The 56,008-nt window shown below is 70.2% G+C and carries 53 protein-coding genes and 1 riboswitch (2 of these 54 running past the window's edge); of the genes, 36 read left to right on the forward strand and 17 right to left on the reverse strand.

The features are described 5' to 3' along the window. Nucleotides 1–734: the 3' portion of a sulfate ABC transporter permease subunit CysW gene (gene cysW, locus I5731_RS18775; protein ID WP_197312945.1), read on the forward strand. The gene continues 148 nt to the left of window position 1, outside the view; the window shows 734 of its 882 coding nt (coding positions 149–882); its start codon lies off the left edge, out of view; its stop codon occupies nucleotides 732–734. 277 nt (nucleotides 735–1,011) lie between these two features. Here cysW and I5731_RS18780 read toward each other — a convergent pair whose 3' ends face one another. The 6 genes from I5731_RS18780 to I5731_RS18805 all read right to left on the reverse strand — a co-directional run bounded on the left by I5731_RS18780 (nucleotide 1,012) and on the right by I5731_RS18805 (nucleotide 8,318). After that, a complete protein-coding gene (locus I5731_RS18780; protein WP_197312946.1) occupies nucleotides 1,012–2,487 on the reverse strand; it encodes a protein adenylyltransferase SelO in 1,476 nt (491 codons plus the stop codon). 132 nt (nucleotides 2,488–2,619) lie between these two features. Continuing rightward, a complete protein-coding gene (locus I5731_RS18785; protein ID WP_197312947.1) occupies nucleotides 2,620–3,639 on the reverse strand; it encodes a DUF6925 family protein in 1,020 nt (339 codons plus the stop codon). Continuing rightward, nucleotides 3,636–4,466: an ABC transporter ATP-binding protein gene (locus tag I5731_RS18790; protein ID WP_197312948.1), complete on the reverse strand. Its 831-nt coding sequence runs from the start codon at nucleotides 4,464–4,466 to the stop codon at nucleotides 3,636–3,638. The genes I5731_RS18785 and I5731_RS18790 overlap by 4 nt, the downstream gene beginning before the upstream one ends. Continuing rightward, entirely contained in the window at nucleotides 4,466–5,491 is a 1,026-nt protein-coding gene (locus tag I5731_RS18795; RefSeq protein WP_197312949.1) for a FecCD family ABC transporter permease, read from the reverse strand. Before I5731_RS18795 ends, I5731_RS18790 begins: the two co-directional genes overlap by 1 nt. Then, on the reverse strand, nucleotides 5,488–6,378 hold the full coding sequence (locus I5731_RS18800) for an ABC transporter substrate-binding protein (RefSeq protein WP_197312950.1): 891 nt from the start codon (nucleotides 6,376–6,378) through the stop codon (nucleotides 5,488–5,490). Before I5731_RS18800 ends, I5731_RS18795 begins: the two co-directional genes overlap by 4 nt. Next, a complete protein-coding gene (locus tag I5731_RS18805; RefSeq protein ID WP_197312951.1) occupies nucleotides 6,378–8,318 on the reverse strand; it encodes a TonB-dependent receptor plug domain-containing protein in 1,941 nt (646 codons plus the stop codon). The genes I5731_RS18800 and I5731_RS18805 overlap by 1 nt, the downstream gene beginning before the upstream one ends. Nucleotides 8,319–8,442: 124 nt before the next feature. Beyond that, a riboswitch (cobalamin riboswitch) is annotated at nucleotides 8,443–8,644 on the reverse strand. Nucleotides 8,645–8,761: 117 nt separating this feature from the next. On the opposite strand from I5731_RS18805, the gene I5731_RS18810 reads away from it, so the two are divergent. The 6 genes from I5731_RS18810 to I5731_RS18835 all read left to right on the forward strand — a co-directional run bounded on the left by I5731_RS18810 (nucleotide 8,762) and on the right by I5731_RS18835 (nucleotide 15,566). Continuing rightward, nucleotides 8,762–9,673, forward strand: a complete 912-nt coding sequence (locus tag I5731_RS18810) for a LysR family transcriptional regulator (RefSeq protein WP_197312952.1) — start codon at nucleotides 8,762–8,764, stop codon at nucleotides 9,671–9,673. Nucleotides 9,674–9,791: 118 nt separating this feature from the next. Further along, nucleotides 9,792–10,964, forward strand: coding sequence for an ABC transporter substrate-binding protein (locus I5731_RS18815; RefSeq protein ID WP_197312953.1), 1,173 nt, complete (start codon nucleotides 9,792–9,794; stop codon nucleotides 10,962–10,964). A 380-nt stretch (nucleotides 10,965–11,344) separates the two neighbouring features. After that, a complete protein-coding gene (locus I5731_RS18820; RefSeq protein WP_197312954.1) occupies nucleotides 11,345–12,343 on the forward strand; it encodes an ABC transporter ATP-binding protein in 999 nt (332 codons plus the stop codon). Beyond that, on the forward strand, nucleotides 12,343–13,293 hold the full coding sequence (locus I5731_RS18825) for an ABC transporter permease (protein ID WP_197312955.1): 951 nt from the start codon (nucleotides 12,343–12,345) through the stop codon (nucleotides 13,291–13,293). Before I5731_RS18820 ends, I5731_RS18825 begins: the two co-directional genes overlap by 1 nt. Continuing rightward, nucleotides 13,283–14,098, forward strand: coding sequence for an ABC transporter permease (locus tag I5731_RS18830; RefSeq protein ID WP_197312956.1), 816 nt, complete (start codon nucleotides 13,283–13,285; stop codon nucleotides 14,096–14,098). Before I5731_RS18825 ends, I5731_RS18830 begins: the two co-directional genes overlap by 11 nt. Nucleotides 14,099–14,138: 40 nt before the next feature. Further along, entirely contained in the window at nucleotides 14,139–15,566 is a 1,428-nt protein-coding gene (locus I5731_RS18835) for a gamma-aminobutyraldehyde dehydrogenase (RefSeq protein ID WP_197312957.1), read from the forward strand. Nucleotides 15,567–15,598: 32 nt separating this feature from the next. Here the strand turns inward: I5731_RS18835 and I5731_RS18840 are convergent, their stop codons facing one another. Further along, entirely contained in the window at nucleotides 15,599–16,246 is a 648-nt protein-coding gene (locus tag I5731_RS18840) for a TenA family protein (RefSeq protein WP_197312958.1), read from the reverse strand. 14 nt (nucleotides 16,247–16,260) lie between these two features. Next, nucleotides 16,261–17,340, reverse strand: a complete 1,080-nt coding sequence (locus I5731_RS18845; RefSeq protein WP_197312959.1) for a Gfo/Idh/MocA family oxidoreductase — start codon at nucleotides 17,338–17,340, stop codon at nucleotides 16,261–16,263. Between the two features lie 158 nt (nucleotides 17,341–17,498). On the opposite strand from I5731_RS18845, the gene I5731_RS18850 reads away from it, so the two are divergent. From I5731_RS18850 to I5731_RS18925, 16 genes are all read left to right on the forward strand, one after another. Next, on the forward strand, nucleotides 17,499–18,521 hold the full coding sequence (locus tag I5731_RS18850) for a LacI family DNA-binding transcriptional regulator (protein ID WP_197312960.1): 1,023 nt from the start codon (nucleotides 17,499–17,501) through the stop codon (nucleotides 18,519–18,521). Nucleotides 18,522–19,569: 1,048 nt separating this feature from the next. After that, the gene (locus I5731_RS18855; protein WP_197312961.1) at nucleotides 19,570–20,559 is read left to right on the forward strand and encodes an agmatinase family protein; all 990 of its coding nucleotides are present in this window, start codon (nucleotides 19,570–19,572) and stop codon (nucleotides 20,557–20,559) included. Nucleotides 20,560–20,613: 54 nt separating this feature from the next. Next, nucleotides 20,614–21,564, forward strand: a complete 951-nt coding sequence (locus I5731_RS18860) for a sugar ABC transporter substrate-binding protein (protein ID WP_197312962.1) — start codon at nucleotides 20,614–20,616, stop codon at nucleotides 21,562–21,564. Continuing rightward, the gene (locus I5731_RS18865; protein WP_328839218.1) at nucleotides 21,557–22,330 is read left to right on the forward strand and encodes an ATP-binding cassette domain-containing protein; all 774 of its coding nucleotides are present in this window, start codon (nucleotides 21,557–21,559) and stop codon (nucleotides 22,328–22,330) included. The genes I5731_RS18860 and I5731_RS18865 overlap by 8 nt, the downstream gene beginning before the upstream one ends. Continuing rightward, nucleotides 22,327–23,304, forward strand: coding sequence for an ABC transporter permease (locus I5731_RS18870; RefSeq protein ID WP_197312963.1), 978 nt, complete (start codon nucleotides 22,327–22,329; stop codon nucleotides 23,302–23,304). Before I5731_RS18865 ends, I5731_RS18870 begins: the two co-directional genes overlap by 4 nt. A 50-nt stretch (nucleotides 23,305–23,354) precedes the next feature. After that, a complete protein-coding gene (locus tag I5731_RS18875; RefSeq protein WP_197312964.1) occupies nucleotides 23,355–24,719 on the forward strand; it encodes a Xaa-Pro aminopeptidase in 1,365 nt (454 codons plus the stop codon). Between the two features lie 6 nt (nucleotides 24,720–24,725). Continuing rightward, on the forward strand, nucleotides 24,726–25,871 hold the full coding sequence (locus tag I5731_RS18880) for a Gfo/Idh/MocA family protein (protein ID WP_197312965.1): 1,146 nt from the start codon (nucleotides 24,726–24,728) through the stop codon (nucleotides 25,869–25,871). Nucleotides 25,872–25,997: 126 nt separating this feature from the next. Beyond that, nucleotides 25,998–26,912 carry a pseudouridine-5'-phosphate glycosidase gene (locus tag I5731_RS18885; RefSeq protein WP_197312966.1) on the forward strand — a complete coding sequence of 305 codons (915 nt, stop codon included), beginning with the start codon at nucleotides 25,998–26,000 and terminating at the stop codon, nucleotides 26,910–26,912. Continuing rightward, complete coding sequence (locus I5731_RS18890; RefSeq protein WP_197312967.1) at nucleotides 26,905–27,813, forward strand: carbohydrate kinase family protein; 909 nt, start codon at nucleotides 26,905–26,907, stop codon at nucleotides 27,811–27,813. Before I5731_RS18885 ends, I5731_RS18890 begins: the two co-directional genes overlap by 8 nt. Before the next feature lie 39 nt (nucleotides 27,814–27,852). Continuing rightward, nucleotides 27,853–28,755 (forward strand): eIF2B alpha/beta/delta subunit family protein, encoded by a 903-nt coding sequence (locus I5731_RS18895; protein ID WP_197312968.1) that lies wholly within the window; start codon nucleotides 27,853–27,855, stop codon nucleotides 28,753–28,755. A gap of 91 nt (nucleotides 28,756–28,846) precedes the next feature. Then, entirely contained in the window at nucleotides 28,847–29,314 is a 468-nt protein-coding gene (locus I5731_RS18900; RefSeq protein ID WP_197312969.1) for an RDD family protein, read from the forward strand. Nucleotides 29,315–29,462: 148 nt separating this feature from the next. Next, nucleotides 29,463–30,209, forward strand: a complete 747-nt coding sequence (locus I5731_RS18905) for an arginyltransferase (protein WP_197312970.1) — start codon at nucleotides 29,463–29,465, stop codon at nucleotides 30,207–30,209. A 321-nt stretch (nucleotides 30,210–30,530) separates the two neighbouring features. Beyond that, nucleotides 30,531–31,949 (forward strand): DNA repair protein RadA, encoded by a 1,419-nt coding sequence (gene radA / locus I5731_RS18910; protein WP_197312971.1) that lies wholly within the window; start codon nucleotides 30,531–30,533, stop codon nucleotides 31,947–31,949. Nucleotides 31,950–32,087: 138 nt separating this feature from the next. After that, a complete protein-coding gene (locus I5731_RS18915) occupies nucleotides 32,088–32,714 on the forward strand; it encodes a CvpA family protein (protein ID WP_197312972.1) in 627 nt (208 codons plus the stop codon). A gap of 324 nt (nucleotides 32,715–33,038) precedes the next feature. Beyond that, nucleotides 33,039–34,508 carry an amidophosphoribosyltransferase gene (gene purF, locus I5731_RS18920; RefSeq protein WP_197312973.1) on the forward strand — a complete coding sequence of 490 codons (1,470 nt, stop codon included), beginning with the start codon at nucleotides 33,039–33,041 and terminating at the stop codon, nucleotides 34,506–34,508. Between the two features lie 64 nt (nucleotides 34,509–34,572). Beyond that, nucleotides 34,573–35,328 (forward strand): SDR family NAD(P)-dependent oxidoreductase, encoded by a 756-nt coding sequence (locus tag I5731_RS18925; protein ID WP_197312974.1) that lies wholly within the window; start codon nucleotides 34,573–34,575, stop codon nucleotides 35,326–35,328. 94 nt (nucleotides 35,329–35,422) lie between these two features. Here the strand turns inward: I5731_RS18925 and I5731_RS18930 are convergent, their stop codons facing one another. The 3 genes from I5731_RS18930 to I5731_RS18940 all read right to left on the reverse strand — a co-directional run bounded on the left by I5731_RS18930 (nucleotide 35,423) and on the right by I5731_RS18940 (nucleotide 38,126). After that, entirely contained in the window at nucleotides 35,423–35,686 is a 264-nt protein-coding gene (locus I5731_RS18930; protein WP_197312975.1) for a hypothetical protein, read from the reverse strand. Between the two features lie 122 nt (nucleotides 35,687–35,808). Further along, nucleotides 35,809–36,297, reverse strand: a complete 489-nt coding sequence (locus I5731_RS18935; protein WP_197312976.1) for a hypothetical protein — start codon at nucleotides 36,295–36,297, stop codon at nucleotides 35,809–35,811. Between the two features lie 29 nt (nucleotides 36,298–36,326). Continuing rightward, nucleotides 36,327–38,126 (reverse strand): adenine deaminase, encoded by a 1,800-nt coding sequence (locus I5731_RS18940; protein ID WP_197312977.1) that lies wholly within the window; start codon nucleotides 38,124–38,126, stop codon nucleotides 36,327–36,329. Between the two features lie 583 nt (nucleotides 38,127–38,709). On the opposite strand from I5731_RS18940, the gene I5731_RS18945 reads away from it, so the two are divergent. Next, nucleotides 38,710–39,591, forward strand: coding sequence for an NAD(P)-dependent oxidoreductase (locus I5731_RS18945; RefSeq protein ID WP_197312978.1), 882 nt, complete (start codon nucleotides 38,710–38,712; stop codon nucleotides 39,589–39,591). A 318-nt stretch (nucleotides 39,592–39,909) separates the two neighbouring features. Here the strand turns inward: I5731_RS18945 and I5731_RS18950 are convergent, their stop codons facing one another. Continuing rightward, nucleotides 39,910–40,176 (reverse strand): FliM/FliN family flagellar motor switch protein, encoded by a 267-nt coding sequence (locus I5731_RS18950; RefSeq protein ID WP_197312979.1) that lies wholly within the window; start codon nucleotides 40,174–40,176, stop codon nucleotides 39,910–39,912. A gap of 130 nt (nucleotides 40,177–40,306) precedes the next feature. On the opposite strand from I5731_RS18950, the gene lipB reads away from it, so the two are divergent. Next, nucleotides 40,307–41,023 (forward strand): lipoyl(octanoyl) transferase LipB, encoded by a 717-nt coding sequence (gene lipB, locus I5731_RS18955; RefSeq protein WP_197312980.1) that lies wholly within the window; start codon nucleotides 40,307–40,309, stop codon nucleotides 41,021–41,023. An 18-nt stretch (nucleotides 41,024–41,041) separates the two neighbouring features. On the opposite strand, the gene I5731_RS18960 is transcribed toward lipB, so the two are convergent. Both I5731_RS18960 and I5731_RS18965 read right to left on the reverse strand, forming a co-directional pair. After that, entirely contained in the window at nucleotides 41,042–41,923 is an 882-nt protein-coding gene (locus tag I5731_RS18960) for an OmpA/MotB family protein (RefSeq protein WP_197312981.1), read from the reverse strand. Nucleotides 41,924–41,948: 25 nt separating this feature from the next. After that, the gene (locus I5731_RS18965; RefSeq protein WP_197312982.1) at nucleotides 41,949–42,737 is read right to left on the reverse strand and encodes a motility protein A; all 789 of its coding nucleotides are present in this window, start codon (nucleotides 42,735–42,737) and stop codon (nucleotides 41,949–41,951) included. A gap of 236 nt (nucleotides 42,738–42,973) precedes the next feature. On the opposite strand from I5731_RS18965, the gene I5731_RS18970 reads away from it, so the two are divergent. Genes I5731_RS18970 through sseA form a run of 3 tightly spaced genes read left to right on the forward strand, consistent with a single transcriptional unit; the run spans nucleotide 42,974 to nucleotide 45,682 of the window. Continuing rightward, nucleotides 42,974–44,008 carry a cysteine synthase A gene (locus tag I5731_RS18970; protein WP_197312983.1) on the forward strand — a complete coding sequence of 345 codons (1,035 nt, stop codon included), beginning with the start codon at nucleotides 42,974–42,976 and terminating at the stop codon, nucleotides 44,006–44,008. Nucleotides 44,009–44,037: 29 nt separating this feature from the next. Then, nucleotides 44,038–44,763 carry an alanyl-tRNA editing protein gene (locus tag I5731_RS18975; protein ID WP_197312984.1) on the forward strand — a complete coding sequence of 242 codons (726 nt, stop codon included), beginning with the start codon at nucleotides 44,038–44,040 and terminating at the stop codon, nucleotides 44,761–44,763. Between the two features lie 58 nt (nucleotides 44,764–44,821). Continuing rightward, complete coding sequence (sseA, locus tag I5731_RS18980) at nucleotides 44,822–45,682, forward strand: 3-mercaptopyruvate sulfurtransferase (protein WP_197312985.1); 861 nt, start codon at nucleotides 44,822–44,824, stop codon at nucleotides 45,680–45,682. 186 nt (nucleotides 45,683–45,868) lie between these two features. Here the strand turns inward: sseA and I5731_RS18985 are convergent, their stop codons facing one another. After that, the gene (locus I5731_RS18985; protein WP_197312986.1) at nucleotides 45,869–46,756 is read right to left on the reverse strand and encodes a hypothetical protein; all 888 of its coding nucleotides are present in this window, start codon (nucleotides 46,754–46,756) and stop codon (nucleotides 45,869–45,871) included. Between the two features lie 501 nt (nucleotides 46,757–47,257). Between I5731_RS18985 and I5731_RS20095 the strand changes: the two genes are divergently transcribed. Both I5731_RS20095 and I5731_RS18995 read left to right on the forward strand, forming a co-directional pair. After that, complete coding sequence (locus tag I5731_RS20095; RefSeq protein WP_235981952.1) at nucleotides 47,258–47,842, forward strand: OmpA family protein; 585 nt, start codon at nucleotides 47,258–47,260, stop codon at nucleotides 47,840–47,842. 447 nt (nucleotides 47,843–48,289) lie between these two features. Beyond that, entirely contained in the window at nucleotides 48,290–48,814 is a 525-nt protein-coding gene (locus tag I5731_RS18995) for a VOC family protein (RefSeq protein WP_197312988.1), read from the forward strand. Nucleotides 48,815–48,878: 64 nt separating this feature from the next. On the opposite strand, the gene I5731_RS19000 is transcribed toward I5731_RS18995, so the two are convergent. Then, entirely contained in the window at nucleotides 48,879–49,391 is a 513-nt protein-coding gene (locus I5731_RS19000; protein WP_197312989.1) for a VOC family protein, read from the reverse strand. 294 nt (nucleotides 49,392–49,685) lie between these two features. Here I5731_RS19000 and I5731_RS19005 point away from each other — a divergent pair, with 294 nt between their 5' ends. From I5731_RS19005 to I5731_RS19030, 6 genes are all read left to right on the forward strand, one after another. Continuing rightward, nucleotides 49,686–49,991 carry a hypothetical protein gene (locus I5731_RS19005; RefSeq protein WP_197312990.1) on the forward strand — a complete coding sequence of 102 codons (306 nt, stop codon included), beginning with the start codon at nucleotides 49,686–49,688 and terminating at the stop codon, nucleotides 49,989–49,991. 295 nt (nucleotides 49,992–50,286) lie between these two features. After that, entirely contained in the window at nucleotides 50,287–52,176 is a 1,890-nt protein-coding gene (locus tag I5731_RS19010) for a peptidylprolyl isomerase (protein ID WP_197312991.1), read from the forward strand. Nucleotides 52,177–52,270: 94 nt separating this feature from the next. After that, entirely contained in the window at nucleotides 52,271–53,287 is a 1,017-nt protein-coding gene (gene trpD / locus I5731_RS19015) for an anthranilate phosphoribosyltransferase (RefSeq protein WP_197312992.1), read from the forward strand. A 5-nt stretch (nucleotides 53,288–53,292) separates the two neighbouring features. Further along, the gene (trpC, locus tag I5731_RS19020; RefSeq protein ID WP_197312993.1) at nucleotides 53,293–54,096 is read left to right on the forward strand and encodes an indole-3-glycerol phosphate synthase TrpC; all 804 of its coding nucleotides are present in this window, start codon (nucleotides 53,293–53,295) and stop codon (nucleotides 54,094–54,096) included. Nucleotides 54,097–54,153: 57 nt separating this feature from the next. Further along, complete coding sequence (moaC, locus tag I5731_RS19025; protein WP_197312994.1) at nucleotides 54,154–54,663, forward strand: cyclic pyranopterin monophosphate synthase MoaC; 510 nt, start codon at nucleotides 54,154–54,156, stop codon at nucleotides 54,661–54,663. A gap of 4 nt (nucleotides 54,664–54,667) precedes the next feature. Further along, nucleotides 54,668–55,864: a molybdopterin molybdotransferase MoeA gene (locus I5731_RS19030; RefSeq protein ID WP_197312995.1), complete on the forward strand. Its 1,197-nt coding sequence runs from the start codon at nucleotides 54,668–54,670 to the stop codon at nucleotides 55,862–55,864. Between the two features lie 7 nt (nucleotides 55,865–55,871). Here I5731_RS19030 and I5731_RS19035 read toward each other — a convergent pair whose 3' ends face one another. Continuing rightward, nucleotides 55,872–56,008, reverse strand: partial view of a hypothetical protein gene (locus tag I5731_RS19035; RefSeq protein ID WP_197312996.1) — the final stretch only. 184 nt of this gene lie beyond the right edge of the window; the window shows 137 of its 321 coding nt (coding positions 185–321); its start codon lies off the right edge, out of view; the stop codon is at nucleotides 55,872–55,874.

Below are 56,008 nucleotides of genomic sequence, written 5' to 3' on the forward strand. Positions count from 1 at the left end.
TCGCGCCGCTCGTCGTCATCCTGGTGACGGCGTTCTCGGCCGGCTGGGGCGGCGCCGTCGCGGCGATCTCGCATCCCGACACGCTGCACGCGATCGGGCTGACGGTGGCGACCGCGCTGGTCGCCGTGCCGGTCAACACCGCCTTCGGCATCGCCGCCGCCTGGGCGATCACCAAGTTCGACTTCTGGGGCAAGCGGGCGCTGCTGGTGCTGATCGAGATCCCGTTCTCGGTCTCGCCGGTGGTCGCCGGCGTCGCCTATCTCTTCGTCTACGGGCTGCAGGGGCTGTTCGGCCCGGCGCTGCAGGCGGCCGACGTCAAGATCTTGTTCGCCCTGCCCGGCATCATCCTCGCCTCGATGTTCGTCACCGCACCGTTCGTGGTGCGCGAGCTGGTGCCGCTGATGCAGGCACAGGGGCGCGACGTCGAGGAGGCGGCGGTATCGCTCGGCGCCTCGGGCTGGCGCACCTTCATGTCGGTGACGCTGCCCAACATTCGCTGGGCGCTGCTCTACGGCGTGGTGCTGTGCAATGCCCGGGTGATGGGCGAGTTCGGCGCCGTCTCGGTGGTGTCGGGCAACATCCGCGGCCAGACCAACACGCTGCCGCTGCACATCGAGCTGCTCTACCACGACTACCAGACCGCCGGCGCGTTTGCGGCCGCGTCGATCCTTGCGCTGCTCGCGGTGGTGACGATCATCGCCAAGGCGCTGATGGAGCGGCAGATGCCGCGGTGAGGGGCGGATTGTGCCGTGGGGCCTCCCCCCTCGTGCCGTGGGGCCTCCCCCCTCCCTGTCCCTCCCCCGCTTCGCAGGAGAGGGAACGCAGGAGGTTAGATCGGCCGCCAAATCAACGCTTTGGTTCGGCGAAACATCTGTTTGACGAAGACCTTATCGCCCATCGTCCCCTCTCCTGCGAAGCGGGGGAGGGACAGGGAGGGGGGAGGCCCCGCGGGGAAAGCCGCCTCACCCCTTAAGGCGGAGCACCCTTCCCCGAGTCCCTTCACCCCGTACCTCACGTCCCACAAAAGGTCCGCGTCACCCGCTCCTCCGGCTCCGGCGGCACGGCGAGCGCCGCGTGGTCCGGGTGTTCGGCATAGGGGTCGGCTAGCACCGTCAGCAGGTCGCGCACCTCCGCCAGCGAGCCGGTGTCCACGGCCGCGGTGAACGCCGCCTCGAGCCGGTGGTTGCGCGGGATGAACAGCGGGTTGACGGCGTGCATCGCGGCGCGGGTCTCGGCCGGGCCGGCGCCCGGCGTCGCTGCCAAGCGGGCGCGCCAGTCGGCGATCCAGGTCGTCGCCGCCTCGGTGCCGCCGAGCCGCGCGAGCAGCGGCGCATCCGCGCCCTCGAAGCCCGCGGCGTCGCCGAGGTCGCGGAACGTCATGGTGAAGTCGGCGGCGCTCGCCGTCATCAGGTCGAGCAGCCGGCGCGAGAGGTCGACGTCGGCGTCGGTCGCCGCCGGCAGGCCGAGCTTGGCGCCGATCGCGGCGCGGTAGGCGGCGGCGAAGCGGGCGGCGAAGCCGTCGACAGCGCCTTGCGCGCGCTGGAACGCCGCGTCCTCGTTGTCGGCGAGCAGCGGCAGCATCGCCTCGGCGAGGCGGGCGAGCGCGAAGGCCGCCATCTGCGGCTGGCGCGCGAAGGCGTAGCGGCCGCCCTCGTCGATCGCCGAAAACACGGTCGCGGGATGGTAGGCGTCGAGGAAGGCGCAGGGGCCGTAGTCGAGGGTCTCGCCCGACAGCGCGACATTGTCGGTGTTCATGACGCCGTGCACGAAGCCGACCGCCATCCAGGCGGCGACGAGGCGCGCCTGGCGCTCGGCGACCGCATCGAGCAGGTCGCCGTAGCGATCGGATGATCCGGCGAGATCGGGGTAGTGCCGCGCGATCACGTCGTCGGCGAGGAGCTGCAGCGAGGCGCGGTCACCGCGGGCGGCAAAAAACTGGAAGGTGCCGACGCGGATGTGGCTGGCGGCGACGCGCACCACGATCGCGCCGGGCAGCGCCCGCTCGCGGAACACCAGCTCGCCGGTCGAAATCACCGCGAGCGCGCGGGTGGTCGGGATGCCGAAGGCGGCCATCGCCTCGCTGACGATGAACTCGCGCAGCGCCGGCCCGAGCGCGGCGCGGCCGTCGCCGCGACGCGAGAACGGCGTCGGGCCAGAGCCCTTCAGCTGGAGTTCGAAGCGCTGTCCGTCCGCATCCTCGAGCTCGCCGAGCAGGATCGCGCGGCCGTCGCCGAGCACGGGGGAAAAATGGCCGAACTGGTGGCCGGCATAGGCGAGCGCCACCGGCCGGGTGCCCGGCAGCGTGCTGTTGCCGGCAAGGCAGGCGACGCCTTCGGGGCTCGCCAGCCAGTCGGGATCGAGGCCGAGCCGGCGCGCGAGCGGGACATTGAGCAGCAGGAGTTCGGGCGCGGCGACCGGGGTCGGCGCGACCGGCGCGAACAGCCGGTCGGAGAGTTCGTGGTAGCGATGATCGACCCAGGCACCCATGACTTGCTCCCGATGCGCCGGCCGGCAGGGCGCGGCGCAGGCCCTCAAGGTGTGGTCCCGGGGGGCAAGGTTCAATGAAGCCGGCGCGACGGGCGGGGGCAAGCCCCCTGCCCGGCTCGATCCTGGCGCGCCTCAGGCGTGGTCGGGGCGGTCGGTGTCGCCGTCGCCACCAGGTTCGCCGAGGCCGGCGAGCAGCGCCGCGTCGATCGGATGCAGCCGGCGCAGTTGCTCCAGCGCGACCCGCTCGGCCATGCGCCCGAAACGCGTTCCGGCCACGAGCGTCACCGGCTCGCCCGCTGCGACGCGCCGTTCGATCCGGCGCTTCAGCGCGAGCAGATCGGGATCGCCGTAGCGCGCGAGCAGCGCCCGGAATGCGGCGTCGGCGCCCTCGTCGAACGGCCGCGGCCGGCCGTCGGCGGTCTTCAGGGGATGCGGCGGGAAGGCGTAGGCGCAGGGAACGAGGCCGGCGGGGATCGGCATCGTCGCGGCGTGGGTGCGGCCGCCCTTCAGGAGTTGCGGCAGGATATGGGTGTGCGGCCCCTCGGGGCTGGTGCCGCCGGGCGGCGGGATCGGCTGGAAGATCTCGGCGCGGCCGATCCGGGTGACGAAGACGCGCGGCGGCTGCAGGTCGAAGATCGCGTGCATCGCGGCGTTGCCGGGCTCGAACAGCGCACGGCCGAGATGGGGCCGGAGCTTGGCGGCCGCGTCCGGCGCGACACGGACCAGCACGTCGACCTGCAGGCAGCCGAGGCCGAGGTCGAACAGGATGCCGTCGCGATCCGCCTCGCGCAGCGCGTCGACGTCGGGGCCGAGTTCGGTGAGCACGGAACGGCCGGCCATCGCGGCTTCCGCCGCCGGCAGGCAGAAGGCGAGCGCATGGCTCCAGCCGGCGCCGAACGAGGTCTCATAGGCGACCGGACGCAGTCCGGGGATGGGGCCGAGGCGCAGGCCGCCGCGGGCCGTGACGACGGACACGGCGCCCCCCGCGGCGTCGAGGCGCGCCGGCTCGTTCGCATCGCGCAGGAACTCGCCGATCGCGCCGAAGGTGCCGACCGCCCACGAGGTGCCGGCATCGGCGAGCAGGTCGCGGACGAGGTCGAGGATCTCGCGGTCGGGCGTGCCTGTCACAGGCGGCGTCGGATCGGGCATCATCGGGTTTCTTCCGGTTTGCTCTGGTCGTCGCGGCCGGTGCGGACGACGCCCGCCGGAGCGAGCCGGCGCCAGGGCAGGATCCACGGTTCGCCGCCCTCGCTGCCGCGCAGCACGTCGACGGCATAGGCTTCCGCGAGGCGGCGATCGTCGAGCACCTCGGCGGGCGGCCCGTCCGCAAGACAGCGGCCGGCGGCGAGAAGCACAACGCGGTCGCAGAAGCGGGTGGCGAGAGCGAGGTCGTGCAGCACGATCATGACGCCGGCGCCGCGGCGGGCGGTTTCCCGCAGGGTCGCCATGACGTGCAGCTGGTGGTGCGGATCGAGCGCCGCGACCGGCTCGTCGGCGAGCAGCAGCGGCGCGCCGACGGCGAGCGCGCGGGCGAGCAGCACGCGCATGCGCTCGCCGCCCGACAGCGTGTCGGCCCGCCGGCCGGCGAGTGCGGTGGTCGTCGTCATCTCCATCGCCGCCGCGATCGCGGCGGCGTCGGCGGAGGTCGCGGCGCCGAGCGGGCCGCGACTGGGCAGCCGGCCGAGGGCGACGATCTCGTCGACGCGCATCGGCCAGTGCACCGCCGCCCTCTGCTCGAGATAGGCGATGCTGCGGGCGCGGGTGCGAGGCGGCAGCTTGCCGAGCGGGACGCCGTCGCAGGCGATCTCGCCCGCATCGGGGCGGGCGAGGCCGGCGAGCAACCGCAGCAAGCTACTCTTGCCGGCGCCGTTCGGCCCGACGACGGCGACGAACTCGCCCGCCCGGAGCGCGACATCGACGCCGTCCAGAATGCGGTGGCCGCCGCGTGTGAGGCTGAGGCCGCGGGCGTCGAGGCGCATCAGCCGGTCCTCCGCAGGCGCCAGATCAGCCAGAACAGGAAGGGCGCGCCGATCAGCGCGGTGACGACGCCAAGCTTCAGTTCGGGGCGCACCGGCAGCAGGCGCACGAGGATGTCGGCGCCGAGCAGCAGCACCGCGCCGGCAAGCCCGCTCGGCAGCAGCAGCCGGCCGGGGCGGTGCCCGGTCAGCGGACGCACGAGGTGCGGCACCACGAGGCCGATGAAGCCGATCGCGCCCGAGACCGCGACGGCGCTGCCGACCACGAGGGCGGCACCGACGACCAGCTTCAGCCGCAGCCGGGCGAGGTCGAAGCCGAGGCTGGCGGCACTGTCCTCGCCGAGGGTGAGTGCATCGAGCGCGGGGGCCGTAGAGAGGATGAGCGCCGTGCCGAGGGCGATCGGGCCGAGCACCAGCCAGACATGATCGAGGCTGCGGTCGGCGAGCGAGCCCATCAGCCAGTAGATGATCTCGATCGCCGCGTAGGGATTGGGCGAGAGGTTGAGGGCGAGCGCGGTGAGCGCGCCGCAGAGGCTCGACAGCGCGACGCCCGCGAGGATCAGCGCCATCGTCCCTGCCCCGCGGCCGGCGATGCCATAGACGAGGCCGGTGGCGACCAGCGCCCCGGCGAGGCCGCCGAGCGGCAAGGCGAGCGGCACCAGCAGCGACAGGCCGCTGTAGAAGGCGAGCACCGCGCCGAAGGCGGCGGCGGCGGAGACGCCGAGCACGCCGGGATCGGCGAGCGGATTGCGCAGCAGCCCCTGCATCGCCGCGCCGGTGAGGCCGAGCGCGAAGCCGACCAGCGCGCCGAGCAGCGCTCGCGGCAGGCGCAGCTCGACGAGGACGATGCTTTCGAGGCTGTCCCGCCCGGCGAGGCCGTCCTGCAACGCCTTGAAGATGTCGAGCGGGGCATAGCCGATGCCGATGGAGACGATCAGCAGCAGCAACGTGGCGAGGGCAAGCCAGAGCGACAGCCGGCGCGCGCGACGATCCCCGGGGACTATGGGCCGCGGCCGGACAATACTCATGGCCTGCCCTCCCCGGCCACTGGCGTGGCGGCCTGGTGCGCCAGCGCGGCAGCCGCCAGAATCGCGGCCGCGTCGGCGAGGCCGGGGCCGGCGCAGGTCCAGAGCCGCGACGGCACTTCGGCCACCGTGATGCGGCGGCCGAGGCGGCGCAGCGCCGGATGCTGCAACAGCGCGGTGGCGAGCGCCGGCGGCCGGTCGCGGTCGGCATCGACGATCAGGATGTCGGCGCCGGTGAGGATCGCGACCTCCAGCGGCACGGCGCCGTGGCCGGCGACGGCGAGCGCGGCGCCGGCGTTGTCGAGGCCGGCGCGGTTGATCATCGCGTCGACGATCGAGCCACGCCCGACCGTGAAGCCGTTCGGGTCGAGCACCAGCGCGCGCGGCCGCGGGCCGGGCGCAGGGATCGGCAGCGCCGAAAAGCGCGCCTCGATCTCGGCAACGAGGCGTTCGCCGCTCTCCGCCACGCCGAGCAGCGCCGCGAGTTCCCGGATCTGCGCCTCGACCTCGGCTTCGGTCGTCGGAATGCCGACGTCGTGCACCGGGTGGCCGAGCCGGCGTAGCACCGCGACGGTGCTGCGTGCGGTGTAGAGGCCGGCGACAATCAGGTCGGGATCGACGCCGAGCACCTCCTCTGCGTTGCCGTAGACGACCGGGACGGCGGCGGCGAGGTCGGCGACGGTGGATCGGGAGGGATCACGCGACAACCACGTCACCGCGGCGACGCGCTCCGGCGGCAGCAGGCGGAGCACCATCTCGTCGGTGCAGAGATTGAGCGAGACGACCCGGCGCGCCGGCCCCTCCATCCGGGAGGAACCCGTTGCACCGGCCGCCGCCGGGCCCGCGGCGACGAGGGCCGCGAGCAGGCCGGCGAATGACCGCATCAGCATCAGAAACTCACCTTGAGCCCGGCGATCGCGGTACGACCGCTGCCGCCGTAGGTGAACACCTCCTCGTAGCGCTCGTCGAACAGGTTATCGATGCGGGCATAGATTTCGGCGTTGTCGTTGAGCTTCCACGAGCCGGCGAGGTTGACCAGCCAGTAGGGATCGAGCTCGACCTCGGTGCGGTTGTAGACGGCGTCATAGGCCCAATCCTTCGCGGCGCCGTTGTAGACGACGCCGAGGTTGAGGCTGCCGCGGCCATCCTTGAACTGGTAGCCGACGTCGAGGCTCGCCGTGTGCGCCGGTCGCCGGATCAGCTCCGCCCCCGCGGCGTCTTCGCCGTCGAGGAAGGTGTAGGCGGCGCGGATGGTGAGGTCGTCGATCGGGGCCAGCGTCAGGCCGAGTTCGATGCCCTGGATCGGCGAGGTGCCGGCGAGGTTGACGGAAGTCGCGCCGGTGCCCTGGATCAGGTCAGTGATGCGCTGGTCGAAGACCGTCGCCTCGACGAGCAGCCGATCGTCAAACAGCGGCTGGTCGAAACCGATGTCGAAGCCCGTCGCACGCTCGGGCCGGAGATCCGGGTTCCCGCGATAGGTGTCGGTGTAGCCGTAGAGCTCGAACAGCGTCGGGTTCTTGACGCCGGTGCCGTAGGAGGCGCGTAGCTTGGTGCCGGTCGCCTCCACGGTGTAGGCGGCGGTGGCGCGCCAGGTGGTGACGTCGCCGAAAAGATCGTTGATGTCGTGGCGGAGGCTCGCCGAGAGGAACAAGTCGTCGACGAGCCCGAGGCCGTATTCGCCGACGAGGCCGGTCTGGCCGATCGAGCGGTCGAACGACGACCAGCTGCTGGCGATCCGCGCCGCGTCCTCCTCGTGCTCCAGCGCGAGGGTCAGGCGGTGGGTTGCCGGCAGGATCGCCGCGGTCTCGGCGGTGAGCGTGTTCTGCCAGTCGAGCTTGGTCTTGTCGCCGACGTAGCTGCTGCCGACGACGTCGCCGGAGAGATAGTCGTAGTCCTGCCGGCTGCGGCTGACCCCGAACACCTGCCGCCAGCGGCCTTCGGCCAAATCGAGCGTCGCCTGCGCGCGGCCGAACAGCTGGCGCCCGTCGGAGGCTTCATCCGCGTCGACCGCGCCGGCGCCGCCGACGAAGCCGTCGCTTTCGGCGTTGAAGTCGGTCAGGCGGCCGACTAGGTCGAGGCGCAGGTTTTCGAGCGGGGACCAGCCGAACTTCGCAAACGCCGTGCCGTTGCGATAGCCGTCGGCCTCGGGATTGCCGCGCCATTCTGCGGCGCTGGAGAAGCCGTCGGTGGTGAGGCCGGCGACACTGGCGAACCAGTCGTAGCTCTCGCCGCCGGCGCCCGCCGACAGGTTGCCGGCGGCGGTGCCGCGGCTGCCGCCCTCGGCGGCGGCGGTGACGCGCAGCGGCCCCTCGCCTTTGCGGGTGACGATGTTGACGACGCCGCCGATCGCGTCGGAGCCGTAGAGCGCGCTCTGCGGGCCGCGCAGCACCTCGATCCGCTCGATATCCGCCGCGAGCAGCCGGGAGAAGTCGAACTCGCTGCCGCTCGCCGGGTCGTTGACCTCGATGCCGTCGATGAGGACGAGCGTCTGGTTGGCCTCGGAGCCGCGCAGGCGGAGCTGCGTCACGCCTCCGGCGGAGCCGGTGCGCCCCACCGCGACGCCGGGCACGCTGCGCAGCGCATCGGAGACGACGCGGATCTGGCGCGATTCGAGCTCGGCGCGGTCGATCACGGTGACGGCGCTGCCGACCTCGCGGGCGGCGATCGGCACGCGGCTCGCGGTGACGACGATGGGCTCGAGTTCGAGCACCTCCTCGTCGGCGGCGACGCCCGGTTCCTCTGCGGCGGCAGGTGGTGAGATCGACAGGGCGGCGGAGAGGACGACGGAGGACAGAAGCGCGCGCGCTGGGCGCGGATAGACGAACGGCATGGAGACCTCGGGCGGGACGCCAGTGTGGCACGTCACCGCGAACGAGGACCGCCGACGGCCGGCGCAAGGCGCGCTGGACCGCAAGGCACTCCACCCATCGGCTCACCCCGTCCGATGTGCCCGCGTGTGACCACGGCTGACGGCAGGTCTCCTGGCTCGCGGGTCACCGTCCGGCGCCGCCTTCCCAGATCCCGAGGGAGCCAGTGGCGTGATTGGCGTCGGACTCGCCGCTTACAGTTGCGGGGGCAGCCGCAGCATCGGGCTTCGAAAGGCCCCCACTGCGTTCCCTTTTGATCCCCGAAGGGAACCGTCGCGGTGCACCATACGGGAGTCGCCCGGCCTTGCAAGCGCAGCGACGTGGGGCAATTTGGCTCCGTCCATCGGGCGCTGCCCGCCCGCAGCTTGCTCTTGCGATGCGCCCGCCGCCGCGGGATAAGCGGAAAATGGCCTTCACGCTCCGCCAGTTGCAATATTTCGTCGCCGTCGCCGAACAGGGCTCGGTGACGCGCGCGGCGCAAAATCTGTCGATCTCGCAGTCGGCGATCACCGAGGCGGTGAAGGATCTCGAGACCGATCTCGGCGTCGCCCTGTTCGAGCGTCATCCGCGCGGCCTGCACATCACCCACAACGGCCACCAGTTCCTGCGCCATGCGACCAAGATCCTCGCCGACGTGCAGGACGCGCGGCGGTTTTCGGCCGAGGCGCCGGCGGCGGACGGCGGCCGGCTCAACCTCGGCGTGACGTCGCTGGTGGCGGGCTACGTGCTCTCCGACCTGCTCGCCCGCTACCGCCGCGCCTGCCCGGGCGTCAACGTCAGCGCCCTCGAGGACAACGGTTCCTATCTCGAACATCTGCTGATCGGCGGCGAGCTCGACGTCGCGGTGATGGTGATCTCCAACCTGCGCGACCGGATGGCGCTGCAGGCCGAGATTATCGAGACCTCGCCCTACCGGCTCTGGCTGCCGCTCGGCCACCCGCTGGTCGCCGCCGACATTATCTCGGTCGCCGACGTCGCGCGCGAGCCGCTGATCATGCTGACCGTCGACGAGATTGAGGAAAACACCGGCAAGCTGCTGACCGCGCTCGGCGCCCGGCCGCACGTCGCGTTCCGCACGCGCTCCGTCGAGGCAGTGCGCAGCCTGGTTGCGACCGGGGCGGGCATCGCGCTGCTGCCGGACCTCGTCTACCGGCCGTGGTCGCTGGAAGGCGACCGGATCGAGAGCCGCGACGTGTCGGGCGCCCTGCCCGTCGTCCAGGTCGGCATGGTGTGGCGCAAGGGCTCCAGCCTGCCGCAGGCGGCGCGCGATTTCATCGGCGTCGCCGAGGCGCTGCGCAGCGGGCGCGCGCGGCAGTGAAATCGGAAAAACCGATATCGGCCTTCTGATTAATGGATTTGCGAACGCAGCAGAAACGCGGCAGCTTTTCTCCCGGGAACAGATGAGCCGCCAAGCGGCCGAACCCAGGAGCCGTCAGATGATCCAGGTCCTGAAATCCTGTACCGCGCTTGCCCTCTCGCTCTCCGTCGCCACCGCCTCCGTCGCCCCTTCCTTCGCGCAGGAGCCGCTCGCCGCCCTCGGGCCCGGCGAGGGTGAACTCTCGATCGTCGCCTGGGCGGGCTACATCGAGCGCGGCGAGACCGTCGCGGAGTACGACTGGGTCACCGAGTTCGAGAAGTCGAGCGGCTGCAAGGTGTCGGTGAAGACGGCGGCGACCTCCGACGAGATGGTCGCGCTGATGAACGAGGGCGGCTTCGACCTCGTCACCGCCTCGGGCGACGCCTCGCTCCGCCTCGTCGCCGGCAAGCGGGTGCAGCCGCTGAACACCGCGCTGATCCCGAGCTGGGATACGCTCGACGCCCGCATGAAGGACGCGCCCTGGCACACGGTGAACGGCGTGCACTACGGCACCCCCTACGTCTGGGGCCCGAACGTGCTGATGTACAACACCGAGGCGTTCAAGGGCGAAGCGCCGACGAGCTGGAAGGTGGTCTTCGAGGAGATGACCCTCCCGGACGGCCAGTCCAACAAGGGCCGCGTCCAGGCGTATGACGGGCCGATCCATGTGGCGGACGCCGCCAACTACCTGATGTTCCACAAGCCGGAACTCGGCATCAAGGACCCCTACGAGCTGAACGAGGAGCAATACAAGGCGGCCCTCGACCTGCTGCGCGTGCAGCGCACCCTCGTCGGGCGCTACTGGCACGACGCGATGATCCAGATCGACGACTTCAAGAACGAGGGCGTCGTCGCCTCCGGCTCGTGGCCGTTCCAGGTCAACCTGCTCGCCGCCGAGAAGATGCCGATTGCCTCGGTGTTCCCCGAGGAAGGCACCACGGGCTGGGCCGACTCGACCATGCTGCACGCCGAGAGCGCGCACCCGAACTGCGCCTACATGTGGATGGAGCACTCGCTGTCGGCGAAGGTGCAGGGCGACGTCTCGGCCTGGTTCGGCGCCAACCCCTCGGTCGGCGCGGCCTGCAAGGGCAACGCGCTGCTGACCGACGAAGGCTGCAAGACCAACGGCTACGACGACTTCGAGAAGATCAAGTTCTGGAAGACGCCGGTGTCGAAGTGCGCCAGCCAGGGCGAATGCGTGCCCTACCACCGCTGGGTGTCGGACTACATCGGCGTGATCGGCGGCCGCTGAGCGGGCAACCGTCGAGCATTGCCGCTGAAGGTCCTTCCGGCCGCCTACCCGGGCGGAAGGACCACACCGGCAGCAGCGCCGACACCGCGGTATGGTTCCTTGGACCTCGGACCGCCTCATCCTGAGGAGCATCGCGCCGCGATGCGTCTCGAAGGACGAGGCGGCCCGGACGGTGCCTCGCGAACACCGGGGCCGACCTCGTCCTTCGAGACGGCCCTGTCGGGCCTCCTCAGGATGAGGCGGTTGGTGGTTGGTTGAGTGGGTAGACGACGCGGACCGCAACGCCGCCCGGCCGCTCGCCGGCGGGTTGCCGTCCGGCAAGCTCCATCCGGCGCGGCGGGCGGCAGGCCCGTTTTCTTCACTCTCCGGAGCCCTTCTTCATGACGGCAGCGGTGCTCTTCCAGTCGGTGTCGCGCCATTTCGGCGCGGTCCGCGCCGTCGACGGCGTCGACCTCTCGATCGCCGAGGGCGAGTTCTTCGCGATGCTGGGGCCGTCCGGCTCGGGCAAGACCACCTGCCTGCGCCTGATCGCCGGCTTCGAGCAGCCGACGTCTGGCCATATCGAGATCTTCGGCGAGACGGCGGAGGGGGTGCCGCCCTACCGGCGCAACGTCAACACCGTGTTCCAGGACTACGCGCTCTTCCCCCACCTCAGCATCCTCGACAACGTCGCCTACGGGCTGATGGTGAAGGGCGTCGGCAAGGCGGAGCGGCGGCGGGCCGCCGAGGAGGCGCTCGCGATGGTCGCGCTGCCGGGCTACGGCGCGCGGAAACCCGGCCAGCTTTCCGGCGGCCAGCGCCAGCGTGTCGCGCTCGCCCGGGCGCTGGTCAACCGGCCGCGGGTGCTGCTGCTCGACGAGCCGCTCGGCGCGCTGGACCTGAAGCTGCGCGAGCAGATGCAAGAGGAGCTGAAGACGCTGCAGAAGACGCTCGGCCTCACCTTCGTCTTCGTCACCCACGACCAGGGCGAGGCGCTGTCGATGGCCGACCGGGTCGCCGTGTTCCATGACGGCAAGGTCCGCCAGGTCGGCACGCCAGAGGAGATCTACCGCCGGCCGCGCAGCCGCTTCGTCGCCGATTTCGTCGGCTCGTCGAACATCCTGTCGCCGGCGCTCTGCGCCGCGCTCGGCCTCGGCGCAGGCACGGCCAGCTTGCGGCCCGAGCAGATCTCGCTCGGCCCCGCCACCGGCGACCGGATCGGCCTCACCGGCCGGGCGGTGAGCGCGAGCTTCCTCGGCCCGGTCAACCGCCTCACCGCCGACTGCGGCGGCGAGCGCATCGTCGCCGCCCTGCCCGCCGGCGTCGCGCTGCCGGCGCCGGGCGCCGAGGTGACGCTCTCGTTCGACCGCAGCGCGCTGCACCTGATGGAGGACGCCTGATGGCGGCCGTCGCCGGGCTATCCGCGCCGTCGCGCACCACCGGCACCACCGGCCGCCTGTCGGACCTGCTCTGGCGGCACCCGCGGCTGTTGCTCGGCCTGCTGCTCGGGCCGCCGCTCGCCTGGCTCGGCGTCGTCTACCTCGGCTCGCTCGCCGTGTTCCTGTCGCAGAGCATCTTTGCGATCGACGATTTCTCGGGCCTGATCACCTACGAGCCGACGCTCGCCACCTACCGGCAGCTCTTCTCCGACGCCAACCTCGACATCATCGTCCGCACGCTGTCGATGGCCGCGGTGGTGACGCTCGCCAGCATCGTCGTCGCCTTCCCGATCGCCTACTACGCCGCCCGCTATGCCCGCGGCGGCTGGAAGGCGCTGTTCTATCTCGGGGTGATGCTGCCGCTCTGGTCGAGCTATCTCGTCAAGATCTACGCCTGGAAGCTGATCCTCGCCAAGGAGGGCATCGTCACCTGGGCGTTCGAGCGGCTCCACCTCGGCTGGCTGCTCGACGCCTGGCTGGCGCTGCCGGTGATCGGCGGCAACTCGCTGTCGGTGAGCTACACCGGCACCTTCCTCGTCTTCGTCTACGTCTGGCTGCCGTTCATGATCCTGCCGATCCAGGCGGCGCTGGAGCGGGTGCCGGGCAGCCTCGTCGAGGCCTCGGCGGACCTCGGCGCCGATCCGCGCCAGACCTTTCGCCATGTGCTGCTGCCGCTCGCGCTGCCCGGCATCGTCGCCGGCTCGATCTTCACCTTCTCGCTGACCCTCGGCGACTACATCATCCCGCAGATCATCGGCTCGTCGCGGCTGTTCATCGGCCAGGCGGTCTATGCCCAGCAGGGCACCGCCGGCAACATCCCGCTCGCCGCCGCCTTCACCGTGGTGCCCATCGTCATCATGGCCGTCTATCTCTGGGCCGCCCGCCGGATGGGGGCGTTCAATGCGCTCTGAGCACCGCGCCAAGGCGCCGTTCGGCCTGAAGCTCGCCGCCGGGCTCGGCCTCCTGTTCCTGCACCTGCCGATCCTGCTGATCTTCCTCTATGCCTTCACCACCGAGGAGAAGAGCTACCGCTTCCCGCCGCCGGGGCTGACGCTGGAGTGGTTGGCGGTGACCTGGGGCCGGGCCGACGTCTGGGCGGCGCTCACCCTGTCGCTGAAGGTCGCGAGCCTTGCCACGGCGATCGCGCTGGTGCTCGGCACGCTGTGCGCCGCCGCGGTGTCGCGCTCGGCCTTCTTCGGGCGCGAGGTGGTGTCGCTGCTGGTGATCCTGCCGATCGCCCTCCCCGGCATCATCACCGGCATCGCGCTGCGCTCGGCCTTTTCGATGGCGGACATCCCGTTCTCGTTCTTCACCATCGTGCTCGGCCACGCCACCTTCTGCATCGTCGTCGTCTACAACAACGCGGTCGCGCGCTTCCGGCGCCTGTCGGGCTCGCTGGTCGAGGCGTCGATGGACCTCGGCGCCGACGGCTTCCAGACCTTCCGCTACGTGATCCTGCCGAACATCGGCACGTCGCTGCTCGCCGGCGGCATGCTCGCCTTCGCGCTGTCGTTCGACGAGGTGATCGTCACCACCTTCACGGCCGGCCAGCAGTCGACGCTGCCGATCTGGATGCTGCAGGAGCTGATCCGCCCGCGCCAGCGCCCGGTGACCAACGTGGTCGCGATGATCGTGGTGCTGGTGACGCTGCTGCCGATCCTCGCCGCCTTTTTCCTCACGCGCGACGGCGACAGCATCGCCGGCGGCGGCAAATGAACCGGGCCCAATCAATCAAGACCAACAGCGAGATCGACCCATGGACACGGAACTGCTGATCGGCGCGCGTTTCGAGGCCGGCACCGAGGCCGAGGAACAGATCCTCGACCCGAAGACCGGCGCCAGGATACTCGACCTGCCCGAGGCGTCCCATGCGCAGATCGACGCCGCGGTCGACGCCGCGGAAGCCGCCTTCACCGGCTGGTCGCGCACCACGCCGGGCGAGCGCTCGGCCTACCTGCTGAAGATCGCCGACGCCATCGAGCGCGAGGCGGAGGGTTTTGCCGCGCTGGAGGCGCTCAACTGCGGCAAGCCGATCAACGCCGTGCGCAATGACGAGCTGCCGGCGATCGTCGACTGCTGGCGCTTCTTCGCCGGGGCGATCCGCACGCTGCAGGCGCCGGTCTCGGCCGAGTACATCGCCGGCCACACCTCGATGATCCGCCGCGACGCGATCGGCGTCGTCGGTTCGATCGCGCCGTGGAACTACCCGCTGATGATGATGGCGTGGAAGCTCGCCCCGGCGCTGGCGGGCGGCAACACCGTCGTCTTCAAGCCCTCCGAGCAGACGCCGCTCACCGCGCTGAAGCTCGCGAAGATCCTCGCGGACATCCTGCCCGAGGGCGTCGTCAACATCGTGCTCGGCCGCGGCGACACCGTCGGCAACGCGCTGATCAACCATCCGAAGATCGCGATGGTCTCGATCACCGGCGACATCGCCACCGGCAAGAAGGTGCTCGCCGCCGCGGCGCGCACGGTGAAGCGGACGCATCTCGAACTCGGCGGCAAGGCCCCGGTGATCGTCTATGACGACGCCGACCTCGAAGCCGTCGTCGCCGGCATCCGCACCTTCGGCTACTACAACGCCGGCCAGGATTGCACCGCTGCCTGCCGGATCTATGCGCAGGACGGCATCTACGAGAACTTCGTCGCCGACCTCACGGCCGCGGTCGGCTCGATCCGCTTCGGCCTGGCGGACGACGGCGAGAACGAGATCGGGCCGTTGATCTCCGCCCGCCAGCGCGACCGGGTGGCGAGCTTCGTCGGGCGCGCCAGCGAGCACGGCCACATGGAGGTGACGACGGGCGGCGCCAACGGCGCCGGCGGCGGCTTCTTCTTCCAGCCGACGGTGATCGCCGGCGCACGGCAGGAGGACGAGATCGTCCGGCGCGAGGTGTTCGGCCCGGTCGTCTCCGTCACGCGCTTCTCGGCGGCCGACGAGGCCGTCGCCTGGGCCAACGACAGCGACTACGGCCTCGCCTCGTCGGTGTGGACGAAGGACATCTCGAAGGCGATGCAGGCGGCGGCGCGGCTGCAGTACGGCTGCACCTGGATCAACACCCATTTCGCGCTGACCAACGAGATGCCGCACGGCGGGCTGAAGCAGTCGGGCTACGGCAAGGACATGTCGATCTACGCGCTGGAGGACTACACCGCCGTCCGCCACATCATGATCAACCACGGCTGAACGCGGCGGCGGCGCCCGCGGGCGCCGCTCGCTCAGGCCGCAAACGCGGCGTCGTGGAAGGCGAGTTCGCGGCGCAGCGTCGAGGCGATGGTTTCGGCGAGATGCGGCGCGGCGTCCGGGTCGGTGCCGGCGATGTCGTCGAGCAGGGCCTTCAGCCAGAGGGCGTGGTCGCGGAAGGCTTCGTCGGTGTGGAGCGCGATCCAGGCGGCGACCTCGGGATCGGCGGCGGCGCCCGCCGGTATCGCCGAGCACCAGGTCCAGTACAGCCACTCGCCGGCGAACATCACGGCGAGCATCTCGCCATAGTCGCCACCGGCGCCGGCCCGGCGCATCGCGGCAAGGCAGGCCGAGACGCCGACCGGCAGCGTGCCCGGGCGGGCCGGGGCGAGCCCCAAGCGCGCGAACGCCGCATCGAAATAGGCGAGTTGCGCGTGGACGAGCCCGCCCAGCGCATCGGCGAGCCAGCGCTTCTCGGGGATCGTCGGTGCGGCCGCGACGGCGCGGGCGACGAGGTCGATCGCCTCGAGCACGAGGGCGTATTCATAGACGAGGTAGCGGCGGAAGGCCGGGGTGGCGCCGTCCATTACCGGCAGGTCGCGCGCGAAGCGGTGGGCGAACGCCGTGTCCCACAGCGCGGCATCGGCGGCCAGCGCACGATCGGTGAAGCTCGGCTCGGTCATCGCACCGCCTCCCCTCACGCGCCGCGCAGCCGGGCGACGATCTCCTCGAAGATGCGGAAATCGTCGATCGAATCGGTGAGCGACGACAGCACCGGCCCGCCGCCCGTGACGGCGGCGTGGAACGCCTCGAGCTCGGCGACGAAGGCGTCCTTGTAGAACGGCCCCAGAAGCGTCGTCTCGTTGCCGGCCTCGGTCACGCTCTGGATCTCGACCGTCATCGGCAGGTTGCGGACGTAGGGCGTCGGGAAGGCGAGGCTGAGGCGCTTCGTATCGGTGTAGACGTCGAAGCCGCCGTCGAAGCGGGCGAGGTTGTCGACGAGATACTGGTAGGTGACGCTGAAATCGCCGTAGTCGAGCGCCGCGACCAGATGGTTGCCGCCGGCCGAGACGTGGGCGGCGGCGACGCGGGCCGGCATGCCGAAGAGGTCGCGCATCGCCGAGATCGAATGCGACGCGACGCCGGTGAGGAGTTCGTAGCCGAGGAGGAGCGCCGGCGAGGCGTCCGCGCCGCAGATCTCGCGCATCATCGCGCTGCGCAGGGCCCGGCTCGCCGCCGACGCCTCCTTCGGAATGTCGCCGGCGGGATAGATCACGTCGGTGGTCTGGCGGTGGAACCACGGGCCTTCGCACATGTAGTCGCGAAGGTCCGCGTGGGTGATCGGGCCGAGATCGGCGAGACGATCACGGGCCGCGAGGAAGGCCGGCGCATAGCGGCGCATGTAGCCGACCATGACGACGCGGCCGGCGGCATCCGCCCGCGCGGCAAGGTCGGCGACGTCGTTGCGGGTCAGCGCGGCCGGCTTTTCGACCAGCACGTGCTTGCCGGCGACGAGGGCCGCGGCGACGTGGCCGTGGTGATGCTGGTCGGGGCTGAGCACGAGCACGGCGTCGACGTCAGGTGCTGCGACGAGATCCTCGGCGGACGCATAGGTGGCGGCGACGTTCCAGCGCGCGGCGATGCGCGCGAGCACGGACGGCGAGATATCGTGCAGGCCCGTCACCTCGAAGCGATCCTGCAGCCGGCGCAGCGCCGGCAGATGCATGACCTGCGCAACCTCGCCCAGTCCGATGAGCCCCACCCGCAGCCGCGTCATCGTCCGGTCCCTCCACCTGTCCGTTGCTCGGATCCCATCCCTAAGGCGAAATTGAAACGTTATCAATATTGCAGGACGACCAAGCCGCGACCGGGCGGCGCAATTGCTGCCCGTGCCGATTTGGCTTATGAAACGCAGAGATGCAGGGAGTCTGTGATGTGTCGTCGCTGAAGGATGTCGCGCGGCTGGCCGGTGTTTCGGTCGGCACGGTGTCTCGCTATCTCAATGACCCGGAGCATGTGCGCGAGAAGACTCGAAACGTTATCGAGACGGCCGTCCAGTCGCTCAACTACTCGCCGAACGCCGTGGCGCGCAGCCTGCGGCGCGGCCGTACCAGCCTGGTGATGGTGGTGGTGTGGGCGGTCGGCGACCCGTTCTACGGCGATGTGATCCACGGCATTTCCGAGGCGGCGGCGCGCAAGGGCTACTCGATCTACATCAAGGAAGTGCACTCGACGCAGATGGTGCCCTCGAGCCTCGACGACATCGTGCTGTCGCGCCAGGCCGACGGGGTGATCCTGCTCGGCGGCCCCTCCCCGTTCGACGTCTCCGAGGATTTCAGGACTGCGCCGGGCACCCCGCCCGTAGTCGTCGCCGGCGAGATCGCCATCCGGGCACTGTCGGGCCTGCCAGCGGTGCGGATCGACAATCTGAAGGCCGCCACCGACATCACCCGCTTCCTGCTCGGCCTCGGGCACAAATCCGTCGCCTTCATGAGCGGCGAGCCGGGCTCGATCCTGATGATCGACCGCGAGGAAGGCTTCCGCCGCGCGCTGCGCGAGGCGGGACTGCCGCTGCCGGACGACTATTTCACCCACGGCGACCTGACCATCGCCGGTGCGCGCCGGGCGACGCGCGAGTTGCTCGGCCAGGCGACGCCGCCGACGGCGCTGATCTGCGCCAACGACGAGATGGCGATCGGCGCCATCGCCGAGGCGCGCTCGCTCGGCCTCTCGGTCCCCGACGACCTCTCCGTCGTCGGCTTCGACGACATCCGCTACGCCGACGTGATCAGCCCGCGGCTGACCACCGTCGGCCAGCCCGCCAGCCTGATCGGCGAACAGAGTTTTGGTCAGCTCTGGCGGCTGCTGCAGGCGGGCGAGCTCAAGGCCCGCACGATGATCGTGCCGCACCGGCTGGTCGTCCGCGATTCCGCGGCGCCGCCGCGGCGGGCGGGGTGAGCGAGGGGCGAGGCGGAGTGATTGGCGAGGGGGATCGAGGCAGGGGAGGAACTGCTCTCGCGTTCTCCGGCTTGATCAAGGCGGGGCTGCACAGTGTGACGCGAGGGCAAGGCTCCTGCCCCTCCCCGGTCATCGCCGGGCTTTGCCCCCTAGTTGCCCCGATGAGCCGCGGCAAAGGCCGGCGCACCCGGCCTCGTCCTTCGAGACGACCCGTTCCGGGTCTCCTCAGGATGAGGCCTCCGATAGTTTTCTGTTTTGTGACAAGAGCTTGTCCTTTTCCCTCATCCTGAGGAAGCCGCGCAGCGGCTGTCTCGAAGGACGAGGGAAAAGCCCGGGCGCCGGCAAGCTCGAAGCTGTGTCCAGCATCGCCCAGCATCGCAATTTGCCAACGGCTCCAGCTGCTTGGGCCGAAGTTGAGATGGCCGAGCCGGACGGTCCTCGGCTTGACCCGGCCACCCACTAGCCTCCCTACGCGGAACGTCTCGACGTCGAAATCCATCGCCATATCAGCGTTTTACTGCTCGGCCATTGGGTTGCCGGGTCAAGCCCGGCAATGACGATCGAGGGGGTGGAGCGCGAGGCCGCGGCGCATCGGCCCGATCAGGCACTAGGCAAGGCGTAGGTCCACCCTCGCCCCTGCACTAGCGCCGAACCACCTCGCCGCGCGCCGGCTGGCCGCGCGCCGGCTCATCGGCTCGCCGGCTCGCCGGCTCGTCGGCTCGTCGGTCGACCTTTGCCCTAGCCCCGCCTTTTCGGCAGGCACATCCACCCTTCCCCTGCCGATTTTCAACGCACGCCGTCCGCTAAACCGCGCCTCCCCGCGTGCCTCCCTGCCTATGTTTCCGGCGGCCCACAAAATCACCAACTCGGTCGCTTGACAGTGATTTCTGAAAATGAAACGTTTCATTTCGTAGAGCAGGACAGATGCTCGGCCGTGACAATCCCCGGGGTGCCGGACCGCCAGCATCGGCGCCGGATCGGGGTTTGTCGCAGCACGCGGCATCCGAAAAGCCCTGCCAATGAAATGAAACGATATCGGAACGACCGCATGGCTCCGTCACACTTCGGCAACTACTTCGAGATGGTGTTCGCCGACATCGCCACCTTCGGCAAGGCTCCGACCGCTCCGGCGATCAGCCTTGCCGACGCCGAGATCGCCGTGTTCGGCATTCCGTGGGACTACACCGCGACGCTGCGGCCGGGCGCCCGGCTCGGGCCGCGCGGCATCCGCGAGCAGTCGATCTGGTTCCACGAGATCTGGAACCCCGGCTCGACGCCGCTGATCGGCTACGGCCCGCCGCGCAAGCGCCTGCGCGACCGCGTGAAGATGATGGACTGCGGCGACGTCACCATCTGGCCCGGCGACATCATGAAGACCTCGGCATCGATCCGCGCCGCGGCGGCGGAGGCGGCCAAGCACGCCTTCACGATCATGCTCGGCGGCGACCACTACGTCATGTTCCCGACCTACCAGGGCGTCTGCGACGCCCATCCGGGCAAGCGCGTCGGCATCATCCAGATCGACGCCCACAACGACCTCGTCGACAACGACGCCGTCTACGGCACGCACTGGAGCGGCACGCCGATCCGCCGCTCGCTCGAGCATTCCGGCCTCGACCCGCGCGGCCTCTACCAGATCGGCCTGCGCGGCTTCATCGGCGCGGTGGAGCGGCAGTTCCAGATCGACAACAGCGTCACCGTGGTCGGCATCCCGGAACTCCGCGCCCGCGGCATTTCCGAGGTGGTCGACACCGCGGTCGCCACCGTGCTGCAGCACTGCGACGTGATCTACCTCACCTGCGACATCGACTCGGTCGATCCGTCGTCGGCGCCCGGCTGCTCGACGCCGGTGCCCGGCGGGTTGCGCGGCGAGGAGTTCGCCGACCTGCTCCGCGCCTTCGGCCGGCACAAGGAGATCATCGCGATCGACGTGGTCGAGGTGGCCCCGCCGCTCGATCCGACGCACCAGACGACGCTGCTCGCGGCGCACAGCCTGTTCGGCTTCATCGAGGAGCGCTTCCTCCTCGCCCAGGACTGATCCGGCCGCCGGGTCGCCGGCGCCGGGAAAACCAACAATGAGAGGGGATCGACCATGAAGATGTTGACGCGTCTCGCCACCGGCGTGGCTCTCGCGGCGACGCTCGCCTTCTCGGCAGCGCCCGCCTTCGCCGAGCCGATGAAGATCGGCTTCTCGACCATCACGCTGGCGGACCGCTTCTTCGTCCGCCTGCAGGACGGCATGGACACGGCCGCCGCCCGCCACGGCGCGACGATGATCTACAACAATCCGGACGGTAACCCGGCCGCCCAGGTGACGGCGATCGAGAACTTCATCACCCAGCAGGTCGACGCGATCATCGTCGATGCGATCGACCCGAACGGCATCCAGCCGGTGCTGCGCCAGGCGCGCGAGGCCGGCATCCCGGTGATCGCCGTCGACGAGGTGCTGGACGGCTTCGAGAACATCACCGCCGGCGTCGGCCTCGACAACCATCAGCTCGGTGTCGACATCGGCGCGCGGATGCTCGCCTACGCCGACGAGAACGGCATCGAGAAGCTCTACATCGGCGACATCCACACGCTGGACGCGCCGATCGAGAACACCCGCTCAAAGGGCCTCGCCGAGTTCGTCGCCCAGCATCCGGACCGGATGGAGATCGTCGGCACCGTCGACGCGAAGTTCTCGTCCGACGCCGCGGCGACGGGCGGTGAAAACCTGTTGTCGGCCAATCCGCAGCTCAACATGTTCTTCGGCAGCGGTGGCGGCTACCTGATCGGGGCGCTCGCCGCCGTGCGCAGCCAGGGCGCGACCGACCGGGTGAAGCTCGTCGGGCTCGACTTCATGCCGCAGCTGATCGAAGCTCTCGAGCAGGGCATCTACGTGGTGGCGGCCGAGACCAATCCGGAACTGATGGGCGAGGGCGCGGTGGACGTCGCGGTGAAGCTCGCCAAGGGCGAAGCGGTGGAGCGCAACACCGGCATTCCGGTCGAGTTCCGCTCGGTCGCCGACCTCGACGAACTCAAGGCGAAGTTCAGTGAATGAGACGACCCCTGCCGATGCCCCGCCGCGCATTGCCGTGCGGGACATCGGCAAATCGTTCGGCGCGATCACCGCGCTGCGCTCGGTCAGCCTCGCCGTCCATGCCGGCGAGGCGATCGGGGTGCTCGGGGACAACGGCGCCGGCAAGTCGACCCTGATGAAGATCCTCGCCGGCTCGCTGCAACGCGACAGCGGCGTGTTCGAGGTCGACGGGGCGCCGGTCGCCTTCCAGTCGCCGCGCGACAGCCGCGCCGCCGGCATCGAGATGATCTACCAGGACCTCGCGCTCTGCGACGAGCTCGACGTCGCCAGCAACTTCTTCCTCGGCCGCGAGCCGCGCCGCTTCGGCCTGCTCGACATCGCGCGCATGCATGCGGAAGCAGCGAAAGGCCTCGCCGCGCTCGGCTCCCGCATCCCCTCGACGTGGACCGACATCAAGTCGCTGTCCGGCGGGCAGCGGCAGACGGTGGCGATCGGCCGGGCGCTGACCTTCAATCCGCGCGTGCTGATCATGGACGAGCCCACCGCCGCGCTCGGCGTGCGCGAGGCCGCCGCCGTCATCGAAACCATCCGCCGCGTGAAGGCGAAAGGGGTCGCCGTGATACTGATCTCCCATCGGCTGCAGGACGTGCTCGACGTCTGCGACACGGCCATCCTGATCTCGGAAGGGCGCAGCAGCGCGCCGTTCTCGGTCCCTGCCCTCACCGCCGCCGACATCAGCCGCATCGTGCTGAGCGGCCGGGTGGAGCGCGAGGCGGCGGTGCAATGACGGCCGTCACCGCCCCGGCCGGCACCCGGCTGCGCCACCGCGCCGCGCAGCACCGCGCCGTGCTGCCGATCCTCGCGATCTTCCTCCTGGTGGTCGCCGGCTTCGGCGCCACCACCGAGCACTTCTTCACGACCAACAACATCGTCAACGTGCTGCGCCAGGGCGCGCCACTGGTGATCGTGGCGATCGGCGCCACCTTCGTGCTGGTCTCGGCCGGCATCGACCTCTCGATCGGCGCCATGGTCAGCGTCACCGGCGTCGTCACGGCGCTGCTGTTCAAGCTCGGCCTGCCAGCCGAGGTCGTGCTGCCGATGGCGCTCTTGATCGCCGCCGGCGTCGGGGCGGCGAACGGCTTCCTGATCGCCTTCCAGCGGCTGCCATCGTTCATCGTCACGCTCGGCACGCTGTCGATCCTGTCGGGCAGTGCGCAGATGCTCGGGCGCGGCTTCTCGATCCCGGTGGTCGCGCCCGACTGGGTGATCGCCATCGGCCAGGGGCGCATCGGCCTGCTGCCGCTGCCCGTCATCCTCGCCTTCCTCGCCGCCTTCGCCGGCTGGATCGTGCTCAACCGCACCGCCTATGGCCTGCGGATCCGCGGCATCGGTTCCAACGCCGAATCGGTGCGGCGCTCGGGCGCGCGGGTCGATCTGCTCGTCACCTCGGTCTACATGATCTCCAGCGTCACCGCGGCGATCGCCGGCATCGTCGTCGCCATGCGGCTGCAGTCGGGCGGCGCCACGGCCGGCACCGGCATGGAGCTGCAGGCGATCGCCGCCGTCGTGCTCGGCGGCACCAGCCTGTTCGGCGGCAAGGGTTCCATCGTCGGCACGGTGCTCGGCGTCTATACGCTCGGCTTCATCGAGAACGGGTTGATCCTCAACCACGTCGACCCGTTCTATGTCCGCATCATCCAGGGCGCGATCCTGCTCGCCGCACTCTGGGCCAACACCCGCCTGTTCTCCCGGCTCGGCTGAGCCGCCCGGCCGAGAACCAACGCCCGACAATCAAGACAAGAGGCTCCGCCATGTCGACCTTCCGCCTTCGCGAAATCGCCCTGCCCGGCCTCGAGGTTCCGCTGCTGCGCCCGGCGATTCCCGCCGCGACCTATGCCGACCGCTGCCGCCGGGCGGTGGCGGCGGCGGGCTGCGACTGGCTCGTCGTCTACGCCGACCGCGAGCACGTCTCGAACATCGTCTTCCTCACCGGCTTCGAGCCGCGCTTCGAGGAGGCGCTGCTGCTGCTGCATCGCGACGGGCGCAAGATCGTCGTCACCGGCAACGAGAGCGTCAGCTACGTGCCGGTGTCGCCGCTCGCCGATCTCGAGGTGATGCTGGCGCAGTCGCTGAGCCTGATGGCGCAGGACCGCACCATCGCGCCGCGCCTCGCCGACGTGCTCGCCGCCGCCGGCATCGCGAAGGGAAACAGCGTCGGGCTGGTCGGCTGGAAGTACATCGAGCCGGAGGAAGGCGAGCCGCCGGAAACCGCACATTTCGTGCCGTCGTTCGTCGTCGACGTGCTGCGCAAGCTCGTCGGCGCGGACGGCGTGCGCGATGCGACCGCCGTGCTGATGCATCCGGTGACCGGCGTCGCCTCGATCGTCGACGCCGACCAGATCGCCGCCTTCGAATGGGCCGCGGCGCGCGCTTCGGCCGCCGTCTGGCGCGTGATCGAGAACGCTCGGCCCGGCGCCGTCGACTTCGAGGTCGCCGCCGCGATGGGTTATGCCGGCGAGCCGATGACCTGCCACTTCATGCTCGCCTCGGCGCCGCCCGGCACCCCGGTGATCGGGCTGTCGAGCCCGAGCGGGCGCCGACTGGCGGAAGGCGACGGCGTCACCACGGCGATCGGCTACTGGGGCGGCCTATCGGCCCGCGCCGGGCTGCTCAAGGCCGACGACGAGGGCTTCCTCGCGACCTCCGCCGCCTACATGGACGGTCTCGCCGCCTGGTACGGCGCGGCACGGCTCGGGGCTGCCGGCGGCGACATCCGCACGGCGACGGTGGAGGCGCTGGCGCGCGGCGAGTTGCGCTCGGCGCTGAACCCCGGCCACCTCGGCGGCTATGGCGAATGGCTGCACTCGCCGGTGCGCCCCGGCAGCACCGAGGCGATCGCGTCCGGCATGGTGGTGCAGGTCGACGTGATCCCGGTGCCGATGCCGGACGGCTGGACGCTGAACTGCGAGGACGCGATCGTGTTCGCCGACGCGGCCCTGCGCACCGAGATCTCCGAGCGGCATCCGGAGGTCTTCGCCCGCATGATGGCGCGGCGCGCCTTCGTCGAAGGCACGATCGGCGTCGATCTCGACGCGAGCATCCTGCCGCTCTCGACGACGCCGCTCTGCCTCGCCCCGTTCTGGCTGCGGCCGGGCAACCTGCTCGCGCGCGGCTGAGGCGGCATGGCACTCCGGATCGGCATCGTCGGCTGCGGCGACATCAGCGGCATCTATCTGCGCAACGCGGCGCGCTTCCCCGGCCTCGCGCTCACAGCCTGCGCGAGCCGCACCCACGCCCGCGCCGAGGCCGCCGCCGCGGCGCACGGCATCGCGGCGCGGAGCGTCGACGACCTCATCGCCAGCGACGACATCGACCTCGTCGTCAACCTGACGCCGCCGCTCGCCCATGTCGAGGTGACGGCGCGGGCGCTCGCCGCCGGCAAGCACGTCTATTCGGAAAAGCCGCTCGGGGTGGACCTTGCCGAGGCGGCGCAACTCGTCGCGCAGGCGACGGCGGCGGGCCTCCGCCTCGGCGTCGCGCCGGATACGGCGCTCGGACCCGCGATCCAGACGGCGCGCCGACTGGTGGCGGAAGGCGCGATCGGCACGCCGCTGTTCGGCACCGCCGCCTTCCTCGGCCTCGGCCCCGAGCAGTTCCACCCGGCGCCGGCCTTCTTCTACGGCCGCGGCGGCGGGCCGCTGATGGACATGGGGCCTTACTACCTGACGGCGCTGGTGCACATCCTCGGCCCGGTGACCGGGCTGCGCGCCGCCAACCTCGTGCAGCACCCCGAACGTCGCATCGACGCGCCCGGCATGCCGGCGCACGGCAGCGTGCTCCCCTCCGACGTCGCAACCACGGTGAAGACCGAGCTCGGCTTTGCCGGCGGCATGACGGTCGACTTCACCGCGAGCTGGGACTGTTTCGCCAGCGGCCAGCCGCACATCGAGCTGCACGGCAGCGCCGGCAGCCTGCGCCTGCCCAACCCCGACTGGTTCGGCGGCGATCTCCTCATCGCCGAACGGCCCGGCGCGTGGCGGGCGATCGACACCTCGGCCACAGTGTTCGGCGCGCCGAACCGTACCGACGAGGCCGGCGTGCCGGTCGCCGACTACCGCGGCCTTGGCATCGCCGAGATGGCGCAGGCGATCCGGCTCGGCACGGTGCCCCGCAGCGACGCGGCGCTGGCGCTGCATCTCGCGGCCGTGTTCGACGCCGCGGCGCGGTCCGCCCGCGACCGGACCACCGTCACCGACCTCCCCGGCTGCCCGGTGCCGCTGCCGCTGACCGAGACCGACGCGGCGGCGCTGCTCGCCCCCGCCGCCTGACGGGGAGCGCCTGCGGCGCGCAGCCATCGACCGGGCGGCGAAATTCACCTATGTCGGGACCGAGGATGCACTCGGCGGCGAGCCGCCCCTGCGGTGCCCGCGTTTGTCAGAAGGCGCCAGACCCCCATGCAGATCGACGTCGCCACCAGCCCCGAAGTCGCCGCCGCCCTCGATGAGGGGCGGCCGGTGGTGGCGCTGGAATCGACCATCATCACCCACGGCATGCCCTATCCGCAGAACGTCGAAACCGCGCGGGCGGTGGAGGCCGTGGTGCGCGCGAACGGCGCGGTGCCGGCGACCATCGCCGTGCTCGAAGGCCGGCTGGTCGCCGGGCTGGATGCGGCGACGCTCGACCGGCTCGGCCAGGCGCAGGGCGTGTTCAAGGCGACGCGGCGCGACCTCGCCCCGGTGATCGTGCGCGGCGCGACGGCCGGCACCACCGTCGCCGCCACCATGGTGATCGCGGCGAAGGCCGGCATCCCGGTGTTCGCCACCGGCGGCATCGGCGGCGTGCACCGCGGCGCTGAAGAAACCTTCGACATCTCCGCCGACCTGATCGAGCTCGCGACCACGCCGGTGACGGTGGTCTGCGCCGGGGCCAAATCGATCCTCGACATCCCGAAGACGCTGGAGTTTCTCGAAACGCACGGCGTGCCCGTGCTCGGCTATCGGACCACCGCCTTCCCGGCCTTCTTCTCGCGCGACAGCGGCGAGACGCTGGATTTTGCCTGCGACAGCGCCGCCGAGATCGCCGCCGTGATCGCGGCGCACCGGGCGCTGGGGTTCCAGAGCGGCATCCTCGTCGCCAACCCGATCCCCGAGGCCGACGCGCTCGATGCGGCGACCATCGGCGCGCGCATTGCCGAGGCGATCGCGGCGGCCGAGGCGGAGGGCGTGACGCGCAAGGCGCTGACGCCGTTCCTGCTGCAGCGCATCCTCGACCTCACCGACGGCCGCAGCCTCGTCGCCAACATCGCGCTCGTGAAGAACAACGCCGCCCTCGCCGCCGGCATCGCCGTGGCGCTGGCGTCCCATGGCTGAGCCGGGCGGGCGCAGCGTCGTCGTCATCGGCGATGTGATGACCGACGTGATCGTCCGCCCCGAGGGGCCGATGCGGCGCGGCTCCGACTGCCGCGCGACGATCCGCCGGCTGCCCGGAGGCTCCGGCGCCAACCAGGCCGCCTGGCTCGCCCGCTTCGGGGTTCCGACCCGCTTTGTCGCCCGCGTCGGCCGCGCCGACCACGCCGGCCTGTCGGAGGATTTTCGCGCCGCCGGCATCGCGCCGCGGCTCGCCGCCGACGACGGCCTGCCCACCGGCATCCTCGTGACGCTGGTCGAGCCCGGCGGCGAACGCAGCTTCTTCACCGACCGCGGCGCCAACGACGCGTTGTCGGATGCCGATCTGCCGGACGACCTCCTGGACGGGGCGGCGATCCTGCACGTATCCGGCTATGCGCTCGTCGCCCCCGGCCCGCGCGCGGCGGTGCTGCGCTTGATGGCACGGGCGAAGGCGGCGGGGGTGTTGGTCTCGGTCGACCCCGCCTCGGCCGGCTTCCTCGCCGACATCGACCCGGCAGCGTTCCTCGACTGGACCGCGGGCGCCGACTTCTGCTTTCCGAACGCCGACGAAGCCGCGCTGCTCGCCGGCAGCACCGATCCGGCGACGCAGCTCGAACACCTCGGCGCCCGCTACGGCACCCTCGTCGTCAAGCGCGGCGCGGCGGGCGCCGAGGCGCTCTCGGCGGGCCGACACCACATCGCCGCCGCCCCGGCCGTGGCAGCGATCGACAGCACCGGCGCCGGCGACGCCTTCCTCGCCGCCTATCTCGCCGCGCATCTCGGCGGCGCCGACGTGCCCGGCTGCCTCCGCGCCGCCGTCGCCGCCGGCGCGCGGATCTGCACGGTGCTCGGCGGTCGCCCCTCCGCCCTTTCCGGCGCCTGATCTTCCCCGGGCGCGCAACCGACAAGGACCTCCCCCGCGATGTCGAAGCTCGAAGCAATCCGTGCCGCCGTGAACGCCAACGAGGTGAAGGGCGGCAGCCGCTTCGGCCGGGCGGTGGCCGAGGTGATCGCCCTCACCGCCGAGCGCGCCGCGGACGGCAACCGGGCGGAATTCGAGGCTGCGGTCGAGGAAGCGGCGGCCTGGGGCGTCGCGACCAAGCCGTCGATGACCAGCGTGCACGCCGTCGCCCGCATCGCGCGGCAGACCCTGCGCGCCACCGACGCCGCGCCCGTCGCCGAGGCCGCCACGGCGGTAGCCGCCGCGATGCGCGACTTCATCGCGGCCTCGATCGCCGCGATCGCCTCGCTCGCCGAGCACGGCCGCGCGCTGTTCCGGCCGGGCCAGGTGGTGATGACGCATTCCTACAGCGAGTCGCTCGGCATCGTGCTGAAGGCGGCGGCGCTCGCCTGCCCCGGCCTCACCATCCAGCTGATGGAATCGCGGCCGCTGCGCGAGAGCCGGCTGCTCGCCGCGGAACTCGCCGCGACGCCGGCCAGGCTCGAGCTCTATTCCGACGCCGGCATGGCGATTGCCGCGGCGAAGGCCGATCTCTGCATCGTCGGCGCCGACGCGATCCTGCGCGACGGGTCGTTCGCCAACAAGACCGGCTCGCTGCCGGCGGCGCTGGCCTGCCGCCACTTCGGCGTGCCGTTCCATGTCGCGGGGGAGATCTCCAAGGTCCACCCCGGGGCGGCGGACGAGGTGTCGATGGAGATGCGGCCGAAGGAGGAACTGGTCGGGGACTGGGATCTCGCCGCGAGCGGCCGGGTCGCGGTGGTCAACCAGTTCTTCGAGGTGGTGCCGGCGGTACTGGTGACGAGCTTCGTCACCGACCGCGGGCTGCTCGCCCCGGCGGAGATCGCCGCGGCGGCCGGGATCTGATGCGCGGGAACCCGCCGGACGCTTGCGACGTTCCCCGGCCGTTCCCATATTGCAAGGGCCGGCATGTGCCGGCTCGAAAGGAAAGCCAAAGATGAACGACGCCGCCAGCCAGATCGATTTCCGGCCGGACCCGATGACCGATCGCAGCCTTTACGAGGGTGTGCGGACGCGGCGCCTGATGGCCTTCCTGCTCGACGTCGTGTTCGTCGCGATGCTGACGTTCGCGGCGGGTGTCGTGGTGTTCTTCCTCGGCATCCTGACGCTCGGCCTCGGCTGGCTGCTCTATGCCATCCTCTGGCCGGTGATGGCGCTGATCTACTGCGCCTTCACGCTCGGTGGACCGAACTCGGCCACGGTCGGCATGCGCGCGTTCGGCCTCGAGATGCGCCAGCTCGACGGCGCACCGATGACGCCGGTGCTTGCCGCGATCCATTCGCTGCTGTTCTATGCCTCGGTGACGATCCTGACGCCCTTCGTGGTGCTGTTCTCGCTGATCGCCGATCGCAAGCGGCTGCTGCACGACCTGCTGCTCGGCACGGTCGTCGTCAACCGGCGCTGACTCCAAAGACCGGGCAAGGCGCGTCGCGACCGCGCCTTGCCGCACGAAAGGGTCTCGCGTGGCCTCGCGAACCATGCGACTTTCTAGGCAGGCGCCGCGCCGACGCGCGGCCCTGTGATCCGGTGGCAAGGCGCATCTTCGGCGAGGCATGACCCAGCATCCGACAGACGCTCCGCAGTTCTATCTCACTGCGCCGTCGCCCTGCCCGTACCTTCCGGGCCGGCTCGAGCGGAAGGTCTTCACGCATCTCGTCGGCGACCGCGCGCCCACGATGAATGATGTGCTGACGCAAGGCGGCTTCCGGCGCAGCCAGAACATCGCCTATCGCCCGGCCTGCGAATCCTGCCGCTCCTGCATCTCGGTGCGCATCCTCGTCGACAGCTTCCGCCCAGCCAAGCGCCATCGCCGCAACCTGAAGCTCAACACCGACCTCGTCGGCACGGAATCGCCGGCCTCGCCGACCTCCGAGCAATACAGCCTTTTCCGCGCCTATCTCGACGCCCGCCACGCCGACGGCGGCATGATCGACATGAGCATGCTCGACTTCGCAATGATGGTGGAGGACACCCACGTCGACACGATGGTGGTGGAATATCGCCGCCGCGGGCCGGACACGATGATCAACGGCCGCGGCGTCGGCGACCTGCTCGGCGTCGCGCTCTCCGACATCCTCTCGGACGGCCTGTCGATGGTCTACAGCTTCTATGATCCGGAAGCGGCCTGGCGCGGCCTCGGCAACTTCATGATCCTCGACCACGTCCGCCGCGCCCGCGCCCGCGGCCTGCCCTACGTCTACCTCGGCTACTGGGTCGAGGGCTCGCACAAGATGGACTACAAGATCGGCTTCCGCCCGCAGGAACACCTGATGCCGCGAGGGTGGGAGCGGCGGGACTGAGGGGATGATCGGGACCGCGACTTCGCCGCGGCCATTTCCCTTCTCCCCTTGTGGGAGAAGGTGCCCGAAGGGCGGATGAGGGGTGCGCCCCCTCCGAGATCAATGAGTCGCGGAGGGGCCCTGCCCTCATCCGGCCGCTCCGCGGCCACCTTCTCCCGCGAGGGGAGAAGGTAAGAAAGCCCGTCCGAACGAAGGGCGGGCCTGTTCCGTATTGATCCGCGCAGGCGGACCGTGATGTCTTCCCGATCCCTCACCCTCATGCCCCTTGAACCACCCCGCGTTTCTGGTACAAAACCAGAACAACAACCATTCGGGACCCTCATGGCCAAACGCACCCTTCGCTTCGTCTGCCAGGCCTGCGGCGCCGTCACCGGCAAGTGGGGCGGCAAGTGCGAGAGCTGCGGCGAGTGGAACTCGATCGTCGAGGAGATGGACGGCGGCGGTATCGGTGGTGGGCCGGGGCGCAAGCCGCGACGCGGGCGGGTCGTGCCGCTGATGCCGCTGGCGGGCGCGACCGACTCCGCGCCGCGTATCCGATCCGGCATCGACGAGTTCGACCGCGTCACCGGCGGCGGCTTCGTGCGCGGCTCGGCGCTGCTCGTCGGCGGTGATCCGGGCATCGGCAAGTCGACACTGCTGATCCAGGTCGCCGCGGCGCTGGCGCGGTCGGGCCAGCCGGTCGTCTATGTATCGGGCGAGGAAGCGGTGGCGCAGGTGCGGCTGCGGGCGGAGCGGCTCGGGCTCGCCGACGCGCCGGTGCAGCTCGCCGCCGAAACCAGCGTCGAGGACATCCTGACGACGCTGGAGGCCGTCGAGCGGCCGGCGCTGGTGATCATCGATTCGATCCAGACGCTGTGGACCGAGATGGTCGAATCGGCGCCCGGCACGGTGGCGCAGGTGCGCACCGCGGCGCAGATGCTGATCCGCCACGCCAAGGAGACCGGCACCACCGTCGTCCTCGTCGGCCACGTCACCAAGGACGGCACCATCGCCGGCCCGCGCGTCGTCGAGCACATGGTCGACGCCGTGCTCTATTTCGAGGGCGACGGCGCCCGGCATTTCCGCGTGCTGCGCGCCGTGAAGAACCGTTTCGGGGCGACCGACGAGATCGGCGTGTTCGAGATGACCGGCAAGGGCCTGCGCGAGGTCGCCAATCCTTCCGAGCTGTTCCTCGGCGAGCGCAACCGGGCGAGCCCCGGCGCCGCCGTCTTCGCCGGGCTGGAGGGCACGCGGCCGGTGCTGGTCGAGATCCAGGCGCTTGTCGCGCCCTCCTCGCTCGGCACACCGCGACGGGCGGTGGTCGGCTGGGACGGCAACCGGCTGTCGATGATCCTCGCGGTGCTCGAAGCGCACTGCGGCGTGCGCTTCGGCCAGCACGACGTCTACCTCAACATCGCCGGCGGTCTGCGCATCCAGGAGCCGGCCGGCGATCTTGCGGTGGCGGCGGCGCTGGTGTCGTCCCTGGCCGGGGTTGCTCTCGGGGCCGATTGCGTCTATTTCGGCGAAGTCAGCCTGTCGGGCTCCGTCCGTCCGGTGGCGCAGGCGCAGCTTCGGCTGAAGGAAGCGGAAAAGCTCGGTTTTGCAAGAGCTTTCGGACCACTCGCCACGGGGATCGAGGCGGGGGGGCCGGCAATGCGATTCGAGGGGGTCGAGCAACTCGGCGAGCTCGTCGCCCGGATTGCCGCCGCCGGCCGGAAGCAGGACGAGCATGGTGAGGAGGCGCGCAGGATCCGCCGCTGACCTCGCTGACGACCGGATCGACCCGGCGCGCGGCTTTTGCGCGGATTGGGCGCGCCGGGGAACCGGGCGACCGGTCCGAATTGGCGGGGGATGGTGCCGCTCTTGCGGTACCGATATGGGGAGCTTGGAAGGCGCGCGATGCCGATCACCCTTCTGGACGGAATTCTGCTCGTCATCATGCTGATTTCCGCGGTGCTCGCGATGATCCGCGGCTTCGTGCGCGAAGTGCTGTCGATCGGCGCCTGGATCGCCGCGGCCGTGGCGGCGTTCCTGTTCTACGACGACCTGCTGCCCTATGTGCGCGAGCACATCGCCCACGAGCAGATCGCGACGGCGGTGAGCGCCGGCGGCGTCTTCCTGGTGACGCTGCTGATCGTCAGCTTCATCACAATGCGGATTTCCGACCTGGTGCTCGACAGCCGCATCGGCCCGCTCGATCGCACGCTCGGCTTCGTTTTCGGCGCGGCGCGCGGCGTGCTGCTCGTCGTGGTCGGCATGCTGTTCTTCAACTGGTTCATGCCGGACGAGAGCATGTATCCGCGCTGGATCGCCGATGCGAAGTCGCGTCCGCTGTTGTCGGCGCTCGGCGACCAGTTGATGACCGCGCTGCCGGAGGATCCCGAACGCGAGATCCTCGACCAGTTCCGCAATCCGCAGACGGAAGAGCCCGGCCCGGCCACGGCCGAGCCGCCGGAGGACGCCGACTACCAGAACAACGAGCGCGGCGGCCTCGATCAGTTGATCCAGTCGACGGGCAATCCCTGACGCCGTCACCGGTGCCGGGACGCCAAGGTTCGCCGTCTCTCGTCCGGCGCAGGGCTGTATCGCACTGCGCTGCGCTTGCTTTTTTCGGTTTGCCGCCGCATGTGACGCGTGCGCCGACGTGGCCCCTTCGGGAGCGTCATGTCGCCCGCGCCGGGTCCGGTGGCAGGTCCACAGGAGAACCCGGCGGTCCGCCGCAGCGATGCGGCCGAGCCTGACGGTACGAGGTGTGCATCCGTGAACCGGCCCGCGCGAGCGGCCGGGTGGCGGGGTCGCCTTTTCTGCCCTGCGGCTTCTCGGGGCGCTGCGGCGCCGGGAGACGAGTGGATGACCGACTTCTCGATGAACCCGTTTGCGGCGGATGATGATGACCGCTTCCATGAGGAATGCGGTGTGTTTGGCGTCCATGGAGCGCCGAACGCCGCCGCGCTGACGGCGCTCGGGCTGCACGCGCTGCAGCACCGCGGCCAGGAAGCGGCCGGCATCTGCGCCTTCGACGGCACGCAGTTCTCCACCGAGCGCCACGTCGGCCTCGTCGACGACAACTTCACCAAGCCCGCGGTGATCGCCCGCCTGCCCGGCGACCGGGCGATCGGCCATAACCGATATTCGACGACCGGTGGCGCCGGCATCCGCAACATCCAGCCGCTGTTCGCGGAATTCGCCGGCGGCGGCTTTGCGGTCGCGCACAACGGCAATCTCACCAACGCCATGACGCTGCAGAAGGAATTGCAGCGCCGCGGCTCGATCTTCCAGTCGACCTCCGACACCGAGACGATCCTGCACCTGATCGCGACCAGCTCGAAGGGCCCGCTCACCGAGCGGATCATCGACGCGCTGAAGCGCATCGAAGGTGCCTATTCGCTGGTCTGCATCTCGGAAAAGAAGCTGATCGGCTGCCGCGATCCGCTCGGCATCCGGCCGCTCGTGCTCGGCCACCTCGACGGCGCCTCGATCCTCGCCTCCGAGACCTGCGCCCTCGACATCATCGGCGCGCGCTTCGTGCGCGAGATCGAGCCCGGCGAGATGGTGATCATCACCGCCGACGGCATCGAGAGCATCCGGCCGTTCCGCGAGCAGCACTCGCGCTTCTGCATCTTCGAATACGTCTATTTCGCCCGGCCGGACTCGGTCCACGCCGGCACCAGCGTCTACAATGTGCGCAAGCGCATCGGCGCCGAGCTCGCCCGCGAGGCGATGGCGGAGGCCGACGTCGTCGTGCCGGTGCCCGATTCCGGCACTCCCGCCGCGATCGGCTTTGCCGAAGCCGCCGGGCTGCCGTTCGACCTCGGCATCATCCGCAATCACTACGTCGGCCGCACCTTCATCGAGCCGTCCGACCAGATCCGCAACATGGGCGTCAAGCTGAAGCACAATGCCAATCGCGCGGTGATCGCCGGCAAGCGGGTGATCCTCGTCGACGATTCCATCGTGCGCGGCACCACCTCGCTGAAGATCGTGCAGATGGTGCGCGACGCCGGGGCGCGCGAGGTGCACATGCGCATCGCCAGCCCGCCGACGACGGATTCGTGCTTCTACGGCGTCGACACGCCGGAGAAGGGCAAGCTGCTCGCCTCGCGCATGTCGATCCCGGAGATGGCGTCCTACATCAACGTCGACAGCCTCGCCTTCCTGTCGATCGACGGGCTCTACCGGGCCGTCGGCGAGGCGAAGCGCAACAACGAGATGCCGCAGTACTGCGATGCCTGCTTCACCGGCGAGTATCCGACCGTGCTGACCGACCGCTCGGGCGCCGGCACCATCCGCCAACTGTCGCTGCTCGCCGACGTCTCCTGACGCCGGCGGCCGCGCCATCGACCGCCCGGCGATCCGCCGGGCCGAGCCGGAGTTCCAGACCGACATGACCGAACACGCGACCGACGCGCGCATCGCCGTGGTCACCGGGGCCTCGCGCGGCATCGGCCGCGCCGTGGCGATCGCCCTCGCCAAGGCCGGGCACCACATCGTCGCCCTCGCCCGCACGCAAGGTGCCCTCGACGAGCTCGACGACGAGATCCGCGCCCTCGGCGGCAGCGCCACCCTGGTGCCGCTCGACCTCACCGACGGCCCGGCGATCGACCGGCTCGGGCTGTCGCTCTACGAGCGTTACGGCCGCGTCGACGTGCTGGTCGGCAACGCCGGCGTGCTCGGGCCGCTGTCGCCGCTCGGCCATGTCGATCCGCGCCGCTTCGACGAGGTGATGGCGGTGAACGTCACCGCCAACTGGCGGCTGATCCGCTCGCTCGACCCGCTGCTCCGGCAGTCGGCCGCCGGGCGCGCGGTGTTCATGACGTCGGGCGCCGCGCACAAGTGCCGCGCCTACTGGGGGCCCTACGCGATCTCCAAGGCGGCGCTGGAGGCGATGGTGCGGACCTATGCCGCCGAGACGCAGAACACCAGCGCCGTGACCGCCAACCTGTTCAACCCCGGTCCCTTGCGCACCCGCATGCGCGCGCAGGCGATGCCGGGCGAGGACCCGATGACGTTGCGCACGCCGGAAGACGCCGCGCCGTGGATCGTGCGGATGGTGGAGCCGGGCGAGACCCGGACGGGCCTGCTCTTCGATTTCCCGACGGAAGACTGGCTCGTGCCGCAGTTGCCGCTGCCCGAGGCTTAAGCGGCGCGCCTTATCGCCGTCAGTCAGTCGACAAAAGAAAACGGCGGGCGCTTGCGCACCCGCCGCTTCTTCTGGACGTGACCGAGACTGAAGTTCAGCAGGCGACCGCGTAGGGGCGGCCGTTCCGGTCGTAGGCCGTGCAATCGCGCGGAGCCGTCGCGCCGGCAACCGCCGCGCCACCGATGCCGCCTGCAACAGCGCCGACCGCCGCACCGCGGCCACCGCCGACGACACCGCCGACAATCGCGCCGCCACCGGCGCCGACGAGGGCTCCGGTCGTCACGCGCTGCTGCGTCGGCGTCTGGTTACAGGCGGCAAGCAGGGCGCCGGCGGCGATGACGATGGCGATCTTCTTCATTTGGAACTCCCGTGACGATGCGGCGGAAACGGCCCGTCCGACTTGCGGGGATAACGTGCGACGCCGAACCTTGTTCCGCAGTTCATCTCATCATACGAAATTTGCGGCGGAATGGGGACGGGTCACCTCCCATCAGCGATGCTGGACGCGGTCAGCACGCCGTCGGGATCGCAGGTGATGCAGCGTCCATCCTCCCGCCGGATGTCGAATATCCACCAGTCATCATCCCATTCATTCGTGGTATCGAGCCTCAGAGCAGCCCCACGTCCGAAGTCGAATTCGACATATATCCCATCCTTTGATAATAAGACGGCAGGAAATACTGAGCCAACAAACAGGTCATTCAGAGTTTTTCGTTCAATATCTTTGTCGAACGTTTCAGCATCCACAATGAGTCGATCGCCGCTCCATGCTGACCAGCGAACGTTCCCGATGCCCAAGATCACCGACCCCTCAACGCCTTTTTCTCCATTCCGGAACACGAAAGTCTTCGGAATACCAAAGTCGAATGCCAGCATCGAACCCAAGTAGCTGTGAACGTGAAAACACGTCAAAGATCGCAGTTCCGACGTAAACTGTTCGATCTCCCTCATCGTGTCGCTGTGCCACATGTCATCGATGCTCCGATGTTCGGACCGCCTCACTCCTCGACGAACAGCGAAACCTTCTTGAACGTCGTCACGTCGACCAGACCGACGTCGGAGATCCGGAGTTCCGGGATCACGACGAGCGCCAGCAGCGAATGCTGCATGTAGGCGTTGTTGAGGCGGCAGCCGCAGGCCTCCATGGCGGCGACGAGCTTCGCGGCCTTCCCGGCGACGATCTCCGCCCGCTCCGCCGACATCAGCCCGGCGATGGGGAGCTCGACGAGGGCGAGTTCCTCGCCTTCGGCGTAGACCACGACGCCGCCGCCGACCTCGTTGAGGCGGGCCACGGCGAGCTCCATGTCGCGGGTCGAGGTGCCGACCACCAGCATGTGGTGGCTGTCGTGCGCGACGGTGGAGGCCACGGCGCAGGGGCGGTCGTAGCCGAAGCCGGAGACGAAGGCGTTGACCACCTGCCCGGTCGCCCGGTGCCGCTCGACGAGGGCGATGCGGCAGACGTCGCCGGCCGGGTCGATGCCGACGTTGCCGGCCTCGACGGGCAGCGAGCGGACCAGCGCTTTGGTCGGCGCCTGGTTCTCGACCACGCCGATCACCCGGACGGTGACGGCATTGGCGCCGGCGGGGGCCGGCACCTCGAAGTCGGCGGCGGTGAGCGTGCGGCCGAGCTTGACGGTCGACTTCGCCGTGTCCGGATAGTCGTAGGGCGGAATGTCCGCCGTCAGCTTGCCGTCCGCGGCGAGCACCCTGCCCCGGGCGATGACGAGGTCGATCGGCAGGGCGACGAGGTCGGAGGTGATCACCATGTCGGCGCGGCGGCCGGGGGTGATCGAGCCGATCTCGCGCTCGAGGCCGAAGTGGGTGGCGGTGTTCAGCGTCGCCATCTGGATCGCGGTGATCGGCTTCAGCCCTTGCGCGATGGCGTGGCGCACGACGCGGTTCATGTGGCCGTCGTTGACCAGCGTGCCGGAATGGCAGTCATCGGTGCAGAGGATGAAGTTGCGCGAGTCGAGGCCGAGCTCGGTAATCGCCTTCACCTGCGCGGCGACGTCGTACCAGGCGGAGCCGAGCCGCAGCATCGACCGCATGCCGAGGCGGACGCGCGCGATGGCGTCCTCGGCGCGGGTGCCCTCGTGGTCGTCGGCCGGGCCGCCGGCGACATAGCCGAAGAAGGGGCGGCCGAGGTCGGGCGCGGCGTAGTGGCCGCCCACCGTCTTGCCGGCGCGCATGGTCGAGGCGATCTCGGCCAGCATCTTGCCGTCGCCGGCGGCGACACCCGGAAAGTTCATCATCTCGCCGAGCCCGATGATGCCCGGCCAGGTCATCGCCTCGGCGACGTCCTCCGGCCCGATGCTGGCGCCGGCGTTCTCGAGGCCGGGCGCCGAGGGCACGCAGCTCGGCACCTCGACGAAGACGTTGACGGGCAGCGTCAGCGCCTCGTCGTGCATCAGCCGCACGCCGGTGAGGCCGAGCACGTTGGCGATCTCGTGCGGGTCGATGAACATCGAGGTGGTGCCGTGCGGGATCACCGCGCGGGCGAACTCGGTGACGGTGACCATGCCGCTTTCGACGTGCATGTGGCCGTCGCAGAGGCCGGGCACCAGGTAGCGGCCGTCCGCCTCGATCACTTCGGTGGACGGGCCGATGGCGTACGAGAGGTCCGGCCCGATGGCGGCGAAGCGGCCGGCGGCGATGGCGACGTCGTGGCCGGCGAGGATCTCGCCCGAATGCACATTCACCCAGCGCCCGCCGCGCACCACCATGTCGGCCGACGCGCGGCCCATGGCGACATCGACGAGATGGGCGACCGTCTCGGCCCAGGGTTTTAGCGCGTCCATGGCCGATTCTCCCGTTGCCGCATGACGAGGGTTGAGACTAGCGGTGGATCGCGCCGGGCGACAATGCGGTTGTGGATGGCGGGAGGTGAAGCGATGGATGGGTCCGAAAGATCGAGGAGATCGTAAGGGTCGGATGACACGGGTGTAGATCCTCGCCACAGAGACCGTCCCCATCCGTCGTCTTTGCCGGGCTTGACCCGGCAACCTACTCGCATCCGTCATTGGCGCCGGATCATGCCGATTTCGCACCTTGATGGACGTCGCTTGCCGCGAGGCTAGTGGGTCGCCGGGTCAAGCCCGGCGAAGACGATGGAGGGGCGGAGAGAATAGGTCACCATCGTCGACCAAACCGCTCCCGCCGGCTCCGGAGGCGGCGGAATTGATGGCCAGGCGATTGTCATGAAGCCCAACCGTCGCCTCTGCCGGGCCTGACCCGGCGACCTGCCCGCATCCGTCAATGGCGTCCCCCGCTCCTCTCTCCCAACCCACCCCTGACAAGCCCGGGCGAACGCGCTACGACAGCAGCGGACTGCGGCGGTTGCGCTGCGGCAAAGTTCGGATCCCTGCAGCAGGAGCCTCGATCATGGCCAAGGTGGCGTTTCTCGGTCTCGGCGTGATGGGCTTTCCCATGGCCGGCCATCTGAAGGTGAAGGGCGGGCACGAGGTCATCGTCTATAACCGCACCGCGGCGAAGGCCGACGCCTGGGTGGCGAAGTTCGGCGGCGCTGCTGCGCCGACGCCGGCGGCGGCCGCGGCCGCGGCCGACTTCGTGTTCTCCTGCGTCGGCAACGACGACGACCTGCGCGCCGTCACCATCGGTGCGGATGGGGCGTTTGCGGCGATGCAGGCGGGGGCGATCTTCGTCGACAACACCACGGCGTCGGCGGACGTCGCGCGCGAGCTCAGCGCCGCCGCGGCCGAGCGCGGCGTCGGCTTCCTCGACGCGCCGGTGTCCGGCGGCCAGGCGGGGGCGGAGAATGGCGTGCTCACCGTAATGGTCGGCGGGGCGCCCGAGCACTTTGAGGCCGCGCGGCCGGTGATCGATGCCTTCGCACGCATGGTCGGGCACATGGGTCCGTCCGGCGCCGGCCAGCTCACCAAGATGGTCAACCAGATCTGCATCGCCGGCCTCGTGCAGGGGCTGTCCGAGGCGATCCATTTCGCCAAGCGCGCCGGGCTCGACGTCGAGCAGGTGATCGGCGTGATCTCGAAGGGCGCCGCGCAGAGCTGGCAGATGGAAAACCGCTGGAAGACGATGGCGGACGGCAAGTTCGACTACGGCTTCGCCGTCGACTGGATGCGCAAGGATCTCGCCATCTGCCTCGACGAGGCGCGCGGCACGGGCGCCCGGCTGCCGGTGACGGCGCTGGTCGACCAGTTCTATGCCGAAGTGCAGGCGATGGGCGGACGCCGCTGGGATACGTCCTCGCTGATCGCCCGGCTGGAGAATGCCGACCGGAGCTGACCGCGGCGAGTTTTTCGGGGGCGGCTTCGGCCGGCCCCGAAGGACCGGCCGATCACGCCGCCGGACGGTCCGTCCGGTAGGGATCGAGGGGATCACACCAGACCGCTCGGCACGACGTTTTCGTCACCGGCCGACCAGGGTCGATCCGGGGACGAATGACGCTGGATACCGGCCGAAACCGGCATGCATCGACGTCAGGCGGCTGTTCTACAGCCTCGCCGGCGTCGCTGCCCCGCGCTAAATCGTCATACGGGTGGATGCGGAGTGCCGATCAGCCGAGGGGCCGAACCGCACGCGCGTTCTGCGTTGAAACGCTCGTCAGATCTTCTTCACGGTGGGGGCGGAGCGCATCAGCGGGCTGCGGCGCAGCACCTCGGTGATCGAGATGCTGACACGCTCGCCCTTCAACACCACCTGGCCGCGGGCGACGGGAATGTCGTTGGCGAGAATCTCGACGTCGTCGTCGGCGCCGGTCTCGAGTTCGATGACGGCGCCACGGCCCATGCGCAGCAGCTGGTGTACGGGCATGGTCGCGGATCCGAGCACCACGGAAATCTCGACGGCGATCCGGTCGATCGTTGACATCCGTGTCCCAATCCTTCTGAACTCCGCGCCGCGGAGAGAAACCTGCCGGCCGGGCCCATGCCGCAAACCGCGCCGGTCCCGATTCCGGCGACGCGACTGGTAAACACTCTCTTACTGCCGAGGTTACCGAATGGTTAACGCCCGGGACGACCTCGACGCCCGCTTCTTCGCCGGCGCCGGCGCACCGCCCGTCGAATGGGTGATCGCAGACGCTCCGGTGTCCTACCCCGACGCGGTCGCGGAGATGGACGCGCGGGTCGCGGCGATCGCCGAGGGCACGGCGCGCGAGCGTGTCTGGCTGGTGGAGCACCCGCCGCTCTATACCGCCGGCACCAGCGCGCGGGCGGCGGATCTCGTCGATCCGGACCGGTTTCCGGTGTTCGACAGCGGCCGCGGCGGCCAGTACACCTACCACGGCCCCGGCCAGCGGGTCGCTTACGTGATGCTCGACATGAAGCGGCGGCGACAGGATCTGCGCGCCTTCGTCGCCGCGCTGGAGGCCTGGCTGATCGACGCGCTGTGGCAGTTCCACGTCCGCGGCGAGCGGCGCGAAGATCGCGTCGGCGTCTGGGTGCGCCGGCCGGATCGGGGCGACGGCGCCGAGGACAAGATCGCGGCGATCGGGATCCGGGTCCGCCGCTGGGTGACGTTCCACGGCATCAGCCTCAACGTCGAGCCGGACCTCGGCCATTTCAGCGGCATCGTGCCGTGCGGCGTCTCCGACCACGGCGTCACCAGCCTCGTCGACCTCGGCCTGCCGGTGACGCTGCCGGACGTCGACGTGGTGCTCCGGTCGTCGTTCGAGACGGTGTTCGGGCCGACGGTCGACGCGGACGACCGGCCGTAGGGCGCGCCGGAGAGAGGCTCAGGGCACCGCCCTGGCAGGCAGCGCCGGCTCGTGGCGGAGCAGCGTGATGGCGATGCGGCGGTTGCCGGCGAGGAACGGGTTGTCCGGGAACAGCGGTTCGGTCTCCGCCGCCCCGCTGACGACGGCGAGCACGTCCGGCGGCAGGCCGCTCTGGGCAAACAGCTTGGCGGTGGCGACCGCCCGCTCCGCCGACAGGCCCCAGGCCGGCGAGGCGCCGGTCGAGACGTAGGAACCGGCCTCGGTGTGGCCGACGATGCGCAGCGGCGCATCGGCCTCGGCGATCACCGGCGTGATTCGCCGGATCACGGCCCTCAGTCGCTCGTTCGGGACCGTCGAGCCTTGCGCGAACATCGCGCTGCCGTCCTGGTCGACCAGCGAAATCTCGAGCCCGTCCTCGGTCTCGCGCATCATCACCTGCTTGGAGACGTCGGCATAGTCCGGCATGTCGTTCAGCGCCTGCCGCAGCGACTGCGCAGCCGCGGCATAGGACGCGGAGTCGATGGTGTCGCTCGAGGCGTGGGCGATGGTGCTGCTCTCGACCGACGGCCCCTGGGCGTCGCCGTGATCGCTGTCGCGGGAGGCATACTGAGCGCCCTGGTCGGTGCTCTTCAGCGAGGCGTCGAGCGGATGGTCGCGCACCAGCACGCCGTCGCGCTCGATGATGCCCGCGAGTTCCGAGAGCGCGGAGACGCCGAACGCTTCCTTGATCGAGCCGACCGCTTCTTCCAGCTTCTGCTCGTCCTGATTCGAGAACGAGACGATCATCACGAACAGCGCCATCAGCAGCGACATCAAGTCGGCAAAGGTGATCACCCAGCCGCCGCCGTGGCCACCGCCGCCACCGCCGCCGTGGCTCTTCTTGTTCTTGCCGCCGCTCATGCCCGGCCCTCCCCGCGCTCGCGCGTCACGCCGCTTCGGCCCGCACCGCGGCTTCCTCGTCGAACGGCCGGTGCTTCAGCGGCAAATAGGCGAGGAGTTCCTCGTGGATCTGCTTCGGGCTCTTGCTCGCGCGGATCATCACCACGGCGTCGATGATCATCGACTGGATCATCGCGTCGTGGTGGGCGCGGTTGGCGAGCTTGTCGGAGAGCGGACCGGCGACGACGTTGCCGAGCACGGCGCCATAGAGCGTCGTCAGCAGGGCGATCGACATGGCGGGGCCGATCTTCTTCGGATCGTCCATGTGGGCGAACAGCGAGACGAGGCCGATGATGGTGCCGACCATGCCCATGCCCGGGCCGGCCTCGGCCATCTTCGCCCAGCAGACGTGCGCTTCGTGCAGGCGCTCGAACTGCAGGTCGCGCTCGCGTTCCAGCACATGCTGGATCGCCTCGCCGGTGTAGCCGTCGGCGACCATCTGGATCGCCTTCTTGAGAAACGGCTCGTCGACCTCGACCTTCTCGAGGCCGAGCGGACCCTGCTTGCGCGCGACTTCCGCGATCTCGACGAGTTCGTCGATCAGGTGCATCGTGTCGTGCGTCTTGTAGAAGATCGCTTCCTTGATGCCGCCGAAGCAGGCGCGCGGGAACGACTTCATGGTGTAGCGCGCAAGGACGGTCGCCAGCGCGCCGCCGATGACGACGACGGTCGCCAGCAGGTTGGCGAACATCATCAGGCTGGAGCCTTCGAGATAGATCGCCCCGACAAGCACGCCGAAGCCGCCGATGATGCCGGCAAGAGTCCCGATGTCCATTACGCACCCCGTACCGAAAACACGGCGGCGCCGGGACTTCCCTCTGCGCCACAACGCCTAAAAACTAGCAGCGGGCTGGATAATTTACCCTTAAGCGGAGGTTTCCGCGCGACGCCGCGCGCTTCAAATGCGGCAGGAAAGCCACTACCTTGCCGGCATGCGCTTGCCCATACTCGGCCAAGGGTGCTACCCGGCTGCGGCCGGATGCGGCCGGCGCATCACCGCTGGGAGACGACATGACCGGGACCGTTCTCGACGCCATCGGCAACACGCCGCTGATCCGCCTGAAGCGCGCGTCGGAGGCGACGGGGTGCGAGATCCTCGGCAAGGCCGAGTTCCTCAATCCCGGCCAGTCGGTCAAGGACCGCGCCGCGCTCTACATCATTCGCGACGCGCTGGCCCGCGGCCTCGTCGCGCCCGGCGGCATCGTGGTCGAGGGCACCGCCGGCAACACCGGCATCGGGCTCGCCATGGTCGGCAACGCGCTCGGCCTGCGCACGGTGATCGTGATTCCGGAAACGCAGTCGCAGGAGAAGAAGGACGCGCTGCGCCTGCTCGGCGCCGAGCTCGTCGAAGTGCCGGCGGTTCCCTACAAGAACCCGAACAACTACGTGAAGCTCTCCGGCCGCCTCGCCGAGCAGCTCGCCGCCAGCGATCCGGCCGGGGCTGTCTGGGCGAACCAGTTCGACAACGTCGCCAACCGGCAGGCGCATATCGAGACGACGGCGCGGGAGATCTACGACCAGACCGGCGGCAAGGTGGACGGTTTCGTCTGCGCCGTCGGCTCGGGCGGCACGCTCGCCGGCGTCGGCATGGGACTGCGCGACCTGAAGCCGGGGGTGAAGATCGGCATCGCCGATCCGCACGGCGCGGCGCTCTACAGTTACTACACCAGCGGCGAACTGAAGGCCGAAGGCTCCTCGATCACCGAGGGCATCGGCCAGGGCCGCATCACCGCCAACCTCGACGGGCTCGAGGTCGACTTTGCGGCGCGCATCGCCGACGAGGACGCCGTGGCGATCGTGTTCGACCTGCTCGAGCACGAGGGCCTGTGCCTCGGCGGCTCGTCGGGCATCAACGTCGCCGGCGCGATGGCGCTCGCGCGCGAGCTCGGCCCGGGGCATACCATCGTCACCATCCTGTGCGACTACGGCAACCGCTACGCCTCCAAGCTGTTCAACCCGGCCTTCCTTGCTGAAAAGAACCTGCCGGTGCCGGCGTTCCTGACCCGCAGCAGCGGCATCGTGCCGCCGTTCGAGCCGGTCGCCTGAGCCTGTCCGCGATCGAGGAGACCGGCCCCGTGACCACCGCCCTGCTATTCCGCGACGACGCCTATCTCCCGGTCGCCGAGGCGACCGTCGTCGCCGCCGACGAGGCCGGCGTGGTGCTCGACCGCACGATCTTCTATGCGACCGGCGGCGGCCAGCCCGGGGACACCGGGCACCTCGAACTCGCCGACGGCAGCCGCCTCGACGTGTCAGAGGCGGTCTGGGCCGATGCGGAGAAGACTACCGTGCGCCTGAAGCTCGCGGCGGATGCCGCTCCGCCGACGGTGGGAACCACGGTGGTGCAGCACCTCGACTGGGCGCGGCGCTACCGGTTGATGCGGATGCACACGGCGCTGCACCTGTTGTCGGTCGCCCTGCCCTACCCGGTCACCGGCGGCCAGATCGGCGCCGACGAGGGAAGGCTCGACTTCGACGTCGCCGAGGGCGCGATCGACCGCGAGGCCGCCACCGCCTGGGTGCGCGCCGCCGTCGACGCGGACCATGCGGTGACGACGGAATGGATCACCGATGCGGAGCTCGAAGCGAACCCCGGCCTCGTCAAGACGATGAAGGTGAAGCCGCCGATGGGGTCGGGCCGGGTGCGGCTGGTGCGGATCGGCACGGACGTCGACCTGCAGCCGTGCGGCGGCACGCATGTGAAGTCGACCGCCGAGGTCGGCGCCGTGCACATCGGCAAGATCGAGAGCAAGGGCAAGATCAACCGCCGCGTCCGGCTGCGCTTCGGCGATCCGGCCTGATCGGACTTCGGACACGCGGCGCCCGCGCGCCCAGACAGCAAACCAGGGGAAACCGCCGATGAGCGACCGCCGCGACCTGCACTTCGTGTCGACCGACTGGCTCGCCGATCATCTCGGCGCGCCGGACCTCGTCGTCGTCGACGGCACCTGGTTCCTGCCGCCGCTCGGCCGCGACGGCTGGCTCGAATATCTCGACGGGCACATTCCGGGCGCCGTGTTCTTCGACGTCGACGAGATCGCCGACACCGACAGCGGCCTGCCGCACATGCTGGCGCGGCCGGAGAAGTTCGCGAGCCGGATGCGCGCGCTCGGCATCGGCGACGGCCAGAAGATCGTCGTCTACGACGCGCTCGGCCTGTTCTCGGCGCCGCGGGTGTGGTGGACGTTCAAGGTGATGGGCGCGCGCGACGTGGTGTTGCTCGACGGCGGCCTGCCGAAGTGGCGCGCCGAGGGCCGCCCGGTCGAGAGCGGCGAAGTGGAGCGGACGCCGCGGCACTTCACGGCGCGGCTCGATTCCTCGCAGGTGCGCGACTTCGACGCCGTGGCGGCGAGCCTTGCCGGCGGCGGCGCGCAGGTGGTGGACGCCCGCCCGGCGGACCGCTTTGCCGGCAGCGCGCCCGAGCCGCGGCCGGGGGTGCGCGCCGGCCACATGCCGGGCAGCGTCAACGTGCCGTTTCCGAGCCTCGTCGCCGATGGCCGCCTGAAATCGCCCGAAGAACTCGCCGCCGTGTTCGCGGACGCGGGCGTCGATCCGGCAAAGCCCGTGATCACCTCGTGCGGCTCGGGCGTGACGGCGGCGCTCGCCGCACTGGCGCTCGACGTGGTCGGGGCGCGTCGGGTGGCCGTCTATGATGGATCGTGGGCGGAGTGGGGCTCACGCGAAGATGCGCCCATAGCGAAAGTAGACGACCCAAGCTGAACGGAACCTGACAATCGGCAGGATGGAATATATATTTTTTCTGCCATATTTACTGACCGTTTTTGGGGAACCAATCGCTCATCGACGAGTTGTCCGGTCCGACCGCGACCGTCTATATGAGCGAGGATCGCCATGAACATTCTTAGAAATACGCTGCTCGTCGGCATCGCCGGCAGCATCATGCTTTCACCGGTCGTCGCTTCCGCGCAGGCTTTCGTTCCGCGGCTCACAGCCTCGACCGAGATCATCCTCGCGCAGAGCGACGAGGAACTGCTCATCCTCAAGGAGCAGCGCAAGCAGGAACGTGCCGAGCAGCGCAAGCAGGAGCGCGTCGAGCAGCGCCAGCAGGAACGTCAGGAACGCGCCGCGGAGCCCGAGCGCGCCGCCGAGCCGGAGGCGGCGCCGCAGCGCCGCCAGCAGCGCGCCGCCGAGCCCGAGATGCAGGACGGCCCCAGCGAGGCCGAGGCCGCCGAAAGCCAGCGCAATGCCCAGCAGGCCGAGCAGGCGCGCGAGGAACAGCGGGAGCTGCGCCGCCAGCAGCAGGCGGAAGAACGCGCCGCCGAACGCCAGCGCCAGCGCGAACAGGCCCAGGAGCCGGAAGCCGCTCCCGAGCCGCGCCAGCGCGAAGAGGCAAACGAACCGGCCGCGCAGCCGGATGGCGCGACCTCGGCGCAGCAGCGCCGCGAACAGCGCATTCTGGAGCGCCAGCAGGCGCGCGAAGCCGAGCAGCGTGCCCGCGAGCAGAACGGCGCCGCCGAACCGGCCGCCGAGCCGGATGGCGCCACCACGGCGCAGCAGCGCCGCGAGCAGCGCATTCTCGAGCGCCAGCAGGCGCGCGAAGCCGAGCGCCGCGCCCGCGAGCAGAATGGGACGGCCGAGCCGGCACAGCCGGACGCGGCGACGACTGCGCAGGAGCGGCGCGAGCAGCGCGTCCGCGAACGCCAGCAGGCGCGGGAAGAAGAGCGCCGTGCCCGCGAGCAGGCCGGCGAACAGGGTGGCGCCGGCGGACCGCTGGTGCGTCCCGGCGTGCCGGATCCCGCCAGCGGCGACCAGGCCGCCGAACAGCGCCGCCAACAGCGCATCGACGAGCGACGTGATCAGCGCGTCGAGGAGCGCCGCCGGCAGGCCGAGCAGCGCCGCGAGCAGGCGGAAGAGCGCCGCGAACAGCGGATCGAGCAGCGCGGTGAAGAGCGCCCTCCGCAGCGCGAGACCGCCGAGATGCGTGAGCGCCGCATCGCCGCCGAGCGCGACGCCCGCCGCGACGCCGAGGAGCGCCTGCGCGACCGGCGCGTCGTCGAGCGCGGCGACGGCCGCCTCGTCGTCCGCGACGGGCAGCGCGAAGTGGTCTACTCGGACGACATCGAGCGCATGGGCCGCAATGCCCGTGACGTCCGCATCGAGCGTCTCGACGACGGGCGCCGGCGCGTTGTGGTGGTGAAGCCGAACGGCGACCGGATCGTGACGGTCTACGACCGCTACGACCAGATCGTCACCCGCACCCGTATCGATGCCCGCGAGCGTGAGCAGTACATCATCGACAACCGTCGTGACGGCCGCTACGAGCCCGGTCTCGTGATGGACTTCGGCCGCGTGCTGCCGCCGCTGGTGATTTCGATCCCGCAGGAGCAGTACATCGTCGAGAGCGCCTATGCGACGCCGATCGAGATCGAGGACGCCCTGCTCGCGCCCCCCGTCGAGGTGGTCGAGCGGCCCTACACGCTCTCGGAAGTGCGCTACAGCTCGCGTCTGCGCGACAAGGTGCGCCGCGTCGACCTCGACACGATCACCTTCGACACCGGCTCGGCGGACATCACCAGCGACCAGATCGACAGCCTCGAGTTCATCGGCACCGCGATCGGCGACATCGTCGATCGTGATCCGAACGAGGTGTTCCTGATCGAGGGCCACACCGACGCCGTCGGCTCGGACCTCTCCAACCTGACGCTGTCGGATCGCCGCGCCGAGGCCGTCGCCCTGGCGCTGACCGAGGACTTCGGCATCCCGCCGGAGAACATCGTCACGCAGGGCTATGGCGAGCAGGACCTCAAGGTCGACACCGATGGTCCGGCCCGCGAGAACCGCCGCGTCACCATGCGGCGCATCACCCCGCTGCTCGCCCAGGCCGCAGAAGGCCGGGACGGCACCGGCAACGCGCAGTGATCGCGCAGTCCTGAGCTACCCGCCGCCGAACGGCGGACCGAGGTCCGAGGCAACACCCGTTTGCGGCAGGCGACGGCCCGGCTGGTTCACCCAGCCGGGCCGTTCTCGTTTCACCGGGCCTCTCATCCTCACCTTACTGCGCAGTCGTCACTCGACTTTGGGAACAACCTGCCGCGGCCATCGTTCACCTCCTGCACGTCGCAAATCGAAAGTGGAGGCAACTATGTTCAAGGGTGGACTTCTCTGGCTGATCGGCATTCCCCTTCCGATCATTCTGCTCATCTGGCTGTTCGGATTTCTCTGATCCACAACGGCGCCGACAACGGATTCTGGCGGGCGCAGGTGAATTGAATCGCCCGCCCGATGTAGCAAAACTCCCTCGCGCAGCGTCCTTCGAGCGCCTGCCTGTTCCAGGCGGCCCGACGAGACCAGCGCGAGGGAGTTTCCATGTCGACTGATTCGAATTCCGAAGCCGCCACGATCTACGGAGCGGGCGGAGCGGCTGCCAGGATTACGCCCTGTCTCTGGTTCGCGGGTGCGGCCAAGGAAGCGGCCGAATTTTACGTCACCCTGCTGCCGAACTCGGCAATCCGGCACGTCCAGCCAATGATCCCCGATCCCGCCGATCCGGCCGCGGGCGAGCCCGGCGTGCTCATCGTCAGCTTCACCATCGGCGGACAGCCTTTTCTCGCGCTCAACGGCAACCCGGAGCACGAATTCACCCACGCCGTGTCGTTCTCCATCGACTGCGCCGATCAGGCGGAGGTCGACGCGGTGTGGGACAAGCTCGCCGACGGCGGTTCGCCGGTGGCGTGCGGCTGGATCCGGGATCGCTATGGCCTGTCGTGGCAGGTGGTGCCGCGGGCCTTGCCGCGCCTGCTCGCCGATCCGGACCCGGCACGGGCGGCGCGGGTGATGGCGGCGATGCAACAGATGGTGAAGCTCGACGTCGCCGTGCTGGAAGCGGCCTGACCGCGACACCGCCATCCTTCCAGGCGGGAAAGCCGCGGAGTTTCCGCGGCTTCCAGCCGGTTGCTCATACGTGCAGGGGGGCCGCGGCCTCTGTGCCCGCTTTTTGTTCAGGCTGCGGACCGGACTCGTTGCAGAAGGCCTGCTTCGCCGCCTCGCGCAGTTCGGCCAGGCTGAGATCGCGCTTTTGGGTCGCGAGCGACCAGCGGTGACCGAACGGATCCTCGACGACGCCGTAGCGGTCGCCCCAGAACATGTCGGATGCCGGCATCAGCAGGCGTGCGCCGGCCAGGACCGCGTCGGCGATCACCACGTCGACATCATCCACATAGAGATGCAGCGTGACCGGCGAGCCGCCGAGCGCCTTCGGCGACACCGCGCCGCAGGACGGATCGGCGTCCATCAGCATCAGCGTGCTGGCGGAAAGCCGCAGCGCGGCATGCATGATGCGACCGTCGGACCTCGGCATCCGAACCAATTCTTCGGCGCCGAAAACCTTGACATACCAATCTATTGCCGCCGCGGCGCCCTCGCAGACGATGTGGGGCGACAGCGGAGTGGTCAGCGTGTCATCGGCCATGGCTTGTCCTCCAGCTCTGCGGGCACCGGTGCGGCGCCCTCGCGGCCGGAGGACGTGTGAAGCCGATCGGTCCCGACATCGGGAGGCTGAAATCCGGCGACGATGCCCCCGGATCGCTTTTCACCACCGGAAAGCGTCACGCCCCCTTGATCGGCACGGTCGATGCTTGATGATGCGATACCACTTTGGTGCGCGGTGGAGTCGGTCCCGGACCGGCGGACAAAATCAAAGCAAAACCCGAGGAAACGCCTGGAACCGGCCTCAACGACCTTTAGGTTTCATTGGAGTGTGGTCATGGTCCAGATCGCCAAGTTCGTCCAGAAGGACGGCCAGGAAGTCTATATCAACGCAGACATGCTGCTCTACATCGCCCCTGCCCCGGGTGGGAGCGCGCTTTACTTCTCCGCCTATCGGCCGGACGGCATTTCCCGGGTTTTTGTCCAGCAGGCGCCGAAGGAAGTCGCCTCGAAGCTCGCGAAGCTCGGCCAGCCTGCCGGGAAGGTGGACGGTGGTTCTCCGGAGGGCGTGGCAGCAAAGCCCAAGCCGGTGACGCCGAATGCCGCAGCGCTTGCCCAAGCAAAGGGCGTCAAGAAAGTGTGACATCGGCCAGGCCGGCAAGAACAGAAGAGACGATCCACAGGACCGAGACCACCACCGGCGACGCGCCCGAATTGAACCGGCTCCCAGAGACCGGCCGGGCGCGTCCGGCGACCACGCCACGCCTCCCGCCCTCCAGGCCCGAGGCCTACATCAGAAGCCCGATGGAAGCCCCCCGGATCGGCTTGCCCTGCTCCGACGGGCTCCTTATGATCCGCGCCCACACGGCCGCGTCCGGGGATTGCGCCGGGCGCTTTCCCTCGAGACTGTCGCGCGGCCCGTCAACGGACCGGAGAGCATGCTCGATTCCCTGCGCCGCGGCGCACAGACCCTTGTCGCCAAGATCCTGCTGGGCCTGCTCGTCGCGAGCTTCGCCATCTGGGGCATCGCCGGCCAGTCGACCGGCCTCGGCGGCAACACCGTCGCCGAAGTCGGCGATACGCCGATCAGCGCCACCGATTTCCAGCGCGACTATACGCAGGAGATGCGCAACCTCACGCGGCAGCTCGGCCAGCCGCTCACCTACGAGCAGGCGGCCTCGTTCGGCCTGCCGCAGCGCGTGCTCGGCCGGCTGCTCAGCGAGGCGGCCCTCAGCGACCAGGCGGCTTCGCTCGGCATCGCCATCTCGGACGAGCGCCTTGCCGCGGAGATCGCCGCCGACCCGAGCCTGCAGAACAACGGCACCTTCAACCTCGGCTATTTCGAGCAGCTGCTGCGCTCGAACGGCCTCACCCAGCAGCAGTACGTCGCCGATCGGCGGACGCTGGAGATCCGCCGGCAGGTGGCCGACGGGCTGTTCGGCGGCGTGAAGCCGCCGGTGGCGCTGATCGAGGCCGTGTCGGCCTATCGCAACGAGACGCGCGACGTCGAGTATGTCTCGATCACGCGGCAGTCGGTCGACCCGATCGAGCCGCCCGACGAGGCGACGCTGACGAGCTTCTTCGACGCCCGCAAGGCCGACTTCCGCGCCCCCGAATACCGCGCCCTCACGCTGCTCGCGCTCAATGCGGCGGCGATCGCCGATCCGGCGGCGGTGTCGGCCGACGAGGTCCAGGCCGAGTACGATCGCAATGCCGGCCGCTACGGCAGCCCGGAGAGCCGCACCATCGAGCAGATCCTCTATCCGTCGCTGGAAGAGGCGCAGACGGCGCATGCGGCGCTCGCCACCGGATCGACCTTCGATTCGCTGCTCGCCGAGCGAGGCGTCTCGCCCGCCGATGCCAGCCTCGGCACCCTGACGCGCGACCGGGTGCTCGATCCGGCGATCGCCGAGGCCGCCTTCGCGTTGCCGGCCGGGGGCATCTCCGAGCCCGTCGCCGCCCGCTTCGGCGGCGCGATCGTGCGGGTCAGCGCGGTGAACGCGGCGAGCCTCAGGCCGCTCGCCGAGGTCGAGGCCGAGATCCGCCAGGATATCGCGCTCAACGCGGCGCAGCGTGTCGTGCTGGATACCCACGACGAGATCGAGGACGCCCTCGCCGGCGGTGCGACGCTGACCGAGGTGGCCGGCCGCTTCAACCTCACCCCGACCTCGGTCGCCGCCATCGACGCGGAGGGCCGCGACGAGGCCGGCCAGCCGGTCGCCGGCTTGCCCGAAGCGCCGGAGTTCCTCGGCCAGGCGTTCGAGACCGACGTCGGCGTCGAGAACCCGCCGGTGCAGATCGGCCGTGACGGTTACGTCTGGTACGAGGTCGCCAGGGTGACGCCGGCGCGCGACCGGACCCTCGACGAGGTGCGCGACCGGGTCGTCGCCGCCTGGACCGAGGACGAAGCGGCGCGGCGGATGTCGGCCAAGGCCGAAGAGGTGATGAAGGCGCTCACGGAAGAGACCGACTTCGCGGCAGTCGCCACCCGCTTCGAGCTGACGCCGCAGGTCACGCCGAAGTTCGCCCGCGGCACCCAGGAAACGCCGATCGGCCGCGATGCCCAGCAGAGCGCCTTTGCCGGCCCTGAGGGCTACGTTGCCCAGGCGGCCGGGCCGCAGGGCGAGCGCATCGTGCTGAAAGTGCGCGAAGTGACGCCGGTGCCGTTCTTCGCCGAAGCGCAGGATTCGGTCGAGGCCGCCACCGGGCTCGCCACCGAGTTCGAGAACAGCCTGCTGCAGCAGTATGTCACCCACCTGCAGGCGAGCCTCGGCGTCAGCGTCAACGAGACGGTGCTGCGCACCGTCATCGGCACCGGCGGCAGCTGAGCCCCGCCGTAGCCTCTTCCGGCCGCGGTCCCGCCGCGGCCGGCCTGCCCGTTCCCGTGTCCGACCTCATCGCCCCGAGGGGGAGCCACCCGTCATGTCGCAGCTGAAGCCGCTGATCGCCAAGGTCGCCGCCGGCACGGCGCTGTCCGCCGAGGAGGCGCGCGCCGCGTTCGACGTGATGATGTCGGGCGAGGCGACCCCGGCGCAGATCGGCGGCTTCCTGATGGCGCTGAGGGTGCGCGGCGAGACGATCGACGAGATCGCCGGCGCGGTCGCCACCATGCGGGCGAAGATGCTGCCGGTTGCGGCGCCCGACGGCGCGATCGACATCGTCGGCACCGGTGGCGACGCCTCGGGCAGCGTCAACATCTCCACCTGCTCGGCGATCGTCGCGGCGGCGGCGGGCGTGCCGGTCGCCAAGCACGGCAACCGCGCCCTCTCCTCGCGCTCGGGCGCCGCCGACGTGCTGACGGCGCTCGGGGTGAAGATCGACATCGGCCCGGACAAGATCGCCGAGTGCATCGCCGGTGCCGGCGTCGGCTTCATGTTCGCGCCGGCGCACCACAGCGCGATGAAGCACGTCGGCCCGGCGCGGGTGGAACTCGGCACGCGGACGATCTTCAACCTGCTCGGGCCGCTGTCGAACCCCGCCGGGGTCAAGCGCCAGCTGCTCGGCGTCTTCGCGGCCGCCTGGGTCGAGCCGCTCGCCCATGCGCTCGGCCGGCTCGGCACCGAACGGGCTTGGGTGGCGCACGGCTCGGACGGGCTCGACGAGATCACCGTCACCGGCCCGACGCGGATTGCCGAGCTGAAGTCCGACGGTACGGTCGCGATGTTCGACGTATCGCCCGAGGACGTCGGCCTCGCGCGGCACCCGGCCGGCTCGCTCGCCGGCGGCACGGCCGAGGACAATGCGGCCTCCCTGCGGGCGGTGCTCGCCGGGGCGCCGGGTGCCTATCGCGACGCGGTGCTGATGAATGCCGGCGCCGGCCTTCTCATCGCCGACAAGGTCGCGACCTATACCGAGGGCGTCGTCCTCGCCGCTGCGGCGATCGACGACGGCCGCGCCAGTGCTACGCTGGACAGGCTGGTCGCGCTTTCAAACGGATGACCCCGATGGCTGACACGACGATCGACATCCTCGCCCGCATCGAAGCCTACAAGCGGCTCGAGATTGCGGCGGCCCAGGCGGCCGCGCCGCTGGCCGAAGTGCGCGCCCGTGCGGAAAACAGCGGACCGGTGCGCGGCTTCTTCGCCGCGCTGCGCTCGCGCCAGGTGGCGGGCGGCATCGGCCTGATCGCCGAGATCAAGAAGGCGAGCCCGTCGAAGGGCCTGATCCGGCCCGACTTCGATCCGCCGGCGCTCGCCGCCGCCTATCAGGAGGGCGGCGCGACCTGCCTGTCGGTGCTGACCGACGGGCCGTCGTTCCAGGGCGCGCCGGAGTTTCTCGCCGCGGCGCGGGACGCCGGCACCCTGCCCGTGCTGCGCAAGGACTTCCTGTTCGAGACCTACCAGGTGTTCGAGGCGCGCAGCTGGGGCGCCGATGCGATCCTGATCATCCTCGCCGCCGTCGACGACGCGCTCGCCGCCGACCTCGAGGCGACCGCGCACGGACTCGGCATGGACGCGCTGCTCGAGGTGCACGACGAAGCCGAGATGGAGCGGGCGCTGAAGCTCGCCTCGCCGCTGATCGGCGTCAACAACCGCAACCTTCGCACCTTCGAGGTCTCGCTCGAGGTCACCGAGCGCCTTTCGAGCATGGTGCCGGACGACCGGCTGCTGGTCAGCGAGTCGGGGATCTTCACCCGGGCCGATCTCGACCGCCTCGCCGGCTCGGGCGTCAGCACCTTCCTCGTCGGCGAGAGCCTGATGCGGCAGGACGACGTCGCCGCCGCCACCCGCACGCTGCTCAACGGCTAGGCCCGCCGGCCGCAACATCCGGTGCGGCGCCGGGCCGAGCGATATATCGGATCGATCATGACGGACGACGCCCCTCGCCTCACCCATCTCGACGCGTCCGGCCGGGCGACCATGGTCGACGTGACCGACAAGGCCATCACCGACCGCACCGCGACCTGTGTCGGCTACGTGCGCATGCAGCCGGAAACGCTGGCGCTGATCGTCGCCGGCGGCCTCAAGAAGGGCGACGTGATCACCACGGCCCGGCTTGCCGGCATCATGGCGGCAAAGCGCACGCACGAACTGATCCCGCTCTGCCATCCGCTGGCGATCACCAGGATCGGCGTCGAGATCGAGCCGGACGACGCCCTGCCCGGCCTGCGGATTTCCGCCACCGTCCGCGTCGCCGGCCGCACCGGCGTCGAGATGGAGGCGTTGACGGCGGTCTCGGTGGCGGGGCTGACGATCTACGACATGGCGAAGGCGGTCGACCGCTTCATGGAGATCGGCGGCGTGCGGCTGACGCAGAAATCCGGCGGCCGCTCCGGCGACTGGACCGCGGACCACGCGACCGGCGCGGAGGGCTGACGCCATGGCGCTGGTTCCGGTCGAGACGGCGCGGGCGCTGCTGCTCCGCGACGTGATGCCCACCCCGGCCGAGCCGGTGGCGCTGGCCGATGCCGGCGGCCGCGTGCTCGCCGAGCCGATCGCCGCCAACCGCACCCAGCCGCCGTTCGACGCCTCGTCGATGGACGGCTATGCCGTGCGCGCCGCCGACATCGCGGGCGCGCCGGTAACGCTGCGGATGGTCGGCACCGCGGCGGCCGGGCACGGTTTTGCCGGTACGGTCGGCCCCGGCGAGGCGGTGCGCATCTTCACCGGAGCGCCGATGCCCGCCGGCACCGACACCGTGCTGATCCAGGAGAACGCCCGCGCCGGCGACGGCACGGTGGAGGCGCTGCAATCCGAGCCGCGCGGCCGCTTCGTGCGCCGGGCCGGGCTCGACTTTGCCGCCGGCGAGGTGCTGCTGCAGGCGGGACGGCGGCTCGACGAGCGCGCGCTGGCGCTCGCCGCGGCGATGAACCACGCGGTGCTGCCGGTGCGGCGGCGACCGAAGGTGGCGATCCTCGCCACCGGCGACGAGCTCGTCGCGCCGGGCGGCACGCCGGCGGCCGACCAGATCGTCGCCTCGAACGGCGCCGGTCTCGCCGCGCTGGTGCATGCTGCCGGCGGCGAGGCGGTCGACCTCGGCATCGCCCGTGACGACCTCGCCGAGATCGAGGCGCGAATCGAGACGGCTGCCGACGCGGATGTCGTCGCGCTGCTCGGCGGCGCCTCGGTCGGCGACCATGATTTCACCCGCGAGGCGCTGCAGCGGCGCGGCTTCACGCTGGATTTCTGGAAGATCGCGATGCGGCCGGGCAAGCCGCTGATGGCCGGACGGGCCGGCAACCGCATCGCCCTCGGCCTGCCGGGCAACCCGGTCGCCTCGCTCGTCTGCGGCCGGCTGTTCCTCGTGCCGCTGATCGACCGGCTGCTCGGCGGCGCCGGCGCCGCGCCCGCCACCCTGCCCGCCCTGCTCGGCCGCGACCTCGAGGCCAACGACCTGCGCGAGGACTACCTGCGCGCGACGCTCGACCGCGTCGGCGACACGCTGGTCGCGACGCCGTTCGCGGTGCAGGATTCCTCGATGCTGGCGCATCTCGCGAACGCCGATTGCCTGGTGGTGCGCGCGCCGTTCGCGGCCGCCGCAGCGGCTGGCGAGCCCTGCCGGATCATCCGGTTCTGAGCTGCGTTCAGGCCGTCGCGTCGAGCAGCGAATCGAACATGTCGCTCGCGACCTCGACCACCTTGGCGTTCGCCATATAGGCGATGCGGGCCTCGAGGATGTCTCCAAGGGCACCGGTGATGTCGACCGGCTCGGCTGGGTTCG

The sequence above is a fragment of the Methylobrevis albus genome (genome assembly GCF_015904235.1).
Taxonomy (GTDB): domain Bacteria; phylum Pseudomonadota; class Alphaproteobacteria; order Rhizobiales; family Pleomorphomonadaceae; genus Methylobrevis_A; species Methylobrevis_A albus.

Bases quoted from the DNA above. Each gene is read 5' to 3' on its own strand.
- moaC (WP_197312994.1), top strand. From the start codon at position 54,154: ATGACGGACGACGCCCCTCGCCTCACCCATCTCGACGCGTCCGGCCGG.
- I5731_RS18830 (WP_197312956.1), top strand. From the start codon at position 13,283: ATGCGCTCTGAGCACCGCGCCAAGGCGCCGTTCGGCCTGAAGCTCGCC.
- I5731_RS18895 (WP_197312968.1), top strand. From the start codon at position 27,853: ATGTCGAAGCTCGAAGCAATCCGTGCCGCCGTGAACGCCAACGAGGTG.
- purF (WP_197312973.1), top strand. From the start codon at position 33,039: ATGACCGACTTCTCGATGAACCCGTTTGCGGCGGATGATGATGACCGC.
- I5731_RS18860 (WP_197312962.1), top strand. From the start codon at position 20,614: ATGAAGATGTTGACGCGTCTCGCCACCGGCGTGGCTCTCGCGGCGACG.
- sseA (WP_197312985.1), top strand. From the start codon at position 44,822: ATGAGCGACCGCCGCGACCTGCACTTCGTGTCGACCGACTGGCTCGCC.
- I5731_RS18965 (WP_197312982.1), bottom strand. From the start codon at position 42,737: ATGGACATCGGGACTCTTGCCGGCATCATCGGCGGCTTCGGCGTGCTT.
- I5731_RS19010 (WP_197312991.1), top strand. From the start codon at position 50,287: ATGCTCGATTCCCTGCGCCGCGGCGCACAGACCCTTGTCGCCAAGATC.
- I5731_RS18845 (WP_197312959.1), bottom strand. From the start codon at position 17,340: ATGACGCGGCTGCGGGTGGGGCTCATCGGACTGGGCGAGGTTGCGCAG.
- I5731_RS18800 (WP_197312950.1), bottom strand. From the start codon at position 6,378: ATGCTGATGCGGTCATTCGCCGGCCTGCTCGCGGCCCTCGTCGCCGCG.
- I5731_RS18970 (WP_197312983.1), top strand. From the start codon at position 42,974: ATGACCGGGACCGTTCTCGACGCCATCGGCAACACGCCGCTGATCCGC.
- I5731_RS18870 (WP_197312963.1), top strand. From the start codon at position 22,327: ATGACGGCCGTCACCGCCCCGGCCGGCACCCGGCTGCGCCACCGCGCC.
- I5731_RS18945 (WP_197312978.1), top strand. From the start codon at position 38,710: ATGGCCAAGGTGGCGTTTCTCGGTCTCGGCGTGATGGGCTTTCCCATG.
- I5731_RS18930 (WP_197312975.1), bottom strand. From the start codon at position 35,686: ATGAAGAAGATCGCCATCGTCATCGCCGCCGGCGCCCTGCTTGCCGCC.
- I5731_RS18785 (WP_197312947.1), bottom strand. From the start codon at position 3,639: ATGATGCCCGATCCGACGCCGCCTGTGACAGGCACGCCCGACCGCGAG.
- I5731_RS18960 (WP_197312981.1), bottom strand. From the start codon at position 41,923: ATGAGCGGCGGCAAGAACAAGAAGAGCCACGGCGGCGGTGGCGGCGGT.
- I5731_RS18790 (WP_197312948.1), bottom strand. From the start codon at position 4,466: ATGCGCCTCGACGCCCGCGGCCTCAGCCTCACACGCGGCGGCCACCGC.
- I5731_RS18875 (WP_197312964.1), top strand. From the start codon at position 23,355: ATGTCGACCTTCCGCCTTCGCGAAATCGCCCTGCCCGGCCTCGAGGTT.
- I5731_RS18810 (WP_197312952.1), top strand. From the start codon at position 8,762: ATGGCCTTCACGCTCCGCCAGTTGCAATATTTCGTCGCCGTCGCCGAA.
- radA (WP_197312971.1), top strand. From the start codon at position 30,531: ATGGCCAAACGCACCCTTCGCTTCGTCTGCCAGGCCTGCGGCGCCGTC.
- I5731_RS19000 (WP_197312989.1), bottom strand. From the start codon at position 49,391: ATGGCCGATGACACGCTGACCACTCCGCTGTCGCCCCACATCGTCTGC.
- I5731_RS18995 (WP_197312988.1), top strand. From the start codon at position 48,290: ATGTCGACTGATTCGAATTCCGAAGCCGCCACGATCTACGGAGCGGGC.
- I5731_RS18905 (WP_197312970.1), top strand. From the start codon at position 29,463: ATGACCCAGCATCCGACAGACGCTCCGCAGTTCTATCTCACTGCGCCG.
- I5731_RS18950 (WP_197312979.1), bottom strand. From the start codon at position 40,176: ATGTCAACGATCGACCGGATCGCCGTCGAGATTTCCGTGGTGCTCGGA.
- I5731_RS18805 (WP_197312951.1), bottom strand. From the start codon at position 8,318: ATGCCGTTCGTCTATCCGCGCCCAGCGCGCGCGCTTCTGTCCTCCGTC.
- I5731_RS18915 (WP_197312972.1), top strand. From the start codon at position 32,088: ATGCCGATCACCCTTCTGGACGGAATTCTGCTCGTCATCATGCTGATT.
- I5731_RS18890 (WP_197312967.1), top strand. From the start codon at position 26,905: ATGGCTGAGCCGGGCGGGCGCAGCGTCGTCGTCATCGGCGATGTGATG.
- I5731_RS18935 (WP_197312976.1), bottom strand. From the start codon at position 36,297: ATGTGGCACAGCGACACGATGAGGGAGATCGAACAGTTTACGTCGGAA.
- trpC (WP_197312993.1), top strand. From the start codon at position 53,293: ATGGCTGACACGACGATCGACATCCTCGCCCGCATCGAAGCCTACAAG.
- I5731_RS19030 (WP_197312995.1), top strand. From the start codon at position 54,668: ATGGCGCTGGTTCCGGTCGAGACGGCGCGGGCGCTGCTGCTCCGCGAC.
- I5731_RS18840 (WP_197312958.1), bottom strand. From the start codon at position 16,246: ATGACCGAGCCGAGCTTCACCGATCGTGCGCTGGCCGCCGATGCCGCG.
- I5731_RS18855 (WP_197312961.1), top strand. From the start codon at position 19,570: ATGGCTCCGTCACACTTCGGCAACTACTTCGAGATGGTGTTCGCCGAC.
- I5731_RS18900 (WP_197312969.1), top strand. From the start codon at position 28,847: ATGAACGACGCCGCCAGCCAGATCGATTTCCGGCCGGACCCGATGACC.
- I5731_RS18795 (WP_197312949.1), bottom strand. From the start codon at position 5,491: ATGAGTATTGTCCGGCCGCGGCCCATAGTCCCCGGGGATCGTCGCGCG.
- trpD (WP_197312992.1), top strand. From the start codon at position 52,271: ATGTCGCAGCTGAAGCCGCTGATCGCCAAGGTCGCCGCCGGCACGGCG.
- I5731_RS19005 (WP_197312990.1), top strand. From the start codon at position 49,686: ATGGTCCAGATCGCCAAGTTCGTCCAGAAGGACGGCCAGGAAGTCTAT.
- lipB (WP_197312980.1), top strand. From the start codon at position 40,307: ATGGTTAACGCCCGGGACGACCTCGACGCCCGCTTCTTCGCCGGCGCC.
- I5731_RS18815 (WP_197312953.1), top strand. From the start codon at position 9,792: ATGATCCAGGTCCTGAAATCCTGTACCGCGCTTGCCCTCTCGCTCTCC.
- I5731_RS18835 (WP_197312957.1), top strand. From the start codon at position 14,139: ATGGACACGGAACTGCTGATCGGCGCGCGTTTCGAGGCCGGCACCGAG.
- I5731_RS18820 (WP_197312954.1), top strand. From the start codon at position 11,345: ATGACGGCAGCGGTGCTCTTCCAGTCGGTGTCGCGCCATTTCGGCGCG.
- I5731_RS18885 (WP_197312966.1), top strand. From the start codon at position 25,998: ATGCAGATCGACGTCGCCACCAGCCCCGAAGTCGCCGCCGCCCTCGAT.
- I5731_RS20095 (WP_235981952.1), top strand. From the start codon at position 47,258: ATGGACTTCGGCCGCGTGCTGCCGCCGCTGGTGATTTCGATCCCGCAG.
- I5731_RS18880 (WP_197312965.1), top strand. From the start codon at position 24,726: ATGGCACTCCGGATCGGCATCGTCGGCTGCGGCGACATCAGCGGCATC.
- I5731_RS18925 (WP_197312974.1), top strand. From the start codon at position 34,573: ATGACCGAACACGCGACCGACGCGCGCATCGCCGTGGTCACCGGGGCC.
- I5731_RS18940 (WP_197312977.1), bottom strand. From the start codon at position 38,126: ATGGACGCGCTAAAACCCTGGGCCGAGACGGTCGCCCATCTCGTCGAT.
- I5731_RS18780 (WP_197312946.1), bottom strand. From the start codon at position 2,487: ATGGGTGCCTGGGTCGATCATCGCTACCACGAACTCTCCGACCGGCTG.
- I5731_RS18825 (WP_197312955.1), top strand. From the start codon at position 12,343: ATGGCGGCCGTCGCCGGGCTATCCGCGCCGTCGCGCACCACCGGCACC.